The following is a 57,671-nucleotide window of genomic DNA, read 5'->3' on the forward strand; positions in this document are numbered from 1 at the left end:
GGCTGCCGCCCGAACCGTCGATACGGTCTGCACCGCCATCGGTGAGGCCCTCGACGCCTTCACACCCGAAGAATGCGCCAACTACCTCAAAAATTCAGGCTATCAACCTAATGCCATCGCGCTTTAGGCAATTGTCGGCCAGGGGCACCATTCAATGCCAACGATCGCCGGTTACCCGCGGGATTCCTGCCACGACATCAGGCCGGTTCTTTTCGAGCCAGGCCACAGCCTCCGAGCCATCGACGATACACTCGAATGTTTCCCAGGTCGGATCCTCCAGGGATTCTAGCTGGAGGCGCTTCGCCGCGTACTCGACGAGGTCATGGACGCGTTCGTATCCTCGTCGGTGCTCCACGGACTCTGCGATCGCTGTGCTGGCCCACCCTCGTTGGGCCAAATCGACAATGCTTGGAGCATCGGCCTCGCTGAACCATGGTGTGGCATCGAACTCGACACACAGGATATTATCGGCGGTATGGCAAGTAGCGCGGATCATTGGGTACCCTTTCTGCCGTGCCTGCCCGTCAGCCCCTGACCAGGTCCCCCAGCAAATTGGCCGCCACCGTCAGCTTGGCGAGCGTCAGGCCGCTGGCCGCGATCTCCTCGACCAAGCGGCGGATGCGTGTCGCTTCAGGATGAGCGGCGAGCCAGCTGGCAACGGCCTGCGGGCCGGACTCGCCGGTTGCCAGCATGTTGGCGACCAGGGTTCTTTCCGCAGCCGCGATCTGGTCGACGGCGCGATCGATGGCGAGACGTTCGTAATTATCGGTCGCGGGTACGCTACGCGCGGCGGCGATGATGCGATCGAGGCTGAAATCGGCCTCGGCGGCGAAGAAGGTCGTGGCGGCGTCACCGATGGCCCGGCTGGTGCGCTCCGCAACGGTTACGATATCCGGTGCCGGGACCAGGGCATCGAGAGCAGCAAGCTCGGCGGCGAGGTCGGCCGGCACGCCGGCATCGATCAGGTCCTGCCGCCGCTTGGTGCGCCCGGCCAACAAGCCCTCCGGCAGGGTCTCGTCGAGCCCGGCGGCAATCTGCCGGATCCCGGGGCCGAAGCGTGCGATCACGGCATCGAGACCTGCCTTGAAATCGACATTGCGCACGTACCAGACCATGCGGGAGAGCAGCAGATCCTGAATCGCCGCGTAAAGGGTAAGTTGCAATTGCCCATCGATGCGGGTGTCGAGCGCATCGATCGCGGCATTCAGCCGCTTCAGCCCGTAGCATTCATCCACCGCCACATAGGCCATAACAATCGTCGGGATATCGGCATCGGTCTCATCGATCAGGCGTACGACACAGGCCGGGCCGCCGCGGTTGATCACGGCATTGGCGAGATTGGTCGCGATGATCTCCCGCCGCAGCCGATGCAATTGCACCGCTGTCGGGAATTTGTCTTGGACCTCGCGCGGAAAATACTGGGACAGCTCACGGGCGAGATAAGGATCGTCGGGTACTCCGGTGGCGAGCAGGTCATCGTAGAGCGTCAGCTTGGCGTAAGCGAGCAACACGGCAAGTTCAGGCCGCGTCAGGAGCGCACCACGCCTCGTGCGTTCGGCGATCACCGCGTCGTCGGGCAGGAATTCAACAGCGCGGCTAAGCAGCCCGCGCTGTTCCAACGCTTGCATCAGGCGGGTGAGGAAGCCGATTTCGGCTAGGCCCTTCCGTTCGGCGAGGGAGAGCGCCAGCGTCTGCAGATAGTTGTTGCGCAGTACCAGCGCGCCGACCTCCTCGGTCATCGCGGCGAGCAGCCTGTTGCGGTCGCCAGGAGTCAGGCGTCCCTCGCGCTCGGGGCGCGCCAACGCGATCTTGATGTTGACCTCGACGTCGGACGTGTTCACGCCGGCCGAATTATCGATCGCGTCGGTATTGAGCTTGACGCCCTTCTGCGCCGCTTCAATGCGGCCGCGCTGGGTGACCCCGAGATTGGCGCCCTCGCCGATCACCCTGGCACGGACATCCGCGCCCGCGATGCGGATTGGATCGTTGGCGCGATCGCCGACATGATCGTCGCTTTCCCCCGATGCACGGATATAGGTGCCGATGCCGCCAAACCACAGAAGGTCCGCGCGCGCCTTCAGGATCGCGGTCATCACCTCGAAAGGCGTCGCTTGCGGCTTGTCGATATCGAGAAGGGTCCGCAGTTCCGGCGGGAGCGGGATCGCCTTGAGCGAGCGCGAGAACACGCCGCCGCCTGGCGAGATCAGCGACTTGTTGTAGTCCTGCCAACTCGAGCGCGGTAGTTCGAACATGCGCTTGCGTTCGGCGAAGCTGCTCGCCGGGTCGGGCGCAGGATCGAGGAAGATGTCTCGATGATCGAAAGCCGCCACCAGCTTTGTCGCCGGCGACAACAGCATGCCGTTGCCGAAGACATCGCCGGACATGTCGCCCACGCCGACCGCGGTGAAGGGCATGGTTTGAATGTCAGTGCCGAGCTCGCGGAAGTGACGCTTGACCGCCTCCCACGCTCCTCGCGCCGTGATCCCCATCCTCTTGTGGTCATAGCCCTGACTGCCGCCGGAGGCGAAGGCATCACCGAGCCAATGGTTCTTCTCGGCCGAGATCGCGTTGGCGATGTCGGAAAAGGTCGCGGTCCCCTTGTCGGCGGCAACGACGAGGTAGGGGTCGTCGCCGTCATGCCGCAGGATGGAGTCCGGCGGCACGATGATGTCGCCGTCGAGGTTATCGGTGAGTTCGAGCAGCGTACGAACGAAGATGCGATAGGCTTCGGTGCCCTCGGCCAGCCAGGCCTCGCGATTGGAGGGCGGCGGCAGTCGCTTGGGAACGAAACCGCCCTTGGCGCCGACGGGAACGATCACGGCGTTCTTGACCTGCTGGGCCTTGACCAGGCCGAGGATCTCCGTGCGAAAATCCTGCGGCCGGTCGGACCAGCGCAAGCCACCGCGCGCCACCTTGCCGAAGCGGAGATGAATACCTTCGACACGGGGCGAATAGACGAAAATCTCGTAGAGCGGTCGCGGAGCCGGCAGGTCCTCGATCTTGCGCGCGTCGAACTTGAACGAGATCACCGGACGCGGATATCCGTCCTCGCCGACCTGCCACAGGTTGGTGCGGATGGTTGCCTGCACCAGATTGGTGAACCGGCGCAGGATGCGGTCTTCATCGAGTGAGGCGACGGATTTGAGCTGCTCCTCGATCTCGGCAAGCAGGGCCGTCTCGCGTGCCGACCGCTCCGCGTCCGTCAAGGCGAGGCGCGGGTCGAAGCGGGCCTGGAACAACGCGACGAGGTTGGCGGTGATCGCGGCGTTCTTGCGCAGGGTTTCCCACATATAGTCCTGGGTGAACGGTGCGCGGATCTGGTGCAGATAGCGGGACAGCGCGCGGATGGCCGAGACTTCCCTCCAACCCAGGGCCGTGCGCAGGATCAGCGCGTTATAGCCGTCGGACTCGGCGCGATCGCGCACCACCGCCATGATCGAGGCTTCCAGGCGATGACTGAATTCCGGGCTGATCTCGATCGGCTGGCCGTCGCTGGTCTCGATCGTCATGTCGTGCAGCCATACCGCCGCCTGCCTGGCGCCGGGCACGATCTGATAAGTCCGCTCGTTGACCACGCGCAGGCCGTGATTCTCGATCACCGGTACGCGGTAGGACAGCGACAGCGGTGCGGCGTCCGAGAAGACCTTCAGGCCGAAGCGCCTGGGCTCGTCGTGGCCCTCGTTGCGGTGAACCGAAATCGCCACCGGACGCGTTGCCGTGAGCTTTTCGATGACGGCGATGTCGGCGATCGCTCGTTCCGCGCTGAAAACCTCCGTATAGCCACCGGCGAAGGCCTGCGCATAACGGTTGGCGAGCATGCGCGCGCGCATGCCATCGGTCGATGCAGTGAGCGCAACCTTGAGCCTGTCGGCCCAGGTCGCGGCAATGGCGCTGATCCCGGCTTCGAGTGTCGCGCGTTCGACGACGGGCGTTTCGCCTTGATAACGCCCGATGATGTAGTGGACGCGAGCAAGCGATCCTTCGGGGAAAGACACATAGGAGGCCGCCAGCCTTCCCTCATAGGCCTGCGCCAGGAAGTCTGCGACACGTGTACGCACATCGGTGTCGTACTTCTCGCGCGGAATGAAGGCGAGGATGGAGACGAAGCGATCAAACTTGTCCACCCGTGACAGCGCCCGGACGCGGGGGCGCTCGTAGAGGATCAGTATCTCCATGACGAAATTGTAGAGGGTGTCGACGTCGACCTGGAACAGTTCGTCACGCGGATATTCTTCGAGAATATGCATGAGCGCCTTGCCCGAATGGCTGTTCGGGTCGAAGCCGGCGCGCTGCAGCACTCGCTCCACCTTGTGGCGGACATAAGGGATCTGCCGTGCCGAGCGCGTGTAGGCGCACGAGGTGAAAAGGCCGACAAGTCGCAATTCGCCCTCGAGCCGGCCATCGGGCGTGTACAGCTTGATGCCCACATAGTCCATCCGGATGCGGCGATGTACGCGGCTGGAGACGTTGGCTTTGGTCACGATGAGCAGCGTTGGCTCGCGCATGAACTCGCGAATTTCCGGAGTCATCACCACCATTTCGCTGCCGCGACGCAGGACCTTCACATCGGGATCTCGCAAGATGCCGAGGCCTTCGCCGGTCGAAACGTCGTCAGACACGTCGGCTTCGGGTGCGATGCGGTATTCGCGCAGCCCCAAAAAGGTGAAATTGTCTGCGCACAGCCATTGCAGGAACTGGTTGGCTTCGGCGACCTCGTCGATCGGCAGCGGCGGCGGATTGGAAGAGAAGGTCCTGATCGCCTCCTCGATGCGGGCACGCATGGGCTTCCAGTCAGTGACGCAGGCGCGGACATCGTTCAACGTCCTGGTCAGGCCGTCGACCAGCTTCTGGCGGTCGGCCTCGACGTCCAGGCGGGTGATGTGGAGATGGATCAGGCTTTCGCGCGCGCCCCTTGCTCCTTCCGGCAGTACTTCACCATGGAAGCGGATTAGCTGGCCCTGCTCGTCGCGCTCCACGGCGATGATCGGGTGAGCAACCAGGGTGACTTCGATGCCCTGCTCGGTGAGTTCCGCCAGGGTGGAATCGAACAGGAAGGGCATGTTGTCGTTGAGAATTTCGAGCACGGAGATCTCGCGGCCATCCGGCATCATCGGATTGACAACGCGGATATCGGCGTGACCCGCGGTGCGACGCTGCACATGTTGCCACGCCTGCTGGGCCAGAAAGGCTAACGAGGTGGCATCGTAGCCGGCGAGATCCTCGCTATTGGTGTGACCGAACAGCAGCTCGGCAAAAGTCCGCGGGGCCTTCCCCAGCAGCATGCTTCCGGCCGCATCGCGGATCAGGGTTGCCCGGGCCTTGTCGTCACGCCACGCTTCCATAGCGCCCTCCATTTTCTCGCAACGTCCGACCGCAATCGCGATCATCAGCACGATCCTGGAGTACCCCCTTCGAGCGCCGTTGTCTTGACCGCGATCCCACGGCGCGAAATCTCCGGTCTCGCAACTCTGATATTACCACCCCCGGGCGGCCAAGGCGCGCGAAGTCGTGGCGCGCATGCCGAAATGTCCTACAGTGGAGTGCAAGGGCCCAATCAGCCTGACGACCGCCGGCTCGACCCGAGTCGCGCGAAATCCAAAGTAATTTCAATTAGATATGTGTTCGCTATGTAGTCTCATGGCGCACCACGCTTCGCCGTCGCGGGCTACGCGGAAAGCAGCCACCCAGAGCCGCATCACCGCTATCGCAGCTTCGGCTTGGCAGACTAGTTGCGCTTCCGGTTCGCAGAACAGCCATGGAATGAGCATGGCAAGTTGCTTATTTTCCACATGACGAAAGAGCGGGTTAGGGAATTCTCGATCGCGTGAGTTGCAAAGTAAGTATCTTCCTCAACTGACGAAAACTGATCAGCGCGGTTTGCACGAACCGAATGCACCTTGCCAACAAGGCTTTGCTCTCGCTCTACGTTCGTTGCTAGCTGCGACGAATCCGAGACGGTTCATGTTCCGGGGCAGGACCCGCACCGTCATCCTGCGAGATCGCAATGGCAGCGAGTACCGTCCGGTTGCTGATTTCAAGCTTCTGAAAAATGTGATGAAGATGCACCTTGATGGTGCCGTTGCTGATATTCAGGCGGCGGCCAATTTCCTTGTTCGACAGTCCTTCGGACACCAACCGCATGATCTGGCGCTCCCGCTCCGTCAGCACAGCGAGTGCGTTCTCCGTGATCGCGCTTTGCTCGCGAAGGACCGTCTGATCGGTTGTAGGCAGCGGCAATAGCCGCCGGCCTCCGGCAACCTGGCGTAACGACTGCACGAGGATTTCAGGCGTCACATCCTTTGAGATGAGGCTGAAACCGTCGGCAGGGGCTAACATGACCAGTTCACGCTCCACTTCAGCTGAGGTGAAAAAGACGAACCGCGTGGAAAGATTCTCAATACTTGCGATCGACAGAATCTCCGAGCCGGTCGCGCCGGGCATCGAGCCGTCGAGAATAGCCATGTCCGGCGCGAACTTCCGGATTGCTTCGACGCAGCGCGGACCATCGGTGCAAGATGCAACAATCTTGAAATCCGAGTGGGCCCCAAGCACGTTGCTCAAGCCCTTCAAAACCACGGGGTGCCGATCCGCAATCACGGTAGTGATACTACGCACTGGGCAGTCCTCAGCCTGTCCCCCAAAGTTAAACCCCGCGCCCCCACGCTTAGTTCATTTCACCCCTGCTCGATGCCGCAACAGCATATCTTACCATGATGGCATGGCCAATGCCGCATCGCAATAAACGAAGCCGGCGAGAGGTTAGCTTCGCCTTGCGGGCGGTTCTCCAAGGCACTTTGCACAATCCTGGAAGATGAAGGCACCCGTAGAACTGCGGGACGGTAGAACTGCGGGCAAGTACGGCTTTCCACTTTCAAAGCGCGCGGATCAACTTCCGGTACGTGGCTGCTTCGATCGAAATTTTACAACGCGCAATAGACTTCCACGCTTTACTCGCTCAGAGAATGTCGCCTGCAGCACCGCGAAACGCCGTTAACCATTACGAACGGCATACTCCGCGTATCCTGAAGGCCTATAACCAAAGGTATATAGGGATAGCGCTAATTCGAATCTAACATTCGCAAATGCTTATTCACTTTTCAGGCCCTCAAAATCCAACCGCATGTTGTAAAGGAGAAACAATTCTACCCGACTGAAGCAGTCAAAATTCCAGAAACAGAGCAACGGAGAAGAGAACTCAATCGAGCAAAAAACCCGCTAATTCAAGGCTCCAGAATTCAACCCGTTTTTCGAAATTGTCATTTTGCGTAAAGGCTGGGAGAGTACAATGCCGAGGCGGCAAGGTTTTGCAACGTTCATCGTCGGGAAAAGCGTTCTAATCAGAGAGGGAATTGCCAGAATACTAAGCGCGGCAAATTTTCGCACCCTCGCATCGGTGTCATGCATAGATGACTTGTCGCCGAGCAAACTCCAATCACATCCATCGCTGGTTCTCATTGTCCATGCGGGCGATGACTTCGAATCCGCGGTTGAACAAATCGAGCTCCTGCGGGAGCGGCATCCGAAAGCGCGCATTGCGGTCGTGGCCGATCACTACCGGCTACACGAGATGGTTTCGGCATTTCGGGCGGGCGCCAGCGGCTATTTCATCGACGTCATGACGTGCGATGTATTCATCAAATCCATTGAACTGGTGATGATGGGCGAAACAATCTTCCCGCCGGCATTCATGTCGTCCATTCTCGACTCTGAAGGCGACCACTTCGCCAAGGCCGAGCCGCGCATTGACAATGATCGGGCGATCGCCTTCACGACGGACCGCATTACGCAACAATTGTCCCCTCGCGAAAAGTCAATCATGCAATGCCTGATCGCGGGCGACTCCAACAAGTCCATCGCGCGCAAGATCGATATCGCGGAGGCGACCGTGAAGGTCCACGTCAAAGCGATCCTTCGCAAGATCCGCGTCCAGAACCGGACCCAAGCGGCAATTTGGGGGATGAACAACGGTTCACTGGTGCGACCGACGAATGGCGACTCCAATACATGCGAACAATTGCCAAGTTCGATCGAGATGGTCTCAGACATCAAGCAAATCGAAGGACCCGAGCACCTGGAAGCGATCGATCACCAGGCAAGTCACGTCAAGGTTCCTGGTATCAGCCTGATGCGCAAGAACATCAGCCGAAGACCTAATGCAGTGGTGCGGCTCGGCAAATAGGCGGAGCAGGCGCCGACGGCCTTGCGCGCCTTGTGCCGGCGCGGATCGAGACGTGCCAATCGAATCGCTTTTACAGCGCGGTGCTGGTCGGTTGCCAGCGAGGTCCCGAAGCCGCATCGCAGTGGGGGTAGCCACGTTTCCGGCTGTAGCTGGGCGCGATCTCCAGCTTTGACTGACAAATCATACCTGGCATATTGGACGATATCTCGCTGCCACGCTGCCCTGCCATGCTGCCGCGACGTCTACGCTTTCTGTGGCCCCATCGGCCGATCGTGTTTTTCAGTCACAGTTGCAGCCGTGTATCGTCATCCGCGCCATCGCTACTGCGGTAGCGCCAATCACCTCTTTGGTCGCATTCTACCCGACCCTGAACTTCAGTTTGTTCGTCTGGTATTGCGCACCCCGATAGCCGTCCGGATTCTTCGATTGCCAACGCCAATGATCCGCACACATTTGCGCCAACGATCGCACCGATCTCCAACCTAACGTCCTTTCCGCGAATGTCGGGTCGGCATAACAGGTGGCGACATCGCCGGTCCTACGCTCGCCAATTTCATACGGAACAGACCTACCGCTCACGGCCTCAAATGTCCTGATCACCTCGAAAACGCTGTAGCCGTTTCCCGTTCCAAGGTTGACCGTCAGCACGCCGGGCTGCTTCAGGTGGTTCAAAACGCATAAATGCCCGGATGCAAGATCGACGATGTGAATGAAGTCGCGGATGCCGGTACCATCTGGAGTGTCAAAGTCGTTTCCGCAAACCCGAACTTTCTCAAGCTTTCCAACTGCCACTTGCGCCACAAACGGCACGAGATTGTTCGGAATGCCGACCGGGTCTTCTCCGATGAGCCCACTATCGTGCGCGCCAACCGGGTTGAAGTAGCGCAGGATGCCGATCCGCCAGTCAGGGTCGGATTTGCAGAGATCCTTCAGCATTTCCTCAATAAAGAACTTCGTGCGACCGTATGGATTTGTCGGTCCGAGGGGATGTTTCTCATCGAGCGGCAGGTACGCGGGAACCCCGTAGACGGTTGCGGACGAACTAAAGACAAGCGTCTTCACGCTTGCTCTCTTCATGGCTGACAAGAGCCGCATCGTTCCCAGGACGTTGTTCTCGTAGTAGGTCATCGGCTCCGCGTTGGAGTCGGCGACGGCCTTCAGCCCTGCCAAATGGATGACCGCGGTCACTTCGCAAGCACACAGTATCTCGTAGATCGCTTCTTCATCCCGGATGTCGGCGCGCCAAAAAGTGAGCGGCCGGCCGCAGATGGATTGCACCCGTTCGAGCGAGGCTTTGTTACTGTTGGAGAGATTGTCGACTGCGACGACATCGAGCCCGGCATCAAGTAACGCGACAGACACATGGGAACCAATGTAGCCGGCGCCTCCGGTCACTAAGATCATCTCGGACACTTTCCCGTATCGCTCAAATTGATGCTACCGGCGCAGCGCCTCAAGCCGCGCTTTCGCCTCCTTGATTCCTGCGGCGTCGGCTTTCGCATAGAAGTCTTGCGCTTTTGTCGCATCGCCTCGCGTCCCATACGTTCCCCATTTGGCAAGGATCGAGGGATCATAGCTTTCTGCGAGCGAGAAGCTCGCCTGGGCGCTGCCCATCTCGACGGCGCGCTCCAGCACAATCCGTGCAGCGCCTATGTCTCCCTGCCTGAGCAGCGCGGTTGCGCGCGCGAGCAACCCTGCCGTCACCGCGGCCTCCTTCGAATTGACATTGGAATTGGCCTGGGCATCGCCCCGAACGCCCGCCGCTCGTATCCGGTCGGCGACCGGCTTCGCGTTATCCGCAGCCCTGTCCCGCGCAGTCGAGCCGACCGTCCCAGCATTGGGCGCGGGTTGTTTCGCAAGCGCGAGGTCCCGTTCGAGCTGTTCGGACCTGGCCCGCTCCTGCTGCAATGAACTGCGCAGCGCGGCTAGGTCGCGCTCTGCCGTCTGCCTCGTCCGCGCGGCTTCCTCGCTCGCCCTGGCCACCGAGGCAGCCTGCGTTTCGAGATCGCGACGTGCGGTTACGAGATCCTGTTCCAGCCCCGCCGCCCGATCGCGCTCTTCCTGTGCGGATTTGCGAAGCGACGGCGCGCCGTTTGCCGCCGCTTTCTTGAGCTCGGCCGTCTCGTCTTCGAGTTTGCGGGTGCGGGCCTCATATGCATAAAGTGCGCTGCGCGTCATCGAAAGGCCTTGCGCAAGTGCGTCGGCCCTTTCGCGCTCCTTCTGCATCGATTTCCTGAGCTCGGCAGCATCTGCTTCCGCAGCCCGCTTCGCCCGCATGACTGCTTCGGTTGCTTTTGCCGCCAGTGCCGTCTGAGTTTCGACATCGCGCCGCGTCGCCGCAAGATCCTGCTCCAGGCGCGCGGACCGCTCGCGCTCCTGCTGCAGGGACTGCTGCAGCTTCGCGTCGCTGCTCTCGCTTGCCTGTTTCAGCCGGGACGCTTCCTCGGTTGCTTTTGTCGCCAGCGCCGTCTGGGTTTCGACATTGCGCCACGCCGCCGCAAGATCCTGCTCCAGCCGCGCGGCCCGCTTGCGCTCCTGCTGCAGCGGCTTCTGCAGCTCCGCTTCGCTAATCTCGCTTGCTTGTTTCAGCCGAGACACCTCCTCGGTTGCTTTCGCCGTCAATGCCGTTTGGGCTTCGACGTCGCGCTGTGCCGCCGCAAGATCCTGCTCCAGCCGCGCGGATCGCTCGCGCTCCTGCTGTAGAGGCTTCTGCAGCTTCGCGTCGCTGCTCTCGCTTGCCTGTTTCAGCTGGGACGCTTCCTCGGTTGCTTTTGTCGCCAGTGCCGTCTGGGTTTCGACATTGCGCCACGCCGCCGCAAGATCCTGCTCCAGCCGCGCGGATCGCTCGCGCTCCTGCTGTAGAGGCTTCTGCAGCTTCGCGTCGCTGCTCTCGCTTGCCTGTTTCAGCTGGGACGCTTCCTCGGTTGCTTTTGTCGCCAGTGCCGTCTGGGTTTCGACATTGCGCCACGCCGCCGCAAGATCCTGCTCCAGCCGCGCGGATCGCTCGCGCTCCTGTTGCAGCGACTTCTGCAGCTCCGCTTCGCTGCTCTCGCTTGCCTGTTTCAGCCGGGATGCTTCCTCGTTCGCTTTCGCTGCTAATACCGTTTGGGCTTCGACGTCGCGCCGCGCCGCCGCAAGATCCTGCTCCAGCCGCGCGGATCGCTCGCGCTCCTGCTGCAGGGGCTTATGCTGCTCCGCTTCGCTGCTCTCGCTTGCCTGTTTCAGCCGTGAAGCTTCCTCGCTCGCTTTCGCCGCCAGCGTCGTTTGAGTTTCGACGTCGCGCCGCGACGCCGCAAGATCCTGCTCGAGCCGTGCGGACCGCTCGCGCTCCTGTTGCAGAGACGTCTGCAGCTCTGCTTCGCTGCTCCCCCTTGCCTGTTTCAGCCGGAAAGCTTCCTCGCTTGCTTTCGCCGCCAGGGTCGTTTGGGTCTCGACGTCGCGCCGCGACGCCGCAAGATCCTGCTCGAGCCGCGCGGACCGCTCGCGCTCATGCTGCAAAAATGTCTCCGACTCCGTACCGCCCCTCGCCTCCGCTTGTTTCAACCGGGACGCTTCCTCAACTGCTTTCGTCGCCCGTGCGCCTTGGAGTTCGACTTCGCGCCGAGCAGCCGCAAGGTCCTGCGCCAGCCACTCGGCCCGATCGCGCTCCAGCTCGAGACGTTGCAGCAACTCGATATCGCGCCTCGCCATCGTGAGTTCGCGGGATAGTGTCTCCGTCCAGCCGTATTCTCGTTCCTGAGGCCGACCTGCATCACTAGTCGCCGCTTGCGCAACCTGCACCGATCTTTCGTTTCTGCCGCTGCTCGACAGCAAGATCTCGAAGCCGCCATAACCTGCCATTCCGAAAGCGAAATTGCGGGCGGCCATCGCGTGTTGAGCACCAGCCGGGTGTCGCGCTTGTTTCGGGGAAGCCTGGGTTTCCGATGTCCATGTCATCGCGAGTATAGCCGCCGCTATCCACGGGTTCGCAGATCGTCCCTGCGTGGGTGGGCGCCGCTTTGCCTTCCGCGCAAACAGCGTCTCATATGCATCGTTTCGCGACGCGCCAGCGATACCGGAGGCGGCATTCATCTGCTCGGTGAGAATGACCGCGCGACCCATCTGCAATCACCTCTCGCGTGGCGACACGGCCTGTTTGGATTCATCATGGCGCGAGTTCGAGAACTCGCATGAAAGCCGCTCGTTGTGACAAGCATTTCGACCGGATGCTTCGAATTTTAGTCCAGCACTGCCCCGGCTCAATGGACCATGTTAGTTACCCAATAATTGCCCAGGCCGTCGGAATGTTGCTGATTCGACTGTGGAGCTGCAGTGATCAGTGGCAGAGCGTGATGATTGCCGCGGTCCGGAGTTCATATCTCTTGAGCTTGGCGAGTTCAGGCAGGTCGATCCGAATGACTTCGGCGTCTCTTTGAAACTTCGTTCGCGCCGCCGCTCAGCCCGAAAGTCGAGGCGATGCCTGGTCGAGCAAGGGTGGCCACATCCGCGAATGTATTGGCGTCAAACGCTAGTGTCGTCGCCGGACTTGAGGTGCCAATCTAGCTCGGCCGCCCTCTACCAAGTGGATCGCGCTTGTTCGGCGCCGCCCAATACTCTCGTAGATGAAGCCGAGAGCAGCCATATCGTCGGGTCGATAGATATTGCGCAGATCGACGATCACAGGCTGCGCCATTTCGCGCTTCAAGCGCTTGAAATCAAGTGCACGGAACTGCGCCCATTCCGTGATAATCACGAGCGCATCGGCGCCGCGGACGCAAGCGTAGGGGTCTTTGCAATAGGCGATGTCGGGCAGTTCCTTGCGCGCCTGCTCCATGCCGGCCGGATCGTGCGCGCGGACCATGGCGCCCATGTCGAGCAGGCCAGTGACGAGCGGGATCGACGGCGCTTCGCGCATGTCGTCGGTGTCGGGCTTGAAGGTGAGGCCGAGCACCGCGACCGTTTTGCCGCGCAGGCCGCCGGCGACGTTCGACACCTTGCGCGCCATCGCCCGCTTTCTGATGTCATTGACGCCGAGCACGGCTTCGACGATGCGCAGCTGCACATCATGATCCTGCGCGATCTTGACCAGCGCGCGGGTATCCTTGGGAAAGCAAGAGCCGCCGAAGCCCGGGCCGGCATGCAGGAACTTCGAGCCGATGCGGTTGTCGAGCCCGATGCCGCGCGCGACGTCCTGGACGTCGGCGCCGACCTTTTCGGAGAGATCGGCGATCTCGTTGATGAAGGTGATCTTGGTGGCGAGGAAGGCGTTCGCCGCGTATTTGATCAGCTCAGCCGTGCGCCGCGCGGTGTACATCACGGGCGCCTGGTTAAGCGACAGCGGCCGGTAGACGTCGCCGAGCACCTTGCGCCCGCGTTCGTCGTCGGTGCCAACCACGATGCGGTCGGGGAATTTGAAGTCGCGGATCGCCGCTCCCTCGCGCAAAAATTCCGGATTGGAGGCGACCACCACATCGGCCGACGGATTGGCTTCGCGGATCAGCCGCTCGACCTCGTCGCCGGTGCCGACCGGCACGGTCGATTTGGTGACGACCACGGTGAAGCTGGTCAGCGCGGCCGCGATCTCGCGGGCGGCCTCGTGGACATAGCTGAGATCGGCGTGACCATCACCGCGGCGCGACGGCGTGCCAACCGCGATGAACACGGCGTCGGCCTCAGCGACCGGCACGGTCAGGTCGGTGGTGAAGTCGAGCCGGCTGGCCTTGACGTTGGAGGCGACCAGCGCGTCGAGGCCGGGTTCGAAGATCGGGATCTCGCCTCTAAGCAGCGCGGCGATCTTGCCGGCATCCTTGTCCACGCAGGTGACCCGGTGGCCGAAATCGGCAAAGCAGGCGCCGGACACCAGCCCCACATAGCCCGTTCCGATCATCGCGATGCGCATGTCAGTGTCTGCCCATGAGGTGTGATTTGATCGCTTTGACTCCGCCTCGCGAGAGGCGTCCGCATGGCTTGCGCATTCAGGTAGTGTAATGTCTCACATTCGGCACAACGCATTCCCTCATCATGGCAGGACCGAGGACCAACGGAGCTCGCATGGTCCCTCCGTTCGAAATGAGTAGGCCGACGCTGCATTGTGCCAGGAGCCCCGCCAGTCACCTCCCGGACGAGGCGCCCTTCCCTTCCGAAGCCATCTCGCGCAGCGAATCGCCCCCGGTCGTTTCAGTTCTGCCCATCACTAATGGGATAGTTGAAGAACTGCTGCCTAGCCTTCGGGAAGGCGCGTCAGGACCATCCTGGTATCGCAGGCTGACATCGACGGTGTCACCCGGCTGCAATTCGGTATCTTCGCTTGCAACAATCCGTTCCGGCCCCTTCTCGCCTTTTCTGATGATCGCAATGTCCGGCTTACTTCCGGCTCCTCGTACGAGTTGCGAGCGAACCATCGCAGTGTACTGAAGTTTCTCGCCAACGCTTTGCAGCCTTTCGCGAATCTGGTTGAGCTTTACGCTGGTGTCTTGCAGCTCACGGAACAGATCCAGCCTACGCTGATTGTCGAGCTTCCCCAGCTTTCTCGTGAACTCGTCCTGTTGAGTCTTGACCAGCAGTAGTTGCGCCGAGGCCTGCAGCTTCCGGGTCGATGACAGCAGCACCGCGCGCCGCGCATCCGTCACGCGAGGGCTGGTCAAGGACCCTTTGCCGTAGAGCTCGGACGCTTTCTGCAATTCTTCGAGGTCTGACTGAAACCCCTCTTCCTCTTTCTTCTGCTGCTCCGAGAGCACGCGGACCTGTTCCTCTCCCTGTCGGATGCCGCGCTGAAGGAAAGTTTTTTCCTGCTGATAATCACTCTGCTTCGTCTTCAAATATTCCGTTTCTGCATTGAGGATTTCCGAAATCGCCGATCGAGCCGTAGGCCCGTCGGCCAGCATGCCTGGATTGAACTGCGACGCCTCTCCGAGCTCGCTCTTGATGCGCCACATGCGCGCTTGCTCTTTGGCGAGCTCCGTCCAAAGCGATCCATACTCGCTTCTCAGGTCTGCTGACTCGAGATACGGGTTGTTCATCCTGATACGCATGATGTCGTAACCGCCGGCAATAGCGACGAGCTGGCGTGCGGTGGTGGCCGGACGATAAGGATACTCACCCGGCTTGGAGACGTCTCCGTTTATGTATATCGGCCTGTATTCCGCCACGGTCGTCGTGACCTCATTCGCGTCGATCACGATGACGGCCTCGCGGCCATCCGCAGTCCTCTGTCGAAACACCTTGCTAGCCAGTGCGGCCCCAATATTGGCTCGGATCTGCGGTAGGGGAAGGCCGGCTACTGGAAGCATTCCAACCAGCGGCAACGAAATGTTGCCATCCAGTTGGACGGCAGCACGATGCCGCAGCTCCGGCACCCCCGCCACCGCGACCTCCAGGACATCTCCAACGCTTACCCGATATTCGGCCTTTGCTTGGGTGACGGAAAGTGTCAGACCAAGAGTCACCAGGCCCCATTTAATGTAGCGACCGGGCTTACTGCCAAAAAGGTCGAAACGGCAACTATTGCGCAGCATGGAGTTCGGCATGGCGGAAACTCTCTGTACGAAAGTGCTCATCCAGTGAAATCGTTCAAACCTGTCCGCGGAGGGCAGCGTAGACACCCTTCCCGTTGGAGCAAACCGTCCCATCAGACCATCCGCAAAACCAACGTTCTGTTTTCTCATTGGCGCTGGGGCCGCTCACCGTCTTCTTCGCTATGTTCGCTTGAAGTTTAGACCCGCCCCGCCCCGGCTCAATCGGCCATCGTGGTTACTCCTCCCTACTCATTTATAGCCAATTTCCGCCCAGTGACCCGAGTGTTACTGATTTGGCTGGGAGGCGGAATGACTGGGAATGACCGGGTGGGAGTGCGTGGTGAGTTATGCGTCCTTTACCAATTCGCCGGCCTCAACGCAGCTTTCGGCTCATTCGGTCGCTGGCAGCAAGGCCGTCCCGGCAGGCAAGGGGAGCCGGTTGGTTGCCCTGTTGGTATTGGCAGCAAGTACCGAATTCCTACTGGTAGCCGTGGCGGCTTACTCCGCAGCCGTCCTCTATCATCGGCTGGTCCTGCTGGACTCGCCGGACGCCGCCAAGTACATCCAGGAATCTCTCCTGATTTCCACCTTGCAGTTGCTAGTTTCCGTAGGGCTTCAGCAATATTCGAGGATCCAGACGCAGCCCCGGCACGTGTTCCTATGGAGCGGCGCCAGCAGCGTCTTCTTCGTATTCTCCTTCTTCATCTCGACGATATTCCTTCTAAAAATCTCAGACGGCTACTCGCGCGCCACCATCATAGCCCAAGCCGCCAGCGTCCTTCTTACGGTGCTCGGCACACGGGCAATATGGTTCTCAGTACTTCAGCCTGCCATTGCATCAGGGTTGATCGACGCCAGGCGCATCATTGTTGTAGGGGACCCGAGTCACTGCTCGCTATTTTCCGCTCGAGCACTCGCCACCGGAATTCGGACCATCCGCTCGTTCGACTTTCCCAGGTTTCCCGCCGGCTCTTCAGTACCGGCGCGCACCGGCGCGGTCCAAGTGCTGCCTAACATCCGCCAACTGGTCGCGGATTGCCGCCCCCTCCGCGCCGATGACATTGTCATTTTGACTTCGGAGTCGGATGTTCCGACTGCGCTCGCGCTCGCCAGCGGCCTATCAGACCTGCCAGTTGACGTTCACGTCGTGCCTGTTGGAACGATCGATCTTATGGCCGTGTCGCGGATCACTCAGTTCGGCAACATGGCGACGATGCGGATCTTCCAGACTCCCCTTACGCCTTTCAACCGAGCAATCAAGCGAACATTCGACGTCGCCGCGGCAATCGCCGGGCTTATTGTGGTTAGCCCCGTCTTCGTCATAGTGCCGCTCTTAATCAAGCTCGATTCCCGCGGGCCAGTGTTCTTTCGCCAGACACGGCACGGCTACAATAACGAGCCCATTCGCGTGCTAAAATTTCGAACGATGACCGTAATGGAGGATGGCGACAATTTCAGAGCTGTCGTCAGATACGATCCACGAGTGACTCGTCTGGGCTGCTTCCTACGCCATACCAATATCGATGAGCTTCCGCAGTTGTTCAATGTCCTGGCCGGTAACATGTCGCTCGTCGGGCCCCGTCCACACGCGACCTCGCAAAACGAGGTGTTCGCTGAGCTGATTTCGTCGTTTTCCCGTCGTCACAACGTCAAGCCCGGCATAACCGGTTGGGCTCAGGTCAATGGCTACCGTGGTGACACCGATACCCTTGAGAAGATGCAGCGTCGTGTGGAGCATGACCTTTACTATATCGACAACTGGTCACTCGTTCTCGATCTCAAAATCGTAGTCATGACCCTCTTTTCCAGAAAGGTGTATTGGAATGCCTATTGACGCCTTTCCGTCTGCTGCACCTTCTACCAATCGACCTTTGATTTAGTAAGTTGGACGTCATTGGACTTGGGCATCAGTCGCGTCCCATTCTGCGCCCGACCTCAGTAGTGAAATTATCAGCGTTGGTACGAAAATGCTCCAGACAAATAGAACGGATAATTGGCTAACTCCGGACAACAGGCCACCTGAATTTCGTCCAGGGCCAGTCGTGTCGTTGGCAGACGTGCTGGGCGTGCTGGCATTCATACGACGAAATGTAGCGATCATATCGCTGACAAGTTTGGCGGCGCTTGGCGTTGCTACACTTTTCCTCATCACCGCGGTACCGACGTTCACCGCCAAGGCGCTACTCATCGTAAACTCGAAAACGACCCTTGTGGACGCTGCGGCGGTGTCAACTATCGTGCAAAGTCAGATCGGAATCATAAAGTCTGAGAGCATCGCTAGCGCCGTGATCGACAGACTCCGCCTTGCTCAAGACCCGGAATTTGCGACCGGCCAAGGCAGCGGCATGATATCCCGGCTGCTCGGCTGGAGTAAACCGCAGACGGAAGTTAGCGCCGCGCGCTATGCCCTGGAACCTTTCGAACGCAAGCTTTCGGCCAAACGTGTCGGCGCTACGTATCTTGTCGAGGTTACCTTCGACTCACGAGATCCTGATCGGGCGGCGCAGATCCTAAACGCCGTTGCCGAGAAATATATTACCCATCAAGTGGACAAGGGCAGCTTGCAAGACGAGAAATGGGTTAAGGATCGACTGAGCGACTTGAGCACTCAAGCATTAGCTGCCCAAAAGGCGTTGGAGGATTTTCGGAAAGAGCCAGCGGATTCAACTGCTACCATCGATAAACTGGCAGCTGCTGCGGAATCATCGAAAAACGCCTATGATAATTTTCGCCACGTGCTGCGCAAGACAGAAGCGACGCAACAACAATCCTCGCCGGTGTTCGAAGCAAGTCTCGTTACCGCGGCGTCGCCTCCTTTGAGGGCAAGTTCGCCAAAACCTAGAATCGTGCTTGGAATAGCGATCGTTGGAGGGCTGCTTCTTGGCATCGCTATCGCAATGCTGCGCGATCTCTCACATCGTGGCGTCCGCGCGAGCGGGTCGGAACATCGTCTAAGCACAGAGGACGGCAGGATCGAGCGAACGCTTCCGGACGCCATTCGATCAGATCATCAAACCGAAGCATCGGCAAAGGCAGCGCCAGTACGCCTCACCGGTTCAGGGTGAAGCGTGCCATCTTCAGCGACGATCGGCGTCCGCCCGGCCGGTCAGTTCGTGCTGAACACGAAGGCGTTGCCGGATAACGTTTACGACGGCCTCACGCCAGCCGCCCATGCCAAAGTAGTACTCACGAAGAGCAACGGGGCGAAACGCTGCGCTGCACTGGGGAGCGCCGCTTCCCGTTGCGTCAACGAGCCAAATGGGCTCAAATCAAAACAGGCCGAGTCAAAGGTCTGGTCAGCGAGCATCGTGCGGTGTGTGATTCCGCTCAATCAACGATCAATGAGTCCTCGTGATGCGCATCCTAATAATAACACATAAACGGCTCGCTAACCTACGCGACGGCTATAATCTTCGCGTGTGGCACCTGTGCCGTGAATTAGCGAAGCGGCATGAGCTGTACCTTTTGACGGTTAATCTCAGTTCGCTAGATAACTTCAATGACGGCCTAGTCGGTTTGGCCGATGTCTTTAAAAAGATGAACGACGCACCGAATCTTCCTACAGACAGGCCCTCGCTGAAAAGGCACTTCCGTCGAAATGAATCAAATTACTATTCGCTTTCCTACCCGCATCACTTTTCAAAGGTTACCAAAGCCATAGCCGACATCTGTGAACAGAACAGTATCAGCCATATGATTGTCTTTAGCCTTTTCCTTGCGGAATTCGTTAGGCCGTTTTCGAGCAACAAGAAGATACTCTTCGATCTCATGGACAGTGAAGTTCTAACACTGACCAGAGAAATACAGTTTTTTCCACCTTGGCCCTTGCAGCTAAAAACACGTCTAAAAGCGCACTTAATGCGCGCACGCCTTGCCGAGGCGGAAGCGTGTTTGCCTCATTGGTTCAACCACGTAACAACAATTAATGATGCGGATTCTCATACCGTTTCTAGATTGTCCGGTATAAGTACAAACATTAGCACAATACCGAACGGAGTTTCGACCGACCTTGCGGAGACATTTGACGCAAATGGTCATGTCGCTAAACGCAGGGGGGTGGCTTTTTGGGGAAATCTTTCCTTTAAACCGAACAGCGACGCTGTTCGGTTCTTCTACGAGAATGTCTATCGACCGTACTTGGCACCGGCCGGAATTGAGTGGTGCGTGGTGGGCAGGGATGCGGAACGTTGGCTTGTAGAGGAGGCAAAGCGAGACCATGGTATTCGTCTCACTGGGTTCGTTGACAATATTTGCTCAGTACTGGCTGAATACCCCATCATGGTGAACCCAATGCGAATTGGCAGTGGATTGAAGAATAAAGTGCTTGAGGCGTTTGCCATGGGGTTGGCTGTGGTTTCAACCGGATTAGGCATTGAAGCCCTTAGCATGGCACGTGAAGGCATCGACTACATGCGAGCTGATGAACCCGAGAAGACAGCGTTTGCGATCAAATTGCTTATCGAAGATGAATGCCTTCGGCTCTCTATGATCGAGAGTGCTCGAAAAGTCGTGTTAGAGCACTACACTTGGAGCAAGGTTGCTGGCGATTTGGATGCACTTTTGTGCTCATTGTGAGCGCCGCTCCTGAGTTATTCAGATTGCCACCTCATTTGAAGCAGCAGGTCGTGTTTGTTTCCTATCTCGTTCTGGTCATTTCGTATTGTTGACGTTACGGCGTTAACCGGCGATGCATCGATGACGCACCGCTTGGCCACATGAAGCCGATGGGATAAGGCCCGCCAAAGATGAGCTGTGAGCACGTCAGTTCCCAGAGTTTGTTTGCTGCATGTTTTCCGGAGGCTTACCAGTGAGCTTTGATCTTCTTTGCCGTGGAAAGTTCGGGGCGGGCCGACGTTCCTGCTCGTTATCTTCGGCGCCATCGCTAGGTCGCTGATCCATGGCATCAATATTACGTCAAGGCATTGCACTCTCCGCTGCGGGTTACATCGAACAGGTCATCATGCTATTGACGCCGGTCGTTCTGGTGCGAACGATCGGCCCCACAGCCTTCGGCGAATATCGGCTGTTCTGGCTGCTTGTAACTACTGTGGCCCTGTTGTTCCCCTTTAACATGCCCCGTAGCTTGCTTTTCTTCTTTGTCCGCTTGGATTCAAAAGGACGCCAGCTTTACGTCGGGCAGACGGTGCTGTTCTTGCTCGCCACAACGATGATTGCGACGCTTCTGATTTTTGTCCTTGGTAATGCCCTTCCCTCGGGCATCAAAGACCTGCTGCACGACCACGGGTTGTTGCTCGCGATTTTCCTGTTTGTCTGGAATTTGGGCTTATTACTCGACGTGTTACCTAACGCCGCAGGGCAGATTCGATGGCAGGCACAAGCTATCCTGGCCACATCTGTACTCAGGGCCGCGCTCATAATTTCCGCAGCAGCAATTTTTCAACGGTTTGAAGAGGTGCTGGTTGCCACCTTGATTGCCGCCTGCATGCGGCTTGGGCTTTTGGCTTATTTCATTGCACGCCATTGCGGTATTCGACTGTTTCCGCTGGACAAGCTGCAATTCCGTGAACAGCTTCGGTATGCTCTTCCATTTGGCGTGGCCACCTTACTATGGAGCATGCGGAAACAGGCCGAGCAATGGATTGTGGCCACGATGTTTTCATCAGGGGTGTTCGGCATTTTTTCAATTGCAACTACGCTCCTTATGCCCTTTGAAGTCCTGAGAGGTGTACTCGGCAATTTGCTCTTGCCCAGAATGAGCCACCTCCATTCACTTGGTCGCCACGAAGAGCTATTGCGCCTGAACAATCAAGGTAACGTAATCATCAGCGCGATCATGTTCCCAGCTATTGCGGCACTATTCGCCTTTTCCGATGAAGTCATCCAGTTCCTGTTTACGAAGGAGTACGTGAGCGGCTCGCCAGTGCTGCGTATTTATCTGGTTCAGACGTTGATTTCGGCTGAAATTACCACCCTGCTGAATGTGCTCGGACAAGGGTCAGCTAACATGCGTTATGAAGCCTCAATTTTGCCCTTTGCCGTAATAACCAGTCTAGTTAGCGCTTGGTATTACGGCTTGCCGGGCGCGGCCATAGGATCGGTACTGGCCACTTTCGTGACGTATACGCTCTGCCTGAGAAGACTTTCAAAAGTAATGAGCGTTCCAGTCGCAAAATTGCAGAATTGGACAATCCTTGGAAAGCTCTCGATCGCATCGGCAGTGTCCGCACTCGTGATACGTTTTTCGGCCGACCTGCTGCAACCATCGACGCCAATTGCTGCTATAGGCGCGCCTGCCGCAGTTCTGGTGCTTTACGTTATTATTTTGTTTGCGACGGGGCATTATCGAACGCTTGCTGAGATGCGAAGAGAATGGGAATCTATCCGCATTAGCTAATACATCTCGTCCATATCGTAGGGGAGTCAGCGTCTCCGATTGTCAACCGACCATCCGCCAACAAAACGTCTTAACGTTGTTTGACGTCGCCGGTAGCCAGGTCTGCGAGGCTAGCACTACTTTGGCGGATTGGTCTGTTTGGTGAGCCTATTGGAGGGCCGACCATGGGAACGCAACGTCGGATCGGGAAGACGAGCTTGAACGCTGGCTGAAGCCATTCCTGGATCGGTTGGGTTCCTAAGGCCAGGCGACGGGGAAAGTCTTGCACAACACCTTTTTCAAAACACGGACGTCTCGAAATTCGCTTACGATGGAACGCTACGGCCCTGGGCAAAGGCGGTCGATATCGACCATTCGAGGCGGCAACGACGTCGGGCGCCAGATAGCATGAAGGGAGAAACACGGAATGCGTACCGTTTTCGATATCGGCATGTACGACGGCGCGGACACCGCGTACTACTTGCAGTCCGGATATCGAGTAGTGGCGGTGGAGGCCAATCCGGAGCTGGTGCAACGCGCCACCGAGAAGTTCGCCGCCGAGATGGCGTCGGGACAAATGATATGCGTCAACGCGGCGATCTCGACGAGTCGCGATCCCGTCGAATTGGTGCTGAGCGGCGGCGACCCGGGCTCGAGTTCTATGTTCGGCGACCGCGTGGCGCACAAGCTCCCGATCGGCTCGATCACGGTGCCTGGCATGACAATGCAAGACCTGCTCTCCCGCTATAGTGCGCCGTTCTATATCAAGGTCGATATCGAAGGGGCGGATCGGCTATGCGTGCTCTCGCTTACTTCGGAGAACCGCCCGGAATACCTCTCGTTCGAGGTCGGGGACGACGTCGAAGAACTGGTCGAGCACGCGCAGAAAATCGGCTTCGGTAAATTCAAGATCGTCAGTCAGACGTCATTCCGCGAGCTCGCCAACCAGGAGTGTCTGTACGACCGGATCATCCAGCGGGTCGTGCGAGAGCTCGGCTACGCCGACTGCCGCCGGATCAAGCGCGCCGGGCGCTTCTTCGTCTCCGGACACAGTTCCGGACCCGGCCCCTGGGAGAGCGACGGCAACTGGTACTCCGCGGATAAGGCCCTGTCCCGGTGGCGCCAGGCGAAGGCGACCGGCACGTTGTCCAGCTGGTACGACATACACACCACGCTTTAGTAGCGACGCCACACGCGCCGGGCAAGGCGACCCGGCGCGTGTCTTATTACGGCGCTACTTCGAAAAGACTTCCAGAAACACATCGGCCGCGCGTGCAGATACGCGGTATGCGTTCGCTTGGCTCTACGCGGCCCGGATCCCGCTCGACCAGCGGCAGATCGCGGCGGGGGAAAGGTGCTATCGTATGCCGATGCAGATCATAGGAGGGCGCGCGACTTTGAGTGAGGAAGCTATTGTTAGAGTTACAAATGCTGGCGTGGAGGTCTGCCATGATAAGGATCGGATGCGAGGGGCGGATCACGATTTCCACCATCTCGCTCGAGCTTCAAAGCGCGCGAACTTGACCCCTCCGCCTCGCGCTCCAGAGAGCGGCGCGACCAGCCCCGAGGCCAGCGCCTTGCGTCGCCACGCAAATAACTGCGATGGATCGAGCCCATGAGACCGCGCGATCGTCGACACGTTCGCCCCCGGCGCAAACGTTTCCCCGACGATGCGATCCTTCTCCTCCCGCGACCAGCGGCGGTAGCTCCGCCCGGGACTAACCGAAGGCCGCTCAGCCGAAGCCGTGATAACTTCGAAATTCCTACTATCAGACATATGTTCGCTCACATGAACTCCTGGGACAACACAGCAGGAGATTCTCTGAATTGAGGTTCTGTCGCTCAGGAAAGACGATTACAACATGATCAGGCCGCACAGCGGCCTCCGCAATCTCACGCCAGACGCCTACGCCAAAAGCAGCGCTCCCGAGGGGCAACGGGACGGGACGCTGCGCTGCCCTGAGGGCTCCGCGCCCCGCCCCGTTGCTCGACCAGGTTAGATGGGCTCAAATCAACTCAGGACTCCGTCACTGGATGAAAGAAGGGCTCAGGTCACATTCCCCGACCGGCTGGTCTGGGCTTCTCCTTTGATCGAGAATGGGTAATCCGAAAGGGTCGAGCCGCGGACCGGTTCAAAATACTAGACTGCTAGGGTGTGAGTTTGGATGCCATGCGTTGACGTCCTCTCATTAGGGAGCTCTTTTCAAGCATGTGCGGAATTTCCGGTATTTGGGAGCGTAATGGTTGCAGCCTGCAAGATCTGAAAAGCGCACAAATGCGAGCTGAGAAGCCGGCGCCCCAGTTACCAAAACGCTTTTTTACAAACGGTCTCGTGCCCTTGGTGTCCGCCGGACAGGACGCTGATCCATGCCGGCTGTTCCATCTTGTCCAAATGCGCCAGCAACCTCGCAGACGGGGTGTACGGGGATAAGAGCTACGAGACCGAAGCTCGTGGGTACCGCGGGCAAGCGCTGGGGTACTCCACCTGTGTCCCCCGAGAAGCCTAGGGCATATTTCCTCTACAGCAACGCGCGCATTTCGCCTGACTGTACTTACGCTGCGCAACGATCTCTTCAGGCTTTTGAATCGTCTTGCAGTTCAAGACAATTTTGTCGGACTGTATCGACTGTGATCGGCATCCAGATAGCGCACCCGCGCCAAGTTGATCATCATCGCAATGATCGGAAATACATACATGTTTTCAATTATTGGAAGGATGTCACACTCCGTCACCGTACTAATTCCACAACCAAAGATGCACGCGAACAGAGCCCAATATAAGTCACTATTCAACCTTCGCCCAACTCGCCAGGCGGTCGCTATTCCAACGAGAAGGAAAGTTAGAAGCACACCAGTTAAAATCACCCCGCAATCGAGAAAGAAGTTGATAATTGCATTATGCGCATGGTTGGCCTGGATCAGGGTTCCTGTGTCCCAAAGTTGGCTCGTCCCCATTCCGTAGCGACCAGCGCCAAACAGGAATAGGCCGGTATCGCTCGTCCATTCATTGAGCAGCGGAGCCCAAATGTAATAGACACGGCCCGTGAACAAAGCATCGGCCGAGCCGCCGGAACCGTCATCAAACCCGATCGAAAGAAGAGCTTGAATGGCTGGCCCGATCCACAGGAGCGAGGTGACACCAGCCGCCGCCGCACCAACAACTAGAATGACAAATCTGCGCCGCAGGATCAGGAATAGGCAACACGAAGCTGCTACTGTGACAAGCGCCATGCGTGACCCGAGGAGAAGAACCGCCAGGAGCGATAGACACAGGGGTACGATCCAGAGAGCACCGCGCGTAAGAGCTTGATACATCAACAAGGGTACCGTACAAATGTATATGGTTCCAATCTGATTGTAATGGACTCCAAAATACGTTTCGCACAACGTGGCCATTTCGTCCCGGCTAGCTGGCACCAGCGCAGCCGTTCCGCTCGAGTGACCTGAAAGCAGAATGGACGGATTCATCAGGCAGAGCGCGACGAAAGCGACTGATAGCGATAGTATCGAAAGGCAGATCACCGTCGTGATCCTCTCGAGCTCCTGAAGGGAGCACATACGCTTAAGGATAAAGAGGAAAGGTAGAAGGTAAAAGGTCGGCACAACGCAGGCCGATAGTACAAAGTCAAAGTAGGACTCTGGAAATGAATCAGGGAAGCGACTGTGCAAAAGGGGCGCGTTTGGAACTGATCGAATGAGGGCGATGGCAAAAATTGCGAAGTACAGGAGAAAAATTCTGATGGATGTTCGTTCGATTTTATCGGCCGCATGCAGGAGCGCAGTGTCGAACACCAGATAAGCCAAGACTACTGCTGCTAATAGGTTGAAGGGTTTAAGCCCTTGGATGCCGAACAAATTGTCCGTCAGAAATGGCACGCGCTGGAAGGGCCACATGAAAACGAACAACAGAAAGAAAAAGGTGCCGGTGCCAGCTTGCGCGACTGAATGCGGCAACGCGAGATGATACGGCGCTCGGCCGCTATGGCTCAAAGATGCACTCATCGACCTATCGGATCTGGTTGATCTACTCTAAACGCTCAATCACAGCCAAATTCATATCATCCTGTTCCTCCCAAGCGGTCCGTTTGGGTAACCTGGCCTGACAAGGGTTCGAGTGGACCATTTCAAAGCGATTGCCCTGGGTGTTTTGACTTAGCGACCAGAGGCGTTAAAGCCGCAATCAACTCGCGAGCTTTTGCCGTCGGCGAGTGATTGGCCTTCACATAGATCTGACATCGTTGAGCGACCGCGTTGTATTCATTCGCGTCCATGTCCCAGAACGCCTTCACGGATTTGGAAAGCGCCAACTCGTCCTCAGCCGATGCGCCAAGGCTATGACGCAGGACGATCGAGTCCGGATCGACTTGCCGGCGCGTTATGACAGGTGTGCCCACGGCGAGCGCTTCCAGGAACACGTTCGAGAAGCCCTCGAAATCCGATGTGGAGAGAAGCATCGTCGCTTCCGATAGAAACTGTTGAACGTCTGCCCGCCGGACGAGGCCAACCAGTTCCACGTTTGGCAGATGGCGCAGGCCATTCACGGCGTCCAGCGTCGGTTGATCAACCTCTCGGTCCGGCATCCCGCCCACGCGGAATTTGACGGCCGGAAATTCCTGGGCGATTCGAAAAAGCAGTGGCAAATTCTTTCCATAGCGGAAAACACCAAGCCAGGCGACATAGCTGCGTTCTGCGCGCGGCAAAGGAGCGGGCGCGTCCTCGGCTACGACAACGGCATTATGAAGGACGTGTATAGGCGTGCCCGGAAACAGCGCTGCCAATTTTTCGCGTTGATACTCATTTTGACAGAGAAATGCTGCTGTTCGATGCCGAGCCCAAGAATAAGCTAACCATTCATAAGATCGAAGCCCGTCTTTGCATCGTTCATCGACGTTCATGTCGCTGACAACGCGGTGAACGAACGGAATCCCTAGTTGGCCGGCGACGAAAGCCATGATGGCGGTATGGACCCCACATACGCCCTGGATCATGATATCTGGATGATAGGCGCGGGCGGCTGCCAGTATTTTTGGAATGTATGAGTAGAAATACTTCGCAACCCGCACCCCATGTTCGGGATCATAGGTTTCGATGAGTTTGATTTGCTGGCCCGAACCTACATGGGCCAAAGCACCCTTCCAGGTAAGGAGAGCGGCTTCGTGACCGGCGTTTTCAAGCGCGCGAAGCCATATTGAAAGTTGGACGGCCCAGCCGCCGATCGGATAGTTATCATCCTTCAAGAGATAGGGAATGGAAAAATCTATCGAGAGAATTCGCACCGGACACTCCCCAAGCTTAGGTCGCACGCCCTGCTGGATTCCACCAAAGCCGATAAGGTGTCATCGCCATCTTCAATTCAAAAGGGATGCCAAGCGTCTTGTTCCGGTGTCAGCCACTATCGCATCGCCCCACTGACGATGCCACGCCTGAAACATCAGAACATTCCAAATGAGGAAATACCGCTCATTATCTCCGCTCAAGAATTCGGCCCAGAGCGAGCGAATGGCCTCGACGTGAAAAATATCACCGGCGCTCAGGCAAGCTTCGTTCATCAGGTCTTCCGCCCAATCCCGTAACGGACCGCGCAACCAATCTGCGAGCGGAACCCCGAACCCCATTTTTGGGCGATCGACCAAACGATCGGGCACATGGCGGGCAAGAACACGCCGGAGCAACTGTTTGGGGCGCCGGGCACGCGCGTTTTGAGATGACGGAAGCTTCCAGACCCATTCAACCACGCGATGGTCGAGGAGCGGAACACGCACCTCAAGAGCGACAGCCATAGAGGCTCGATCGACCTTAGTCAGGATGTCATCGGGCAAATACGTGCACATGTCCAGGTAACGCATACGGTCCACCGGATCGGGCAAGAAGACCTTGAGGTCTTGACCCCAGCAGGCCGGCCGTACCTCTTGTGACCCCTTCACAAGAGCCTCTGGGTTTTGGTGGTGCGAGATAATGCGATAGTACGTGGAATCGATCGATTTCTCCGAGAGGATTTGCGCCAACCGGTGGGCCTTTTGGCCAACACGCGGCACGCGCCGAAAGTATGGTACATAGCGGGCTATGCTGTTGTAAGCGCCAGGCGGCACAGTGCGAATGCTTGAAGACGCGAGGCGGCGGAGCGCAAGCGGCATCTTCGCACTCGGTCGCCAAACGTTCTCCGTCCATTGATACCGGTCATATCCGGAAAACAATTCGTCGCCACCATCTCCCGACAGAGCCACCGTGACGCGTTTTCGCGTCAACGCGGAAACAATATGGGTCGGGATCTGGGAGGGGTCGGCGAATGGCTCGTCATACATCTCGGCCAACTTCGGCACCACATCGAGAGCGTCAGCGCCGCTAACGGGAAACGTTGTATGGTCGGTCCCAAGATGTCGCGCGACAGCCTCAGCGTGTTTCGCTTCGTCGAATGCCGGGTTCTCAAAGCTGATAGTAAACGTCTTGACTGGTCTCCGAGAAGCTTTCTGCATCAGTGCGACGACAGTAGATGAGTCATAGCCGCCCGACAGAAAGGCGCCAAGCGGAACATCCGCTATCATGCGGCGCGATACTGCATCATGCAGCAACGCCTCGAGCTCATCGACCAGTCCCTCTTCATCGGCCTGAAGCGTATTGCGTTGCCCCTGCGAAACAACACCGGCCAGGTCCCAGTACACTCCCACTTCGATGCCGCCGCCGCTCGCAATTTTGACGAACCCGGCGGGCGGCAGTTTGTAGACATCCTCATAGATCGTGAATGGACCCGGCACATAACCATGCCGAAGAAAGGCGGCGATCGCTCCACGATTGAGACTTGGCTTCCAACCGGGATGAGCGCGCAGCGCCTTCAACTCTGATCCGAACAAAACTAGTCCGTTGAAAATCGCCCAATAAAGCGGCTTTTCGCCCATTCGATCACGAGCTAGGAAAAGTTGACGCTCTCCGGCGTCCCACGCTGCAATTGCGAACATCCCGTTCAGGCGGGCGATGGTCGATTTGACGCCCCAATGGGCGAATCCTTCGACAATAACTTCTGTATCTGAATGCCCGCGAAACCGAACTCCGCAACGCTCCAATTCGGCCCTCAGTTCTCGGAAATTATATATTTCACCGTTGAACGTAATTGCATATTGCCCGTTGGCCGAGACCATTGGTTGATGTCCCATTGGGGACAGGTCGATAATTGCCAGGCGACGCTGCCCGAAGGCAATGCTGGCTTGCTCGCTCAACCAAACTCCGCTGTCGTCCGGCCCGCGGTGGCTCAGCGTTTGCGTCATTGCAGACGCCCGTCTTTTCAGAGCTTGCAGACTGCAACCGTTACGCTCCCAAATACCGGAAATTCCGCACATGCTTGAACAGGCTCCCTAATGAGAGGACGTCAACGCATGGCATCCAAACTCACACCCTAGCAGCATAGTATTTTGAACTGGTCCGCGGCTCGACCCTTTCGGATTACCCATTCTCGGGCACCAGAAGCCCAGACCACCAGATCGCGGAACGGGGTAAGCGCTAAGCCGGGAAGTCAATCGGCATGGAGAACTTTGGATCGGCGAGCGAGGGAAGTGGTTCTCCGCCGAACAGCCCTGCAGCTCGCGCCGAATAGCGTGTTCGCCAACGAACACGAGCGAACGGCCAAGCTGGGCACCTTTGGTAACGCAGTCGATCCACGCGATCGAATAGGTTGTGCTGTCGCCGGCGTCGAGAGCCGCCATAGCCGCCGCAAGATCGTCGGTAGAGCGGCAGCCCCATCGGCATACTGGCCACCACGATCTGGGCGAGAAGCGCTTCGCTCGGAAGGCCGCTCTGGATCAGATGGTTGGATGCCGGAGCGGCGGCAATGCGGCTGGTCTCGCCCTCCCGCTCTAGCGCCGCTGAATGGGTCGGCGCCGCCGTCAGGGTAAGGGCGTCTGTACCATTCCCCTACCGCCTGGCTCGGCTTCTTGCAGAAGAGAATGGGTAATCCGAAAGAGTCGAGCCGCGGACCGTTTCAAAATACTATGCTCGTGAGGTGAAAGCGCGCTCAGGAACGTCGAGTTTCCCGCTAATGGGCGCATGTTTGTTCCAGGGAGTTAAATGAAACAACTATCGATTTGCGTAGCTCTTCTCACGTTCTGGATGTTTTCGGCGGACGCCCTCAATTGCACCGATATAAGCGGAACATATCTCGTCGAAAATGGATGTCCCTCTCTAGAACGCTCGATAAGTAGATTTGAACAGACCTCGCAAGATACTGTGCCAAAACTAGATGGTGCGCCATCTTGCATTTCGTCTAACATCGGCGAATCCGCGCCGGCGGCAGCAGCTCCAGCTCCCGTCCCTGACTCGGGTCCATTTTTAGGTCTTTCGTTTCAGGGATTGTCCTTGAATATAGGTGCGCGGACCTACAACGGCGGCGGTTGGACCGACGTTGTGGGCACCGACCTTGTTTACGGCAACACAAGCCCGCGCTACCCCACCGGCATTTGGGGCGGAAAGGCTGGATCGATCGACTCGCTGCAAATGATTTGGAATAGTCCATCGGATCAGACTCGTCAGATCGTCACGAATAATTCTGTCCCGGCCGGGGTTTCGAATAAAGTGCTCAAATCTACTTTTTTGAATCCATATGTCGCTCCGACTCAAGATACCTTTCGGATCTTCCCGGATGTGAGTCAGCCACAGGGAATGCTCTATATTTCGCAGTGGATGTGGCTGCAGCCCGACTTGGCCTCGCGCGGAGCATTTTGGTTCATGTTTATGGAGACCATAACCACTGGAGCGAGCATCGGCGGTGGCAACAATACCGAGCGATTTGGCATCGGCCTTGTGATGGCCGCTTGGACAAAAAACCAGATCATTTGGCAGGTCAGCCATGACGGCTGGGTCCATGGAGTTTATAAAACTTATGCTCAGGCGCTGTTAAGCCCCTCGTCGTCGTTTGGCTCCATGGTGGTCGGTCAGACCAATTATGCGCCGGTGCCTCTCGGCCAGTGGTTCCATATCGAATTCGCGTTGAATCGTAGCATGAACGGCACCGGCTGGGTTTGGGCGGCCATCAATGGTGTTCAGATTTTCGCCCAGTCTGGTGCGTTCAACTTCACCTGGAATGGAGTCACACAATCCGTAGGTTGGAACAAAGCCACGGAGGATCCTATCGACCGGATTATTCCGTTCGCCGCGTATTCGAACCTTGTGCGGTCACCAACGAACACATACTCAACCGAGCAAACCAACATCGAAGTGTGGACGACTTGGCCGTCGACGGCGAGTCCGCATCCGCCGGAATTTAACTGAGCCAATGAGCATTTTCGTTAGTTGGTCATCCGGATCGCTCCGAGGACACTGACGGTCTTGCGCACCCAGCAGCACTGGTGACGTTTGCCGGGAAAGACCTCGTCCAGCGCCTTCCAGAAGCCGAGCGCCCCGTCGCCAATGGCAGTTTCGGGGGCGATGTTCAATCCGCGCTGCTCGACGTCGATCAGGAGTTCGCGCCAGCTCTGCGCGCTCCTCACTCAAGGTCGCGTCCCCTCCTATCCGCCACGCTTCGATAGAGGCATAGATACGCGTTAATCATCGCATCGAGCGAAAATGCCGTTTCAATACGTCGACGCCCTTCCCTGCCGAATTCGTTCGCAAGCTTACGATCATCGAGGAGTCTGATCACACGATCGGTCAAACTCCCAACGTCGTGGCTCGGCACAAGAAATCCCGTCTGTCCTTCCAGGACCAGTTCAGGAGTGCCCCCATCGTTTGTTGCTACAATTGGCTTACCAACCGCCATGCATTCGACAATCGAGTTGGAAATACCCTCCCCGTGTAGACGGCTGTTGCTAACGAGAACTCCCACAGTGAGGAGATTGGCAATACTTTCTACATCCTTCCGCCGACCCAGAAACTTTATGCGCGGCGAATGTTCTGGTAGAACGCGAGCGCGCACTTGCCCTAACGTTCCACCATCGCCGACAGCCACAAACGTAACGTCGTCCCTAAGATGGCAAATGCGGCATGCCATTTCGACGAAGATTGCATAGTCTTTACCAGGACTGAACTTGGCAATCATCCCGACAATGTGAGGGGTCGTGATTCCCAACATGCTACGAAGCTCTGCCTCGTTCGCCAAGCCAACGACTCTTTCAGAGCTGAATCCGTTGTAGATGCATACACCTTTTCGCTCGGGAATATGGTAGGCAGCCAGACCCGCGCGCGAATTGGCGACAACAATGTCTGAAAATGGAATGGTCAGCTTGCCCCTTAGATACTGCTTATCCCACAGCGTCATATGCGGCGGCGCGTCTCGCACAAAGCCATTGACGAAAGCTGCGCCGCACAGTTTCGCAACCGGAGCTGCATAAATCGAACACATCGAGCCCCAAGAGTGAATGACATCTATTTTCAAATCTGAGACCAGCTCGTACAAGCGCTTGAAAATGCCCAAATCTCTCCTGCGTTGCCGAACTAGCGGAATAACTTGCGCGTGGTCACGGTCAATTTCGTAATGATCATCCTCCCTCGTAACCGCGACGAATGACTTTATGTCGCGGTAAGGGAAAAGCCCCCTCAACAGTTCGACGAGCTGTCGTTCTTTGCCTCCCACGCCTAGACCTTCAATGAAGTGCAACACACGAATGTCAGCGCTCTCCCGCATGGACTGATTCATCCCAAATCGCAACGAGCGTTCAGTCCAACTTGAACGTCGAACCATGCAAAGCTTTCTTCGCCTAGACGCTGTCTCAAGTCTGGATCCTCAACGAGACGACCCCGCGCAGAAGCGAGTCCCTCGATATCATCTGCCATTGATTCTTTCTGGCCGAATGTCCCCGGTCATCAGCATCGTGGCCCGAAGATAGATCATCGTACCTGTCCCGGCAACGCGCGCCGCCTGCTCAGGAGCAGGAAACCGACGGGGTAATCCGAAAGGGTCCGCACACGCAAAGATTTTTGGATATGGTTCTCTCGTTCGCCCAAGGGCCAAAGGGCGTGTCCGCTTCGGCATAGGAATTGATGTCGACGGGAGGACGTGTAACCAAGATGAAAATCGCCATTCTCGTTGGCACTCGCCCGGAAATCATCAAACTGGCGCCGGTCATTCGCGAATGCCGGAAGCGAAAGCTCGATTACTTCATCATTCATTCGAAGCAACATTACTCGGAAAAACTCGACGGCATCTTTTTCTCGGAACTCGATCTTCCCGCACCGAAATACAATTTGAATGTCGGCTCCGGCGGTCACGCAAACCAAACAGGCCGCATATTGATCACGCTTGAGCCGATCCTGATGTCGGAGAAGCCCGATGTATTGCTCGTTCAAGGCGATACGAACACCGTGGTGGCTGGCGCACTCGCGGCGAACAAACTTCATATCAAGGTCGGGCACATCGAGGCCGGATTGCGCTCGTTTGACCAAACGATGCCGGAAGAAAGCAACCGAATCATCGCCGATCATATTTCGGATTATCTCTTTGCCGTCACCGACTTGCAGGTCGGCTACCTGAAAAAAGAAGGCCTTCCGGAGTCGAAGATCTTCAAGGTCGGCAACACGATCGTCGACGCCTTGCTTTCTCACCGGGTTCACGCGGAGAAAACGAGTCAGATTCTTTCCGAACTGAAATTACAAACGAAGGGATATTACCTCCTTACATCCCACCGGGCCGCGAACGTCGATGATCCGGATGCGCTGAAGGAAATCATCCAACTGATCGCAGAAATCCCCGGCCACGTGTGCTGGCCGATCCACTATCGAACACAGAAGGTTCTCAAGGAAAGTAAGATCGAATTGCCTGAGAATCTCACCTGGACGGACCCTGTCGGCTATTCGGATTTCCTGAATTTGCTTTCGAATTGCACGGCCGTTATTACTGATTCCGGCGGTGTCCAGGAAGAAGCTTGTATCCTCGGCGTACCTTGCGTGACGATTCGCGATTCCACGGAACGGCCCGAAACCGTCGACGTCGGCGCGAATGTTTTGGTACATCGAAACGCGGAGGCGATGGTCGCGGCTCTCAATCGCCCGATGATCCCTTGGACGAATCCATTTGGAGACGGCCATACCGCCGAGAGAATTCTCGACATCGTCTTAGGCCAACATGTCCAGCCGGTTCGGCAAACACAGGATACCGTTTGCGTTGTGGGCCTTGGCTACATGGGACTTCCGACTTCCCTCTTATTTGCGAACGCGGGCGTAAGGGTAGCCGGCTTTGATCTCAGCGAGAAGAAAGTGAATGAGATCAACAGCGGCCACTGCCCATTTGACGAACATGGCATTCCGGAACTGTTGACGGCGGCCTTGAAGACTGGAAACTTCAAAGCTCAGACGAAGCCTGCTGCGGCGGACGTTTTCGTTGTGGCCGTACCGACTCCCCACGAAAACAAGAAATGCGATTTGTCCTTCGTTCTTTCGGCCGTCAACAGCCTGCTCCCCGTCATGAAAGACGGAAATCTCCTCATCATCGAATCGACGGTCAAGCCAAGGACCTGTGAAGACATCGTACTTCCAATCCTCCAATCGAGACAATTGAAAGTCGACGTCGCGCATTGTCCGGAGCGAGCGATTCCCGGCAACACGCTGCATGAGATTGTGCACAATGACCGCATCATCGGTGCCACGTCGCCGGAACCAGCACAGAGAGCGGCGCGCCTTTACTCGACATTCACGAAGGGTGCGATTCACCAGACAACCCTCGTGACGGCGGAGTGCGTAAAGCTCATGGAAAACACTTTCCGCGACGTCAATATCGCTCTCGCGAACGAGTTTTCCCTGATTGCCGATAAATTCAGGTTCGACATCTCGGCCGCGATTCAGCTTGCGAACAAGCATCCGCGCGTGAGCATTTTGCAACCGGGTATCGGCGTCGGGGGCCACTGCATCGCCATCGATCCGTGGTTCCTGACCGAAGACATCGGCGGTGATTTGAATCTCATAAGAACGGCGCGCGAACTGAATGACGAAATGCCGAAGCACACCGCCGAGCGAATTCAAAGCAAGATCGCCTCGTCCGCCAGGAAAATCGGAATTTTGGGAGTGAGTTACAAGCCAAACGTTGACGATGCTCGCGAAACTCCGGCTTTGGAGATCGCAAGGCTTCTGTCGAAAAGATACGAAATCCGCTGCCACGATCCCTTCGTGAAAGATTGGGATCTCGAGCTCTTCCCCATAGAAGCAGTCGATGGCTGGGCGGACGTGCTGGTCATTCTTTCAAATCACACGGTGTACGCATCCAGGAAGTTCGAATCCCCGCTGCTTTCGTTCGAACAGTTGATCAACGCCGAGCTGACCCAGGACCGCCGACCCGTCGCAATCCGGGCCAGGAGAAGCCGTAACCGAACTCAATCGCGTCGTATCGATGATGGACGATCTCGTTCAAAGACGGATGTTCAACAAGCTTCATAGAAGGTCATCAGTGTTCTGGTCGCAGAATGGTTTAGAAGCCACATACTGGCGAGCCGAGTTTCCAGTTTAGCGTCGAGCTCGAGATCAACGGCCTCGCGCCGCAGGAGTGTTTGCGCGTGCGTCAGGAGCATAGCCACCCTGATCGTCGAGTTGGAGGCGCGTTGTGCGAACAGCGCGCCATGCTCTCCAAGAACAGCCGATACGACCAAGCCAATCAGCCTCGGCCGCTGGAATGCAGCCATTTGCTTCGTTGATGAGGGCGTCCGAGCATGTCGAACAATGCCGCTGGAAACGCGAGCTACGCTCCGATGAGAGCGGACGGCGTGCGGCTGCGATCTACGACAAAAAGCAGTTCGATCGCCCGGGCTCCGCAGACGGAGCCAAAAAGCGAGCCGGTCATTTTCATGTTGCTATCTTGAATGTTCGCAAGAAGATCTCGAGATTTATCAATGACCAAAGATTCTTCTCGTGGTTCTGTCGACCGCTAAGATGCTCTGTGACAAGGCTACGGAGCCTAGGGCCACTTATCATTTGCGCTAAACTGGAGGTTTCGTTCAACAGCAGGTCCTGCACGAAATCACGATAAGGGCCTCTAAACCATTCTCCGATCGGCACACGGAATCCTATCTTTTTCCGCCGCACGATCTCCGGTGGAAGGATCTTGTCCATTGCCGCGCGCAGCACAGTCTTGCCGCCCTTGCCTCCCGTCAGAAATTCGTCCGGGAAACGCGCCACGACGCCGGCCAGTATCGTGTCCATAAATGGCATCCGACCCTCGATCGACCCCGCCATCATCATTCGATCGCCTCGTTCCAACAGATCATCTGGAAGCCATGATGTCTGATCAAAGAACAATGTACGTCGCAGACTAGACTTGAGTCCGGACGAGTATGGAAAGGCATCCGGCGGCGTTGCCGACAGGGTCCGGCCCAGCATCGCCTCGGCCTCGGCAACCGAAGTGCCGCCGAACCACATGCGCATACGATTCACAAGGTCGCGCTCGCCCGCGGCCAGCGCAAGAATCTTTACGCGCCTCATCCCATAGGGCAATGAACGCACCAGCGGATAGATCAGCCGCTCGTGCAGCAGGTGTGGTATCAGCCATTGGTACAGACCTATCCATTGCTCAGCCCGGTGCTTCGGATATCCACCCATCAACTCATCGGCGCCTTCTCCCGTAAGTACCATCTTCACGCTGCTAGAGGCCATTTCCGAAAGCATGAAGATCGGGATGTCAGATGTCTCGCTGACCGGCGCACCACGTCGCAAGACGGCTGTAAACCAATGTTCCATGAAGGCGTCGGGTTCGACGAATAGTTCATTGTGAATCGTGCCAAACCGACCAGCAACGACACGCGCATGATCGAGTTCCGAGTATTCCGCTTCCCGAAAGCCCACCGAGAAAGTTCGCACAGGCTCCGCGCTATGCCTAACCATGGTTGCTACGACCGCCGAGGAGTCAATGCCACCCGAAAGATATGCGCCGAACGGCGCGTCGCTACGCATGCGAATGCGGACGGCCTCATCAAATGTCTTTTCGAACAAGCGTACCGCATCATCGAAGGACTTGATGTCCGGCACTGTCGTCGCAAACGGCGGCGTAAAATAGCGTGTCGTTCTCAGCGTTCCGCGCTGCCATACGGCATAGTGGCCAGGCTGCAGTTTCTTCACCGCACGAAAAAACGTGGAAGGCCCCGGAACATAGCGATTAAGAAGATAGTGGCCGAGCGCTTCGGAATCGAACGCTCGGTCAAAGCCCGGAAACTGAACGAGCGGCTCAATCTCCGAGCCGAAGAGGAGAACGCCCTGCAGCTCGACGAGAAATAATGGCTTTTTGCCGAAGGCGTCGCGGGCAAGTATCAGTCGCTGCTCCGCTTCGTCCCACAGCGCAAAGCCGAACATGCCGCGAAATTTGCGTACTGCGTCGAGTTGCCAGGCGCGATATGCCTCGATAAGCACCTCGGTGTCTGAGTTCGTGCGGAAGCGATGACCGAGGGCAATGAGTTCCTGCCGCAGTTCAATGTAATTATAGATTTCGCCATTGAAGACTAAGGTGAAGCGGCCATCCTCACTCGACATCGGTTGCGCGCCGCCACCGATGTCAATGATCGAGAGCCGGCGATGGCCGAGACCGACCTGAAATTGCTCATCAGTCGTCTTGTAAAGCCGGTAGCCCGAGCCGTCCGGCCCTCTATGAGCCATCAAATCGGTAAGGCTGACAAGAGTCTTGCGAGCCTGATGCGCCGCGGCCCCAAGAACCCATCCAAATATCCCACACATGCTAGATGCCTTATCTGGACCGCCGTGCTCCTTCTGGGGAAGCTGCGATCAAGTTTCGACTGGAACGAAACAGCTGCGCCATGCCGCAGACGGCAATGACGATACCCCTTTCGGCCTTGAGACGGCTGATCGCCGGTACCAGCTTGATCGCTCCCGGACAGGTATCTGGCAGAATTGGAAAGTGCTTCTGCACGCCTCACCCGCCCGCCTGGCCCGTTCCAGGTGGCAGCGCGCTGCTCGCTCGCGGTGCCATGCCAAGGCTCTGCCGTACAATGGCCTGGGCCAGGATTCCGGCGAACAACGTATTGGTCTTGGCATATCGCCACCACATGCGCCCCGGTTCCTGATAGACGCGGTACAGCCATTCGAGCCCAAGGTGCTGCATGCGAGCCGGCGCCCGCCGTACTGTGCCGGCAAGAACATCGAACGACCCACCGACCCCCATGATAAAGGGGACGCCGAGCGCATCGCGATGGGACGCAAGGAAGTGCTCTTTGCGCGGCGTCGGCATGCCGATGAAAAGGCAGTCGGCGCGGCTGGACCGAATTTCACTGACCACGTCCGCCTCCTGCTCGCGCCTGAAGTATCCATCCCTGAGGCCTGCGAACGCGATCGAGGGATGCTTGTCGAGGACTCGCTGCGCGGCCTGCTGCAACACGCCGGGCGTCGCCCCGAGAAAATACGGTTTGAAGCCCTCGCTTGCACAGAGTGCAAGAAGCTCGGTGAGCAGATCGATGCCGGTCACGCGCGACTTGACCGGCAGGCCGAGTGCCCGCGCGCCCCACACGATGCCCATGCCATCGATGCTGATCACATCGCTACTAGCGACATCGGCAGCGAGCACTGGGTCAAAGCGCATGCTGACGAACTTGTTTACGTTGATCGCAACGTGTTGCAAGCGCTGGTGGCTATGCATCGCCTTGCGTGCGAGTTCGACGGTATCGGCCATCGTCAGGACATCAATGGGGCACCCTAGAAACGACGCACGCATCTCCACCCCCGCGGCCGCTAGCCAGATCTGAACACCGCAAGATTCATCCCCACTACAATAGCATTGGGGCGTGCCGAGCCAGTGCAAGCAAAAGGGTCGTTACGGGGACTGAGTGGCTACCCAGTCGTGAGTACCCAGCCGCCGTCTACGTTGGCCGGAACATCGAGCCGAGCCGATGCGCATTGAGAACGGATTGGAATGGCGGGGCCAATAGGTAGTGACGCAAGATTGCCACGTGTGGCAAACTACCTTTGGTGTCAAGCAGGATGATTTTTCATTTAGCGCTCCACGTTGGATTTGAAGCCGGCCTCGCCAGCTGGACACCACGCTTGTGAGCAAGCCACCAAGAGTAGTAAGGTTCTTCAGACTGTTTGAGTGCCAAGGATATTGTCGCGCATCGCGGCGCAGCGTTCTTTGAAGAGCGTCGGATTGATCTTCCGTTAAAGCCCGCACTGTTAGGCGGGAGTTGCCAAGGATGGCTCCCCCCCGAGCTTATTGGTGTATTTGATGAGTACGAACCGGAATACCCTTCGCTTGATCGTAGCTACTCCCTACGGCCCGCATGGGCGAGGAGGAATTGATCGGCTTACGGATCTCATCATCGATACAATCGACCAACGCGGAGACCTTGGCGTCAAGGCCGAGCGACTGGTAACCAGGGGACAGAAGAGCATCTATTGGGCAGTGGTGGTCTTTGCACGGGCACTGGCCCAATTCTGTGTCGCCGCGGGGCGCGGTAACGTTGACCTAATCCACCTTCACCTCGCATTTCGCGGGAGCGCGTACCGCAAACTGATCATCGCGGCTATAGCGCGCTATTTTCGAGTGCCCTATGTCGTTCATCTTCACGCCGGCCAGTTTGATCAATTCTGGACAACAGCCGGGACATCTTTACGTCGAAGCATCAACCGATTGTTCGTGGATAGCGCAGCGATTATTGTGCTGGGCGACTATGGCGCGCGCGTCATTCTCGATCGGCTACCTACCCTTCGAGATAAAATCACGATCCTTCCGAACGCAACCACCTCCCCGGGCGAACCAAATCGGGGGCAGTCGGAATCCGGGCAGCTTCGCATTACCTTCCTTGGTTTCCTCGATCCAGAAAAGGGTGTGCCGCAACTCGTTGATGCACTCGGAAAGCTGGCGTGCCGCACCAACTGGACCGCCACCATAGCTGGAAGCGGAGAAATACAGCAAACCCGCGATCAGGCTCGACGGTTTGGAATCGCCGATCGAGTGGAGTTGCCGGGCTGGCTTGATCCTTCAGAAACCGCCGCGTTGCTTCAGCGGACCGATATTCTTACCCTGCCATCCTTCGTCGAAAGTCTCCCAATGGCAGTCATCGAGGCCTTCGCTCACGGTATAGCTGTGGTCGCAACACCTGTTGGTGCGGTTCCCGAAGTCATAGCTCACGAACGCAACGGGCTCCTCGTGCCTGTTGGTGACGCCGACGCGCTTGCCAATGCGCTTAATCAGTTGCTGGAAGATGGAGCGTTGAGGCGGCGCCTAGGCGACACCGCCCGCCGCGATCATGCGGAGCGATATGAAATCAGCAACTACGTACAACGCCTGGTGTCGATCTGGCGAAAGGCAGCACGGCGTTGAAGCCAGAGAACAGTCGAATAAACAGCAGCCACGAGTTTCTTTCCACTGCCTCAACCATGCCAGGCGCAGTTACCTGCACCTCCGAAGATTTGGGATCGCTTGGCCCGGTGGCAGCCCGGGCAGGCGCGAAGCACCTTTATCGTCTCGCAAGCAGCATCTGTGCTGCTAACTGAACCCCATTCATTCGAGCCGCGAAAGAGATTTCCGAGTCAAATGCACTGCTCACCCCAATGCGGGGAAGCGCGAATCGGTCGAGAAGATCGATGCCTAGCTGACCGTGTCGTGTTGTTACGGCGCTCAGATATCCCACTTCATTGGCGAGATGCCCTTCTCGTACACCGCATGCGCCCGGACCTCCATATGGATATGCCAGGTGGCGAACGGGCAGTTGAAGCAAATTTTCGAGATAGTTGCGATTGTCCACCAACTCGGTTCGCACTGCGTCCGCATCTAATGTTGCGAGCGCCCGATGCGAGGTCGTGTGCCCGCCAATTGACGCGAGAGGGTGACGGGCGAGACTTTGCAGCGCGCGCGTATCAAGGAAGTATCGGTCGTTCAGCGCTGAGATAGAAATACCAGCGCGTTCGATCGCCGTCGCAAGGACATCAGCTCGGTTATAGTCTCCGTGCACCCACTTATCGACTTTTCTCAACGTATCTTGCTTGCTTCGCCAGTCAGCACAATGAAAACGAACGCCCATTGGGTCGATCGTTATCTCTTCTCTCGAGCGAACTAGCTCGCGTATTCCAAGCCACCAGGATTGCAAGCTCCGCGTTAGCGCGCCGGTCGGCACGTAAATCATGAATGGAGCGTTATTGCGCTCGAGGATTGGCAACGCTACCGAGACATTGTCCCGGTACCCGTCATCGAAGGTAAGGACGGCATAGCGACGCGATTGGTCATTTCTAGCGAGACGCTCGAGACACTCCTCGAGGCTAACAATCGCCCATCCTTCCCGCCGCAGCCACTTGAGCGAATATTCAAAATGTTCAACAGAAACGCCGGTCATCAATTCCGACCGACAATCCTGCTGTATCTCGTGGAACATCACGATCACCGCTCTGCCCGCGAAGATCCTGCGGAACAACGGAAATAGTCCCGCACTCCCGATTGCATGAAACAGAGCATTTTTAACGTGCTGCTTCATTGAGGTGACATCCGCAGCGGGTGATCCGTTCGGCTCAAAGTTCGATATGTTCCAAGAGAAGAGTGCCACCTCGATGGACGTGAAGGCAAGGGACGTCTCTTCGTGAACACTCAACAACCGGTCCACATTGTAGCTACTCCGTTGTGAGTATGTGCGGGCACTTCAGGCCTGCCGAATGATCCGACAGCAACGCCTTGAAAGCTGCTACAGTCAATCCGTACGGAGACGTAGGAGCGGCCATGCTGATGCAACTTCAAGCTCAGCTTTCTTCAGCGGCGCGGAAGCGACGCGGTCAATTCCTGATGCGCGTGGTGGATCTGCCACTCAACGCGAGAATCCTCGACCTGGGCGGAGCGACCGGGCGTCACATCCACGACGTACTGCCTTTTCACCAGGACATCACCGTTTGCGACATCTCCGAACGGGACCTGAAAGCAGCCCGGGAGACCTACGGCTACAAGACCGTGCTGTTGCAGGAGGCCGGGAATCTTCCGTTCCGCGATAAGGAATTCGATTTCTGTTTCTGCTCGTCGGTTATCGAGCACGTGACCGCGCCGAAGGAGGACGTTTGGAAGATCACAGGCGACGCCGCGTTTCGCGCTATCGCGCAGGAACACCAGAGGCACTTTGCCCGCGAGATCGCGCGCGTCGCAAAGCGGTTCTACGTCCAGACGCCATATCGCTACTTTTTCATCGAGAGTCACACCTGCCTTCCGGGCATTATCGTGTTGCTGCCCCGAAGACTGCAGATTGCGCTGTTCAGATTCATCAATCGCTTCTGGTTCGCGTCAACCGATCCCGACTGGTATCTGTTCAATTGGCGCGAAATGGCCGAAGCCTTCCCTGACGCAAGGATATATCGCGAGCGCTATCTTTGCATGACCAAGTCTCTGATGGCGGTCAAGACCTGAATTTCAGGCTGGCAGCGACACCCGAGCCTCGATCCTGGTAGCGGCGAGGCCGAATGCACGCTGGTCGCTGGACCACCACCAGTTCGCCAACGGCCGGCGATTGCGCATCCTCAACATCGTCGACGACGTCACCACGGACCTGGGCATCTGAAGACGTCGATCTTGGGACGGCGCGTGGCCCGCGAACTGACGGCAATCGTCGAGCAACGCGGCAGGCCAGGGATGATCGTGTCCGACCATGGCGCCGAGTTCACCTGCAACGCCGTGCTCGCCTAGGACGCCGTCATCGATTGGCACTTTGTCGAAGCCGATGCAGAACGGCTTCATCGAGAGTTTTTAACGGCCGGACGCGCGCTGAGCTGCTCAACGAGACCCTGTTCTTCGATCTGGATGACGCCCGCACCAAGATCGCTGCCTGGGTTGCCGACTGCAATATCCGGCGCCCTCACTCGTCGCTGAAATACCTGCCCCCCGCCGCACGGACGATCGGCTGCGCAACCTGACCAGCCCCGTCGATCCTCCGTTGCTCCACCCGCGCCACTTGGCGTTACAAACCTCGAGACCTCTAACCGCTGCTGGATCAAAATTCAGTGGCAGGTCAGAAGCACTTCGATCGAGTTCAACCGGGGGAACCCCCATGCGCTCGCTACCTCTCGGCAACTTCGATGTCGCGAGCGCAGTCGATGTAGCGGGCCAAGCGGAAGCCGATCGAAGGGCAATTGTGGACGAAATCTGACGGAAAAATCCGGCGCGTGTCCTGATCGGCGAATCGAGCGTGCGTCGGTGCATTATTGGTCCAGAAGCGCAAGTGTTTGGGCGACACATACAAGTGTATAAATCACATTTCGAAAGTTTTTTCGCCATTTTTGGTCACTAACAAACCGGCTCTGCAGTCAGGGGGGGCCAATCCCAGCTGCATTGAAATGTGCTCGCAGTCTGAGACTGCGATGCATTGGAATGTGCCCGCGGTCCGAGCCGCGATGCATTGGAATGTGCTCGCGGTCCGAGCATTGGAATATGCTCGCAGTCGAAAAAATGCGATGCACTGGAATCTGCTCGCGGCGCAAGGTGTTGCGAGCATGCGGTATGTCGCGCGCGTTTGCGTGGCAGCGGAATTCCCTTGTCAAGTCACAACTCGGTAAATCTAAGGAGTCCTAAATTGAATACCACCGGCACGATCACGTCGTTTTCGCCTGCGCGGGGAGCCTACTTTGACATTGGCGGCGACTCTTACTCGACGCTGACGGCGTTAAAGAGCTACAGCCTGACCAATCCCGACCCGCAAACCCTGCGATTCGAAATTCGGCCGGGTGACAGGGCCTGGAACGATGTTCAGACTGGCGAGCAGGCCGAGCGCTCCCTAGTCAATCAGACCCCTTCGCTGATCAATCCCGGCACACCGCTCGCTATCGACTACCAGTTCATGGTGCAGCCGAACGGGCCGAACAACACGTTCGTAAACACGGCATCATGGTTCGTTACGGGGGAAATGCAAAGCGCCGCGTCTGCGCGAGGGGCATCGCCTTCATTCGCGATCCAGCTTGCTGGGGATCGGCTGCAGATTGTCGCTCGTTATGTTCAGCCGGGCGGGGATCCTCGCAATGGGTCGCCCGATCTGCGCATGTTGACGCTGTGGACCGACCCGAATCCGATTCAGCCCGGCCAGTACAAAGACATCAACATCCAGGCCAACGTCAGCAATAGCGGCGGCGGATATCTAAAGGTCGCGATCGACGGCAACCAGGTTGTGAACTATCAGGGCCCTCTAGGGTATGGAGATCCCACCTACTGGCTGGAAGGCCTCTATCGGAACGCAGGTCCTAACCAGACTGTGATCGCCGACTTCCGCAATCTGACGCTCGTCACCGGATCGATGGCAAACGGCTGGCAGGGTGTGGGCGGCACGACGCCGACACAGCCAACCACGCCGACGACGCCGATCACGCCGCCAAACGTCGCGCCGTCGGTGACGCAGGTCTCCGCTTCACCAGGGACGGGAATCGCAGATAACGGCGATACCATCACAATGACGCTCGGCTTCAGCGAGGCGGTGACCGTCACCGGTACGCCTACGCTGGCGCTCAACAATGGCGACACGGCCGATTATGTCGGTGGCTCGGGCACGAGCTCGCTCACCTTTAGAACGACCGTCGCGCCGACCGACAGGGACACCTCGGCGGTCGCGATCACCGGAGTCAATCTTCCGAGCGGAGCCAGCATCAAGGATCTTTCCGGTCTTGCGGCGAACCTCTCGGGTGCGGTGAAGACGTTCACCGGTCTTCAGATTGATGCGACCCCGACGACGCCGACGTCCCCAACCACGCCAACGACCCCAACCACCCCTACGTCATCCGTCACGAGGCCGGTCCTCACCGTCGCGGATCCCTCGCTCTGGGTGGCCGGCAGAGGTGGTACGGTCAACCTGGGAACCAAGGTGACAACGACCGATACCAATGACCGCGTGAGCATGAACATCACGGGGTTGCCGAAGTACGAGACGATCACCAGCGCGCTCGATGGTCAAACGTTCAGGGGACGAGACATCACCTTGACGGCCGCGCAGGTCAACAGCGGACTGACGCTGACATCGAACTACAGGGGCGGAGGTCAGCCGGTCGCAACCCTCACGCTGACGGCACGCGCGCAGGACCCGGTCACCGGCGCTGTGGCGTCGTCCGCACCGCAGACCATCAGCGTGGTGGATCCGCGACCGACGACTATGACGGCCACAACGGCGCCGCAAACCAGCACCGTGTCCTCGGTCTCGACGGGTTCGAGCTTGCGGGGCCAAAGCTCCGTGCAGCAGCACGTGGCCCCCGTCACCAGCACCGCAGCGCCCACCGCGCAGCGGTCGATCACCGGTACGGATCATGCGCTGGCGACTGCCACGAGCGCAGGTTTCCTCGCGAACCAGGGCTTTGAGCGGCTGCAGCAGCACGCGGAGTCGTTCACCGGTACGCTGGCAACCGGCAGGGCGCAGGCGACCGTGACGGATCCTCAGCTCGGAACGGGGACGACCACGGCATCCCTGGCGAGCCAGAGCTTTGCGCTGCTGAATCAGTATCTGGCCGGGAACACCGGCCGGGTCGATTCCGGTCAGATCGTGTCGGCCGTGTCGCAAATGGCCGGTTATGGGCAGAACGCTATCCTGACCAGACCGCACTGATCCACTTCCGCACCCGGGCGCATCAGCGCCTGGGTGCGGCACCACCAAAGTTTGGGAATGCAGAAAAGGAACATCAAACGCGGCCGGTAGCTGCTAAGGTTTGAGTAAAAACATTATGGCGATGCAGAATGGGAATGCCCACGCCGCAGACCATGGGCTTCGAGCCTTGGCTCTGTTCCTGCGCCTTCATGGCGTCCACGCCGAGCCGAACCAGCTCCGCGAGCGCTGCGGAAGCAGCACGATAGGCATCAGCGCCTTGATTCGCTGCGCGCGCGAGTTTGGAGTCAAGGTCCGTTCACGAACAACGCATTGGAAGCGACTTGCGAACCTCCAGTTGCCTGGGATCGCATCGCTGCGTGATGGCGGATTTCTGCTTCTCGGCAAGGTCGACGACAACGGGGCACTCGTGCTGCATCCGACCGCGACGCGTCCGGAGTTGCTGACGCGCGCGGAATTCGAGGAAATCTGGGACGGCCGCTTGATCCTGACGGGATCGCAGAACGTCATCAACCGGGTGCCCCAAGCCCTCGCTGACATGAGCGTCACCGTGCGTGGTCTGGCGCGCCGCGCCGTCGCCCCCGTAACGCGCGCTCGCGATACCATAATGCGGGCCCGCGATTCATTGATGCGTGCGTGCTTCGGCGAACGAAGCGATATGGCCCTCCAGGAGGCCGGATCCGACTTCGAGGCTGTGAGCATCGTGCCTCAGAGCGAGGACGAGTCTGGGCTCGTGGCAGTGGCAATCCTGTTGAGATGCCATGGCATTGCGGCCGATCCTGAACAGATCCGGCATCGCATGGGCGCGGCGAAGCTGGGTGTTACCGAAATCCTGCGCTGCGCCAAGGAATTCGGGCTGAAGGCTCGGGCGCAGAAGTCGAACTGGAGCAGGCTTGCGGTCACCCCGCTACCGGGAATTGCCCTGCTGCGCGATGGCGGCTTCCTGATCCTCGGCAAGGTCGATCACGACAAGATTCTGGTTCAGCGCCCATTGTCTCCTCAGCCCGAGGCAATGACGCAGGCCGAGCTCGAGGCGATCTGGGATGGCGACATCATCCTGATGGCGCGGCGTGCGTCGCTGACTGATCTCTCCCGTCGCTTCGATATCGGCTGGTTTGTCGGCGCGGTCCACAAGTATCGCCGTCTTCTCGGCGAAGTGCTGGTCGCATCGTTCTTTCTGCAGATATTCGCCCTCATCTCACCGCTGTTCTTCCAGGTGGTCATCGACAAGGTGCTCGTGCATCGAAGCATGAGTACGCTCGACGTTCTGATCATAGGTCTTGTGGCGCTGACCGTGTTCGAGGCCGTTCTCGAAACGCTCCGGGTCTATCTGTTTGCGCACACCACGAATCGCATCGACGTCGAGCTCGGCGCCCGGCTGTTTCGTCACCTGATGGCGCTGCCGATCGCATATTTCCAGGCTCGCCGGGTCGGCGATTCGGTCGCACGCGTCCGCGAGCTGGAGAACATCCGTCAGTTCCTGACGAGTTCGGCGCTTACGCTCGTGATCGACCTGTTGTTCACCGTCGTCTTCGTTGCAGTGATGTTCTACTACTCGACGACATTGACGCTGATCGTTCTGGCGTCATTCCCGTTCTACATCGCCATTTCCGCGGGCGCTGCGCCGCTGTTTCGCCGGCGCCTCGATGAGAAATTCAACCGGGGCTCCGAGAACCAGGCATTCCTGGTCGAGAGCGTCACGGGCGTCGAGACGCTGAAGGCCATGGCGGTCGAGCCGCAGATGCAGCGCCGATGGGAGGAGCAACTCGCCGGCTATGTGGGCGCGAGCTTCCGCGTGCTCAGCCTGAACAATACGGCGAGCCAGGCGGTCCAGATGATCAACAAGCTGGTCATCGCGGCAACGCTTTACTTCGGCGCCCGGCTTGTGATCGGCGGCGACCTCACCGTCGGCGAGCTCGTTGCGTTCAACATGCTGGCCGGGCGCGTAAGCATGCCTGTGCTGCGCCTCGCCCAGATGTGGCAGGACTTCCACCAGGCCCGTCTGTCGATCGCTCGCCTCGGTGACATCCTCAACACCATGCCCGAGCCGAGCTTTAATCCGGGCCGTGCCGCACTGCCGCCGATCCGCGGGCAAGTCACGTTCGAGCACGCGTCGTTCCGCTATCGCATCGACGGCTCCCAGGTGCTCCACAACGTGTCATTCAACGTCCAACCCGGCCAAGTCATCGGCATCGTTGGCTCGTCCGGCTCGGGCAAGAGCACCATCACCAAGCTGATCCAGCGTCTCTATGTGCCGGAGAGCGGACGTGTGCTGATCGACGGCGTCGATCTCGCGATGGTCGACCTGACCTGGCTGCGGCGTCAGATCGGCGTCGTCCTCCAGGAAAACGTGTTGTTCAACCGTTCGATTCGCGAGAACATAGCACTGGCCGATCCGGCCATGCCGATGGAGCGCGTCATCGAGGCGGCATCCCTTGCTGGCGCTCACGACTTCATCCTGGAACTGCCCGAGGGTTACGACACGGTCGTCGGCGAACGGGGCAGCAGCCTGTCCGGCGGGCAGCGCCAGCGTGTCGCGATCGCACGCGCGCTGATTACCGATCCGCGCATCCTCATCCTCGACGAGGCGACCAGCGCGCTCGACTACGAAAGCGAGCGCGCCATCCAGCAGAACATGAAGCGAATTGCCGCCGGGAGGACCGTGTTCGTCATCGCGCATCGGCTCTCGACGGTGCGCAATGCAAACCGGATCATCACGCTCGAGCATGGCCGCATTGTCGAGGACGGCAGCCATGATGAGCTGATCCGCACGAACGGACGTTACGCAAACCTCCACTATCTGCAGGCAGGTATCCATGACGTCCGCTAGCCGAAACATCGTCCCGTTTCCCAACCGCCCGGCACCGGCCCGGCGCCGCGAGCAGGAAATCGCGTTTCTGCCGGCGGCGCTCGAGATCACTGAAACGCCGCCGTCGCCGATCGGGCGCGCGATCGGCGCCAGCATCATCGCGGTGTTCTGCATCGCGCTGCTGTGGGCATCGTTCGGCAGCGTCGATATCGTCGCCAGCGCGACCGGCAAGATCGTGCCGGGTGGACGCACCAAGCTGATCCAGCCGTTCGAGACGGGCGTCGTCCGCGCCATCCACGTCCGTGACGGGCAGACCGTGAAAGCCGGCGACGTTCTTATCGAACTCGATCCGACGATGACGGAAGCCGACAACGAACGTCAGAAGAGCGACCTGCTTGCCGCAGAACTCGATGTGGCCCGGCTGCGCGCCGCGCTCGCGGAGGATCCGCTTGCCGCCTTCCGGCCGCCGCAAAGCGCTAGCACCGCGGAGGTCGAGATGTATCGCCAGTTCCTGATCAGCCAGCGCGCCGAACAGAACGCCAAGCTTGCCGAGATCGAACGCCAGCAGGGCCAGAAGGAAGCAGAACGGGCAACCACTTCGGCGAGCGTTGCCAAGCTGCAGGCGACGATACCGGTGCTGCAGGAGCGCGTGGACATCCGGAAGAACCTGGTCGACAAGGCGCTGGCCTCGAAGGTCGTCTATCTCTCCGAGTACCAGGAGTTGGTCGGGCTTCAGCAGGACCTCGTCCTGCAGCAGAGCCGGCTGCGCGAAGCCGACGCCGCCCTGGCGTTGCTGAAGGAAACGAGGGACAGGACCGCGGCGGAGTTTCGGCGTACGACCTATGACGCGCTCGCGAAAGCCGAGCAGAAGACGGCGAGCGCTTCGCAGGAGGTGATCAAGGCGGAACGGCGCACAAAACTTCAGCGTTTGGTCGCGCCCGTCGATGGCGTCGTGCAACAGCTCGCTGTTCACACGGTGGGCGGCGTGGTGACCCCTGCTCAGGCACTAGCCGTGGTGGTTCCGAGCGAAAGCCAGCTCGAGATCGAAGCTATGCTTTCCAACCGCGACATTGGATTCGTGCATCCAGGACAGAAAGCCGAGATTAAGGTCGACACATTCAACTTCACGCGCTATGGGCTCCTTCATGGCGACGTGCTCAGCGTTTCGTCTGATGCTATTACCCGCGACAGGCCGCAAGGCAGTTCGGCCGACCGGACTCTGGGCGCGGCGACGAACAGCAGCGAGCCGAAAGGTCAGGAACTGGAATATGCCGCTCGTATTTCGCTCGACCGAGCGGCCATGCAGGTGGATGAGAAACTCGTCAAGCTTGGGCCGGGAATGGCCGTGACGGTTGAGATCAAGACAGGCTCGCGCACCATTATCAGCTACCTGCTCTCGCCGCTGGCAAGATACAAGCAGGAGGCTTTGCGAGAACGATAGACGAAGCATCGATGATGCATTGCGGGTAATTGGAGATCGGCCGTGCCTAGTTAACCGGCGTGGCCGTCTCCATCTCCGCTGCCGCGCGCCGACCGGGTTACAAGCCGGTTTGCTCCCTCATGGTTTTACGTAAGACCACCCTTTCTCCTGCAACTCCATCACGCGCACGACGCCTGATTTCACCACCTCGGCCTGAGGGAGGATCGCGATGTCCTTGTTCTCGGCCTTGTGCATCCTCTCCTGGGTATTGCCGCAGGCCTTGAACGATACCTCCGGCCTGCTCAGCGCCATCTCCTCGATACGGGCCTTTACCGGCGATGTGTCATCGCGCAGCATATGCAGGCCGGGCCCGAACGTGACCACCTCGATTTTCACGTTCTCGCCGAGATCCTTGTAGTACTGCGCAACGTTCGTTGCGTTGTTGAGCGCGAGGTTCATGGCGGCGGGGTCGTTCGTGTTTACCTGCAGAATCAAACGGTGCGCCTTGGAGTCGGACACAAGCCGAGCGTTGGCGGCGAGCGGGGATCGTTCCCTCTTATGTGTAATGGCTTTACTATGTTTGGTGCGCCTACGCGGGGCGGCAGCCCTTTCTGCAACGCGCGGTTGGTACATTGCGGGATACGTTGTTGGCGGTACCCAGTACCGTCCGCCTTGCTCCGCCGCAGCGAACGACGGGGCGCTCAGAACTACTATGGCTCCTATGGCGGTTACGCTTGCAATATGTTGAAACATGTTCATCGGTCTCTCCTATGCAAAAATTTCAATGGACACTGTCACCTGTTCGGCTTCGCGACCGGGTGCGACCAATTGCATGCAACGGTCATCCTCGCGCGCACCGTCTCCCACCCGCGGAGCGAAAAACTTCCATCCAGCGCGCCTCCCGCACGAGGTACAAGGTGGACACTGAGGCGTCCCGCAACCGGAAGGGATTGCAGCAAGCCAATAACGTCCCCTCCGAACGCGACCCCTGTTCCGGGCGCCGCCTGCGCTGTCGCGGCCTGCACCTGCTGACCGTCGTTAACGCGATAGAAAATCGCGTAGTTCTCGCTGCGGCCGGAAATGCCGGGTCCGGCGACAACCAATTCGGTCCTCCTTCCCCGACAACGAATGGAAAGCTTCATTGCGGCTTCAGCTGCGCCATCGTCCGACGTGGTCGTCGCGGTGATCAATGGTGAATAGTCGACCGGCGAGGTCGTTTGGCTAACGATCCAGTTGTTTGCTGGCGAGGCCGCCTGAGGCGCAGCAGCAATCGGCGGGGACGTCTGGCCGGGACACTCCGGCCCCTCGGCGCGCTCCATCAAGTTGCAGTCGCGGAGCTGCGCCGCCGGATCTACCGCCCCTTGCGCCCAGGCAATCCCGCTTGTGAGCGCGATTCCGGCTACGATCGAGATGGCGGCGCCTTTCATTGCGATGCGTGCGCGGCGCGCGGTTGACGTTCCAACCAGGCTTGCGCCGCCCGGAAGCGCACGAGACCGGGAACCGTAGCCGCGAGATTGATCGATTTCCACTTCGGGTCGAAGCCGGGCTCCTGCAGCTTGCCGATCCGCGAGAACAAATGATCGACGAAACGCGCGATGCGCTGAAAGCGGTTCGATCTGACCGGAAAATTAAAGGCGACGAGAGCGGTCGGAACGGCGATGGTGGTTACACGCTCGCCCGGCTTGATCAGATTGGGATAGTCCGCGGCATCGAGCGCCGCGGGCAGATAGTAATCCTCGAACTTACTGTCATAGGGAATCGGCAGGAACTTGAAGCCGGCATCCCAGCGGCCGCGCACGAAAGCATCTACCGGCTTCGAGGTAATGAAAACAACCGCCGCCATCTCGCCCTTACGCATCTGCTCGAGCGCGACCTGGTGCGGGATGAACGTCTTTTCCACCTCGAGGCCGAGCCGACTGAAGATCAGTGGGCCCGAATAGGCCGCCGCCGTACCCTGGGTATTGAAGTTCACCTTCTTGCCGGCAAGGTCGTTCAGACTCTGAATCTCGGGACGAACGAATATCTGAAGTTCGGACGGAAATAGATTCAGAATGTAGGCCAGCCGTTGCTGAATATCCGGCACCTGGCTTTTGTATTCCTCCAGCGCGTCGGAATTGATGATCGCGGCATCGATCCCGCGCAAATAGAGCAGTGAATTCACGTTTTCGGTGGCACCGCGCGTTACGACCGGCAGGACGTGCAGATTGGGTCCATCGTCGACGACCCGGGCGATTTCCGCCGCCAGGCGGATTGGTGCGCCCTCGAGAAGGCCCCCTGCAATACCGACTGTCCAGGCATTCATCGCCACTTGCGGCTTTTGCTGTGGCGCCTCGCGATCGAACAGACGAACGCCTTGCGTTCGGGTCCTTTGCGTTTGGGCGTCCGCTGCGAGCGGCTGAATGATCACGGGCAAAGATGCCAATGTCATGAGCAAAAGTCGCGGACCTAAATCAACAAACCAATTCATCAGCCAATTCCTTTTCCGGGCTCTGAAGGCGCAGCCGATGTGTCGGTGCTGAAATGCTCCAATGCGTCATCACGTAACGCACTTTATGCACCTCGCTTGCCCGCCAACTCTAATCCTCGCAGGGACGAAGCCGGGTCTACTCTTCCGAGCTACGCTGCACGTGGCTGCTTGCGAAGCCGAGTTGGCCAATGCACCGGCGTTCGCGCCTCGTCTCTCATTACTCAGTATTAACTGCCTTTATTCCGCTCTGGTCGCTTGCTGCGTGAAACTCTTAAGGGGTACGTCGAAGGAAGCAGCTCGCAGCACGGGTGATGCGTCGCGGTGCACCGCGACGATGCAAGCTTGCCGCCGCGACAGTCAGGCGGTGTTGCCGGCGTCGACAGTCAGAACGGTGCCGGTGATGTTGCGGCCGCCTTCACCGAGGAGATATTCGACCATGGAAGCGACGTCATCAGCCTCGGGCAGGCGGCGCAACGCGCTGCGGCCGGCGATGCGCCGGCGGCCGTCGTCGTCCAGCGACCGGGTCAATTCGGTATCGACAAAGCCGGGCGCGATCGCATTCACGGTGATGCCGAGCTTGCCGACTTCGCGGGCCAGAGAACGGGTGAAGCCTCCGGCCGCGGCCTTGGACGCGGCATAGACCGACAGGCCGTTGTAGCCGGTCGAGGCGATGATGGAGGAGATGTTGACGATGCGCCCGGCGCCGTCGGCCATCATGTGACGCACCACATGTTTGGTCAAAACGATCGGCGACAGCACGTTCAGGCGGATCAACGCCTCGATCTCGGAATTGTGCATCGTGGCCAGCAGCCCTTCGGTGCCGATCCCGGCATTGTTGACGAGGCCATAGATCGCGCCGAAGGCATCGCGCAGCTCCTTGACGAAGGCCGGAATCTCGTCGGTCCGGCCGAGATCGAATGCCCTGAACTGCAGTCGGTCCGCTCCCGTTTCGCGGATCGCCCGCCCCAGATCCTCGCTCTCGCGGCGCGCGACAGCGATCACGTTGTAGTCGCCGGATGCGGCGAGCCGGCGCGCAATCGCAAGCCCGATGCCGCGGCTGCCGCCGGTGACAAGGACGTTACGCATCGGCGCGCACCAGTTTTCCCGCCGCCGTGACGTCGAGCTGCTCGACGAAGCGGATCACCGCGGGCACCTTATATGCCGCAAGCGAGTCTCTGCACCGAGCGAGAATTTCCGTGCGGATGGTTTCCTGGCGATCCGCATTGGTGCCGTCGGCAAGGACGATGTCGGCGACCACGATGGCGCCGGTGATCGGGCTCTTGCGCGACCGCGCGCGCGACATCCGCACCGACTCGTGCCGGTTGATCACGGCCTCGATCTCCTCGGGATGAACCTTCAGCCCGCCGATGTTGATGATGCCGCCGCGCCGGCCGATGAAGTGGTACCGATCGCCGCGCAGTTCGACCATGTCGCCGGTGTCGACGAAGCCGTCGGCATCGGCGAGCGACGGTGCGGCCGTGCCGATATAGGCATGCGCCGTGCGGTGGGAGCGGATCCGGAGCGAACCATCGACGACCTTCATCTCGACGCCGTCACGATTCCGCCCGATCAGACCGGCGGGAAAACCCTCGCGCCCGTCATCCACCGCGAATCCGACGCCGGCCTCGGTCGAAGCATAGGCATGGCCGATCGACGCATGTGGAAACGCGCGGGCCAGGGCATCGAGCACCGCCTGGTCGGCGATTTCGCCGGACAGCCGGACATAACGCGGCGAGAAGTTTTCGGCCGCACCGCTCATCAGGAGCTTGCGCCAGTGCGACGGCGTTCCGGAGATGTGAGTGACGCCGCCCGCACGCAGCCGTGCCACGTGGTCCGCGATGGCTTCGCCGGGCTCCGACAGCACCATCGATCCACCGCCAATCACGGCGCGCAGGAAGATCTGCAGGCCGCCATAGCGGCGGATGTCGTAGAACGTTGCCCAGATCGCATTCGGATGGCGCGCAGGTCCGTCGGCAACGATCGCGCCGGCCAGCCCATCGAGCGTATGTCCGACGATCTTCGGCAGCCCCGATGTCCCCGAGGTCAGCATCAGCCACTCTGTCGCGCGTTCGGTCCTCCATCCCGCGTCCGCGCGTTCGGTCAGGCCGGCGCCGACGACCAGATATGCGCCGGTATCGTATCGATCCGGCCGATCGGTAACGATCGCATCGATCTCGGCAGCCGCAAGCAAGGCCCGGATGTGATCCGGATCGAGGTCGGGCGGACACAGAAGCATGCGGCGGGCGACGCCGTCGAGCTCGATCATGGCGAGCGCGGACTGCAGCTGCCCCGACATCGCAAGCAGCACCGATCGGCCGGACAGTTCGCGGGATCTGCCGATCAGGCAGCTGTGCCTGAGAATGTCGGTCAGCGATACGCTGTGCCGGGCATCGGAAATCGTGCGGCCCTTCAGCTCCGGGCTGAGGTATTCGCGCAGTGCAAAGGTCTCAGGCGGGGACATTCTCGTAGGCCCTGACGAACTCGCCGACTGTCGACGGCAAGGATGCATCCTCCGCGATGGTGAACGGATCGATCCCGAGATCGTCCTCCAGCCGCGCGACCAGGATCGCGAATGCGAGCGAATCGAACCCGGTGTCGTGGAGCGATAGATCGTCCTGGAGCGGCGGCAGCGTGACCTTCTGTTCTTGGGCGATCTGCTGCATCGCCAAGAAAATCCTCGACCTTACCGACATGGAACACCTCACCTCTCAAAAGCGGCTTTCGAGCCGATGCTAGAACCTGAACCTGCCCTCCACGATGCTCGCGTAGACGGCGTGACTGATTGGACGAAAGTCGCCGGTCGCAGGATCGCGAAAGAACAGCGGGTCGCCCGCGACCAAGGGATCAAATCCCTCGCGGATCAGCCGCTGCTTCTTCTGCTTGAAGGTCTCGGTGGCCTCCAGCGAGCGGCAGAGCCTGACGAAGATCGGAAGCGCATAGACCGGAAGCCGACACGCCAGGTGTTCCGCGAAGGTCCAGAAATCGAAGTCCTCATCCACGACTAAAGCCGCCATGCCGGCACGGCCGTCGGCGCCGGGAACAGCGACCCCGTAGGTCGAGGCATCGAGAACGCCGGGGCAGTCTCTGATCGCGTCGTTCACCTCGCCGGTCGCGACGTTCTCGCCCTTCCAGCGGAACGTGTCGCCGACCCGGTCGACAAAATGGAAATAGCCCTGCTCGTCGCGCATCATGAGATCGCCGGTGCGGAACCAGGAATCGCCTTCGGCAAAGACGTCGCGCAGGATCTTCTTCGCGGTCTCGGCCGGATCGGTATACCCCTCGAAGGGGCTGCCGCCCCGATCGGCGACGCCGATGCGCCCGACCGCTTCGCCGACCTCACCGTGAGTGCAGCCAATGCAGAGCCCGTCCGCGCCGCGGACCGGGCTGCCGCTGTCGGCATCGACCTTCACGATCACGGCGGGAAAGCGGTGCGTCAGCAGCGGGGGTATCCGGCCGATCGCGCCGGGCTTTCCCTCGACGTTGAACAGCGAAAAATTGCCTTCCGTCGCAGCGTAGAATTCGAGGATACGAGGAATCGCGAACCGCCCGGCGAACGCCTCCCAGATGTCGCCGCGCAATCCGTTGCCGACCGCCAGCCGCAGCCGGTGTCCCGTTTCCAGCCCGGATGCCGGCGCCTTCAGCAGGTAGCGACAGAGCTCGCCGATGTACTGGAAGACCGTGCAGTCGAAACTCACGATGTCGTCCCAGAAGTTTGTCGCGGAGAATTTCTCTGCGATCACGACCGAACCGCCCGCGTGAAGCATGCTGCAGGGCGCGACAACACCGCCCACGGAGTGATGGAGCGGCAGGCAATCATACAGACGGTCGTCCACTGAAGCGTTTGTGAGCCCGGCAAACCATCCACCCCAGATGAGAATGCGGCGATGACTGACGTTCGCCGCCTTCGGCAGTCCCGTAGTGCCCGAGGTATAGATGAGGAGCGCGCGTTCATCGATCGTGACGTGGCCGCGCTCGGCGGAGGAAAGCGGGCTTGTATCCGCGGCGGCGAGTGCCGCGTCCAGATCGGCGCCTACACCGCCGGCACCGAGACTCCAGATTTGCGGCACGCGGTCCAGATGCGGAAGTGCGGTCTCCACCGCATCCACGCATTCGGCGGCAAGGATGACATGATCGGCACGTGCGACGTCGATGCAGTGGGCGAGCGACCGCCCGACCAGCCTGGTGTTGATCAGCGCCACCGTGCCGCCGACGCTGCTGATGCCGAGCCAGCAGGCGACGTAGTCCGGCCGGTTCGGCATCACAAGGCAGACGGTGCCGCCGGTACGAATGCCCAGGCCCAGTGCCCAGCGCGCATATCGGTTGATCCGGGCGGCGAACTCCCCGTAGGAGAAGGTCTGACCATCCGAGAGCAACGCGGGGCGCCCGGGCTGCCGCTGCGCCCAGTCTTCCACGACGTCAGCGAAGAGCTGATGCGGCCTATCCTCGATCTGCGAGGTCAGCTCGATGGCCTTCAGCCAGGTTTTGGCAACGGAGGGGCCGCGCTGCGGAGCGCTTGTTCCGGTCGCCCGCTGGATCACCGCTGCTTCCATGACCTGACCATGCAGATGGGTTTGATCGATGTCGGCGCGGCGGGTGACGCAGCGCCCCGGAACGGGCGCGACTTGCGATCAATGTGAATGCCGCTTCGCTCGGCCGAAGAAGCATTGCTGTTCAAGTCGCTTTATCCCGTTCCGGGTCCGAGCTGGTTGAGGATCATCACCTCCAGCGTCCTCACCGATTGGAAATTCTCGGGCGTGATCTCGGGTTGAGGAAGGATGAGATCGAACTCGGCTTCGACCTTGAGCATCAGCGCGACCATATCCATCGAGTCCAGCCCGATATCCACCAGCCGCGACTCCGGGTGAATATCCGCCTCGATCGCGTTCTGCTCGAGAACGCTTCTCACGACGAAAAGGACACGGTCCTGGACGCTGGGATTAACATATTGCATTTCAACCCCACACATTGCGTAGCAGCACGATCATAATCGAGGCGACGATAGCTGACTGCAAGTCGGGTCAATAGCTCTACTTCGGAGGTACCTCGCCCGGAAGCGCGCCGCTCGTCGACATCCACCTTTGCGCCGCCGACTCCGTAGGCACGGTCGGCTAGATTGCCCCCTCCAATTGGCGCGAACTTCATTTCGACGCGGTGCGGGACGCCCGATTATCAACTGGGAGGCATTGGCCATGAACCTGCAGCAAGTCCAGCTCCGCAACTTCGCTCCGGAAAGCAACCAACTCCAGGCTTACTCTGACCGCGCCTCGTTCCGGCAGCGGGCGGCGGCAGTCGCGGAGGCAGCGGCGACGGAGGTCGAAGCGGTGGACCGCGAGGCGCGCTTCCCGCGGAAGGCCATCGACGCGGCGCGAACGCAGAGACTTCTGGGCGTCCAGATCCCGATCGAGTTCGGCGGAGACGGCGCATCGATATCCGATGTAACCGACATGTGTTATGCGATCGGCCGCGCCTGCGCATCGTCCGGGATGATCTTTGCGATGCACCAGACCAAGGTCGCGTGTCTGGTC

The 57,671-nt window shown here is 58.9% G+C and carries 37 protein-coding genes and 2 pseudogenes (1 of these 39 running past the window's edge); 15 read left to right on the forward strand and 24 right to left on the reverse strand.

Annotated features, from left to right (window positions below):
• Positions 1-151: 151 nt before the first annotated feature.
• The 3 genes from AC0QUY_RS20160 to AC0QUY_RS20170 all read right to left on the reverse strand — a co-directional run bounded on the left by AC0QUY_RS20160 (position 152) and on the right by AC0QUY_RS20170 (position 6,615).
• Positions 152-496 carry a hypothetical protein gene (locus AC0QUY_RS20160; RefSeq protein WP_475388082.1) on the reverse strand — a complete coding sequence of 115 codons (345 nt, stop codon included), beginning with the start codon at positions 494-496 and terminating at the stop codon, positions 152-154.
• Positions 497-524: 28 nt separating this feature from the next.
• Positions 525-5,354 (reverse strand): NAD-glutamate dehydrogenase, encoded by a 4,830-nt coding sequence (locus AC0QUY_RS20165; protein ID WP_475388204.1) that lies wholly within the window; start codon positions 5,352-5,354, stop codon positions 525-527.
• Positions 5,355-5,934: 580 nt separating this feature from the next.
• Positions 5,935-6,615: a sigma-70 family RNA polymerase sigma factor gene (locus AC0QUY_RS20170; RefSeq protein ID WP_475388083.1), complete on the reverse strand. Its 681-nt coding sequence runs from the start codon at positions 6,613-6,615 to the stop codon at positions 5,935-5,937.
• A 670-nt stretch (positions 6,616-7,285) separates the two neighbouring features.
• On the opposite strand from AC0QUY_RS20170, the gene AC0QUY_RS20175 reads away from it, so the two are divergent.
• Positions 7,286-8,179 carry a LuxR C-terminal-related transcriptional regulator gene (locus AC0QUY_RS20175; protein ID WP_161850280.1) on the forward strand — a complete coding sequence of 298 codons (894 nt, stop codon included), beginning with the start codon at positions 7,286-7,288 and terminating at the stop codon, positions 8,177-8,179.
• 357 nt (positions 8,180-8,536) lie between these two features.
• On the opposite strand, the gene galE is transcribed toward AC0QUY_RS20175, so the two are convergent.
• The 4 genes from galE to AC0QUY_RS20195 all read right to left on the reverse strand — a co-directional run bounded on the left by galE (position 8,537) and on the right by AC0QUY_RS20195 (position 15,714).
• Entirely contained in the window at positions 8,537-9,583 is a 1,047-nt protein-coding gene (galE, locus tag AC0QUY_RS20180; protein WP_475388205.1) for a UDP-glucose 4-epimerase GalE, read from the reverse strand.
• Between the two features lie 33 nt (positions 9,584-9,616).
• Positions 9,617-11,869, reverse strand: coding sequence for a coiled-coil domain-containing protein (locus tag AC0QUY_RS20185; protein ID WP_475388084.1), 2,253 nt, complete (start codon positions 11,867-11,869; stop codon positions 9,617-9,619).
• A gap of 817 nt (positions 11,870-12,686) precedes the next feature.
• The gene (locus tag AC0QUY_RS20190; protein WP_475388085.1) at positions 12,687-14,057 is read right to left on the reverse strand and encodes a UDP-glucose dehydrogenase family protein; all 1,371 of its coding nucleotides are present in this window, start codon (positions 14,055-14,057) and stop codon (positions 12,687-12,689) included.
• Between the two features lie 211 nt (positions 14,058-14,268).
• Positions 14,269-15,714 (reverse strand): polysaccharide biosynthesis/export family protein, encoded by a 1,446-nt coding sequence (locus AC0QUY_RS20195; RefSeq protein WP_475388086.1) that lies wholly within the window; start codon positions 15,712-15,714, stop codon positions 14,269-14,271.
• 298 nt (positions 15,715-16,012) lie between these two features.
• Here AC0QUY_RS20195 and AC0QUY_RS20200 point away from each other — a divergent pair, with 298 nt between their 5' ends.
• The 5 genes from AC0QUY_RS20200 to AC0QUY_RS20220 all read left to right on the forward strand — a co-directional run bounded on the left by AC0QUY_RS20200 (position 16,013) and on the right by AC0QUY_RS20220 (position 23,186).
• Positions 16,013-17,506 carry an undecaprenyl-phosphate glucose phosphotransferase gene (locus AC0QUY_RS20200; RefSeq protein WP_475388087.1) on the forward strand — a complete coding sequence of 498 codons (1,494 nt, stop codon included), beginning with the start codon at positions 16,013-16,015 and terminating at the stop codon, positions 17,504-17,506.
• Positions 17,507-17,729: 223 nt separating this feature from the next.
• Positions 17,730-18,737: a Wzz/FepE/Etk N-terminal domain-containing protein gene (locus AC0QUY_RS20205; RefSeq protein ID WP_475388206.1), complete on the forward strand. Its 1,008-nt coding sequence runs from the start codon at positions 17,730-17,732 to the stop codon at positions 18,735-18,737.
• 289 nt (positions 18,738-19,026) lie between these two features.
• Positions 19,027-20,247 carry a glycosyltransferase family 4 protein gene (locus AC0QUY_RS20210; RefSeq protein WP_475388088.1) on the forward strand — a complete coding sequence of 407 codons (1,221 nt, stop codon included), beginning with the start codon at positions 19,027-19,029 and terminating at the stop codon, positions 20,245-20,247.
• 322 nt (positions 20,248-20,569) lie between these two features.
• Positions 20,570-22,027: a lipopolysaccharide biosynthesis protein gene (locus AC0QUY_RS20215; protein WP_475388089.1), complete on the forward strand. Its 1,458-nt coding sequence runs from the start codon at positions 20,570-20,572 to the stop codon at positions 22,025-22,027.
• A 406-nt stretch (positions 22,028-22,433) separates the two neighbouring features.
• A complete protein-coding gene (locus tag AC0QUY_RS20220) occupies positions 22,434-23,186 on the forward strand; it encodes an FkbM family methyltransferase (RefSeq protein ID WP_475388090.1) in 753 nt (250 codons plus the stop codon).
• A 297-nt stretch (positions 23,187-23,483) separates the two neighbouring features.
• Here the strand turns inward: AC0QUY_RS20220 and AC0QUY_RS20225 are convergent, their stop codons facing one another.
• The 4 genes from AC0QUY_RS20225 to asnB (AC0QUY_RS20240) form a co-directional block, all read right to left on the reverse strand.
• Positions 23,484-23,783, reverse strand: coding sequence for a transposase (locus tag AC0QUY_RS20225; RefSeq protein WP_475388091.1), 300 nt, complete (start codon positions 23,781-23,783; stop codon positions 23,484-23,486).
• 821 nt (positions 23,784-24,604) lie between these two features.
• Positions 24,605-26,008: an O-antigen ligase family protein gene (locus AC0QUY_RS20230; protein ID WP_475388092.1), complete on the reverse strand. Its 1,404-nt coding sequence runs from the start codon at positions 26,006-26,008 to the stop codon at positions 24,605-24,607.
• Positions 26,009-26,130: 122 nt separating this feature from the next.
• The gene (locus AC0QUY_RS20235; protein WP_475388093.1) at positions 26,131-27,282 is read right to left on the reverse strand and encodes a glycosyltransferase family 4 protein; all 1,152 of its coding nucleotides are present in this window, start codon (positions 27,280-27,282) and stop codon (positions 26,131-26,133) included.
• A 72-nt stretch (positions 27,283-27,354) separates the two neighbouring features.
• Positions 27,355-29,337: an asparagine synthase (glutamine-hydrolyzing) gene (gene asnB / locus AC0QUY_RS20240; RefSeq protein ID WP_475388094.1), complete on the reverse strand. Its 1,983-nt coding sequence runs from the start codon at positions 29,335-29,337 to the stop codon at positions 27,355-27,357.
• 724 nt (positions 29,338-30,061) lie between these two features.
• On the opposite strand from asnB (AC0QUY_RS20240), the gene AC0QUY_RS20245 reads away from it, so the two are divergent.
• Complete coding sequence (locus AC0QUY_RS20245) at positions 30,062-31,261, forward strand: hypothetical protein (RefSeq protein ID WP_475388095.1); 1,200 nt, start codon at positions 30,062-30,064, stop codon at positions 31,259-31,261.
• Positions 31,262-31,293: 32 nt separating this feature from the next.
• Here AC0QUY_RS20245 and AC0QUY_RS20250 read toward each other — a convergent pair.
• Positions 31,294-31,473 (reverse strand): annotated as a pseudogene (locus AC0QUY_RS20250) (transposase); the annotation flags it as partial.
• 2 nt (positions 31,474-31,475) lie between these two features.
• A complete protein-coding gene (locus AC0QUY_RS20255) occupies positions 31,476-32,624 on the reverse strand; it encodes a glycosyltransferase (protein ID WP_475388096.1) in 1,149 nt (382 codons plus the stop codon).
• A gap of 371 nt (positions 32,625-32,995) precedes the next feature.
• Here AC0QUY_RS20255 and wecB point away from each other — a divergent pair, with 371 nt between their 5' ends.
• Complete coding sequence (gene wecB, locus AC0QUY_RS20260; RefSeq protein WP_475388097.1) at positions 32,996-35,353, forward strand: non-hydrolyzing UDP-N-acetylglucosamine 2-epimerase; 2,358 nt, start codon at positions 32,996-32,998, stop codon at positions 35,351-35,353.
• Positions 35,354-35,755: 402 nt separating this feature from the next.
• Here the strand turns inward: wecB and asnB (AC0QUY_RS20265) are convergent, their stop codons facing one another.
• Entirely contained in the window at positions 35,756-37,633 is a 1,878-nt protein-coding gene (asnB, locus tag AC0QUY_RS20265; protein ID WP_475388098.1) for an asparagine synthase (glutamine-hydrolyzing), read from the reverse strand.
• 196 nt (positions 37,634-37,829) lie between these two features.
• Positions 37,830-38,582, reverse strand: coding sequence for a WecB/TagA/CpsF family glycosyltransferase (locus AC0QUY_RS20270; protein WP_475388099.1), 753 nt, complete (start codon positions 38,580-38,582; stop codon positions 37,830-37,832).
• A gap of 549 nt (positions 38,583-39,131) precedes the next feature.
• On the opposite strand from AC0QUY_RS20270, the gene AC0QUY_RS20275 reads away from it, so the two are divergent.
• Positions 39,132-40,229, forward strand: coding sequence for a glycosyltransferase family 4 protein (locus AC0QUY_RS20275; protein WP_475388100.1), 1,098 nt, complete (start codon positions 39,132-39,134; stop codon positions 40,227-40,229).
• Positions 40,230-40,365: 136 nt separating this feature from the next.
• Here the strand turns inward: AC0QUY_RS20275 and AC0QUY_RS20280 are convergent, their stop codons facing one another.
• Positions 40,366-41,502 (reverse strand): polysaccharide deacetylase family protein, encoded by a 1,137-nt coding sequence (locus tag AC0QUY_RS20280; protein WP_475388101.1) that lies wholly within the window; start codon positions 41,500-41,502, stop codon positions 40,366-40,368.
• 113 nt (positions 41,503-41,615) lie between these two features.
• On the opposite strand from AC0QUY_RS20280, the gene AC0QUY_RS20285 reads away from it, so the two are divergent.
• The 5 genes and pseudogenes from AC0QUY_RS20285 to AC0QUY_RS20305 all read left to right on the forward strand — a co-directional run bounded on the left by AC0QUY_RS20285 (position 41,616) and on the right by AC0QUY_RS20305 (position 49,700).
• Entirely contained in the window at positions 41,616-42,287 is a 672-nt protein-coding gene (locus AC0QUY_RS20285) for a class I SAM-dependent methyltransferase (RefSeq protein ID WP_475388102.1), read from the forward strand.
• Positions 42,274-42,766: pseudogene (locus AC0QUY_RS20290) on the forward strand (integrase core domain-containing protein); the annotation flags it as partial. The gene AC0QUY_RS20285 and the pseudogene AC0QUY_RS20290, both read left to right, overlap by 14 nt.
• 680 nt (positions 42,767-43,446) lie before the next feature.
• The gene (locus tag AC0QUY_RS20295; RefSeq protein ID WP_475388103.1) at positions 43,447-45,453 is read left to right on the forward strand and encodes a heparin lyase I family protein; all 2,007 of its coding nucleotides are present in this window, start codon (positions 43,447-43,449) and stop codon (positions 45,451-45,453) included.
• 121 nt (positions 45,454-45,574) lie between these two features.
• Positions 45,575-48,280 (forward strand): type I secretion system permease/ATPase, encoded by a 2,706-nt coding sequence (locus AC0QUY_RS20300; RefSeq protein ID WP_475388207.1) that lies wholly within the window; start codon positions 45,575-45,577, stop codon positions 48,278-48,280.
• Positions 48,267-49,700, forward strand: a complete 1,434-nt coding sequence (locus AC0QUY_RS20305; protein WP_475388104.1) for an HlyD family type I secretion periplasmic adaptor subunit — start codon at positions 48,267-48,269, stop codon at positions 49,698-49,700. The genes AC0QUY_RS20300 and AC0QUY_RS20305 overlap by 14 nt, the downstream gene beginning before the upstream one ends.
• Positions 49,701-49,817: 117 nt before the next feature.
• Here the strand turns inward: AC0QUY_RS20305 and AC0QUY_RS20310 are convergent, their stop codons facing one another.
• The 8 genes from AC0QUY_RS20310 to AC0QUY_RS20345 form a co-directional block, all read right to left on the reverse strand.
• Positions 49,818-50,438: a DsrE family protein gene (locus AC0QUY_RS20310; RefSeq protein WP_475388105.1), complete on the reverse strand. Its 621-nt coding sequence runs from the start codon at positions 50,436-50,438 to the stop codon at positions 49,818-49,820.
• A gap of 35 nt (positions 50,439-50,473) precedes the next feature.
• Positions 50,474-51,106, reverse strand: coding sequence for a hypothetical protein (locus AC0QUY_RS20315; RefSeq protein WP_475388106.1), 633 nt, complete (start codon positions 51,104-51,106; stop codon positions 50,474-50,476).
• Complete coding sequence (locus AC0QUY_RS20320; RefSeq protein ID WP_475388107.1) at positions 51,103-52,146, reverse strand: TAXI family TRAP transporter solute-binding subunit; 1,044 nt, start codon at positions 52,144-52,146, stop codon at positions 51,103-51,105. The genes AC0QUY_RS20315 and AC0QUY_RS20320 overlap by 4 nt, the downstream gene beginning before the upstream one ends.
• A 357-nt stretch (positions 52,147-52,503) precedes the next feature.
• A complete protein-coding gene (locus AC0QUY_RS20325) occupies positions 52,504-53,232 on the reverse strand; it encodes an SDR family NAD(P)-dependent oxidoreductase (RefSeq protein WP_475388108.1) in 729 nt (242 codons plus the stop codon).
• Positions 53,225-54,607: a class I adenylate-forming enzyme family protein gene (locus tag AC0QUY_RS20330; RefSeq protein ID WP_475388109.1), complete on the reverse strand. Its 1,383-nt coding sequence runs from the start codon at positions 54,605-54,607 to the stop codon at positions 53,225-53,227. The genes AC0QUY_RS20325 and AC0QUY_RS20330 overlap by 8 nt, the downstream gene beginning before the upstream one ends.
• A complete protein-coding gene (locus AC0QUY_RS20335) occupies positions 54,594-54,839 on the reverse strand; it encodes an acyl carrier protein (protein ID WP_475388110.1) in 246 nt (81 codons plus the stop codon). The genes AC0QUY_RS20330 and AC0QUY_RS20335 overlap by 14 nt, the downstream gene beginning before the upstream one ends.
• A gap of 39 nt (positions 54,840-54,878) precedes the next feature.
• The gene (locus AC0QUY_RS20340; protein WP_475388111.1) at positions 54,879-56,696 is read right to left on the reverse strand and encodes a long-chain-acyl-CoA synthetase; all 1,818 of its coding nucleotides are present in this window, start codon (positions 56,694-56,696) and stop codon (positions 54,879-54,881) included.
• 131 nt (positions 56,697-56,827) lie between these two features.
• The gene (locus AC0QUY_RS20345) at positions 56,828-57,097 is read right to left on the reverse strand and encodes an acyl carrier protein (RefSeq protein ID WP_475388112.1); all 270 of its coding nucleotides are present in this window, start codon (positions 57,095-57,097) and stop codon (positions 56,828-56,830) included.
• A 238-nt stretch (positions 57,098-57,335) separates the two neighbouring features.
• On the opposite strand from AC0QUY_RS20345, the gene AC0QUY_RS20350 reads away from it, so the two are divergent.
• Positions 57,336-57,671: the beginning of an acyl-CoA dehydrogenase family protein gene (locus AC0QUY_RS20350; RefSeq protein WP_475388113.1), read on the forward strand. 891 nt of this gene lie beyond the right edge of the window; 336 of the gene's 1,227 nt are visible here — the first part of the coding sequence; the start codon lies at positions 57,336-57,338; the stop codon falls past the right edge of the window.

The sequence above is a fragment of the Bradyrhizobium sp. WYCCWR15520 genome (assembly GCF_056174665.1).

What these genes read in the sequence shown, in the direction of transcription:
- AC0QUY_RS20270 (WP_475388099.1), bottom strand. Translation starts at nt 38,582, where the DNA reads ATGGCCGATACCGTCGAACTCGCACGCAAGGCGATGCATAGCCACCAG.
- AC0QUY_RS20220 (WP_475388090.1), top strand. Translation starts at nt 22,434, where the DNA reads ATGCGTACCGTTTTCGATATCGGCATGTACGACGGCGCGGACACCGCG.
- AC0QUY_RS20230 (WP_475388092.1), bottom strand. Translation starts at nt 26,008, where the DNA reads ATGAGTGCATCTTTGAGCCATAGCGGCCGAGCGCCGTATCATCTCGCG.
- AC0QUY_RS20225 (WP_475388091.1), bottom strand. Translation starts at nt 23,783, where the DNA reads ATGTCTGATAGTAGGAATTTCGAAGTTATCACGGCTTCGGCTGAGCGG.
- AC0QUY_RS20190 (WP_475388085.1), bottom strand. Translation starts at nt 14,057, where the DNA reads ATGCGCATCGCGATGATCGGAACGGGCTATGTGGGGCTGGTGTCCGGC.
- AC0QUY_RS20215 (WP_475388089.1), top strand. Translation starts at nt 20,570, where the DNA reads ATGGCATCAATATTACGTCAAGGCATTGCACTCTCCGCTGCGGGTTAC.
- galE (WP_475388205.1), bottom strand. Translation starts at nt 9,583, where the DNA reads ATGATCTTAGTGACCGGAGGCGCCGGCTACATTGGTTCCCATGTGTCT.
- asnB (WP_475388098.1), bottom strand. Translation starts at nt 37,633, where the DNA reads ATGTGTGGGATATTTGGATGGGTTCTTGGGGCCGCGGCGCATCAGGCT.
- AC0QUY_RS20195 (WP_475388086.1), bottom strand. Translation starts at nt 15,714, where the DNA reads ATGAGCACTTTCGTACAGAGAGTTTCCGCCATGCCGAACTCCATGCTG.
- AC0QUY_RS20325 (WP_475388108.1), bottom strand. Translation starts at nt 53,232, where the DNA reads ATGCGTAACGTCCTTGTCACCGGCGGCAGCCGCGGCATCGGGCTTGCG.
- AC0QUY_RS20345 (WP_475388112.1), bottom strand. Translation starts at nt 57,097, where the DNA reads ATGCAATATGTTAATCCCAGCGTCCAGGACCGTGTCCTTTTCGTCGTG.
- AC0QUY_RS20210 (WP_475388088.1), top strand. Translation starts at nt 19,027, where the DNA reads ATGCGCATCCTAATAATAACACATAAACGGCTCGCTAACCTACGCGAC.
- AC0QUY_RS20245 (WP_475388095.1), top strand. Translation starts at nt 30,062, where the DNA reads ATGAAACAACTATCGATTTGCGTAGCTCTTCTCACGTTCTGGATGTTT.
- AC0QUY_RS20160 (WP_475388082.1), bottom strand. Translation starts at nt 496, where the DNA reads ATGATCCGCGCTACTTGCCATACCGCCGATAATATCCTGTGTGTCGAG.
- AC0QUY_RS20330 (WP_475388109.1), bottom strand. Translation starts at nt 54,607, where the DNA reads ATGTCCCCGCCTGAGACCTTTGCACTGCGCGAATACCTCAGCCCGGAG.
- AC0QUY_RS20320 (WP_475388107.1), bottom strand. Translation starts at nt 52,146, where the DNA reads ATGAATTGGTTTGTTGATTTAGGTCCGCGACTTTTGCTCATGACATTG.
- asnB (WP_475388094.1), bottom strand. Translation starts at nt 29,337, where the DNA reads ATGTGCGGAATTTCCGGTATTTGGGAGCGTAACGGTTGCAGTCTGCAA.
- AC0QUY_RS20165 (WP_475388204.1), bottom strand. Translation starts at nt 5,354, where the DNA reads ATGGAGGGCGCTATGGAAGCGTGGCGTGACGACAAGGCCCGGGCAACC.
- AC0QUY_RS20175 (WP_161850280.1), top strand. Translation starts at nt 7,286, where the DNA reads ATGCCGAGGCGGCAAGGTTTTGCAACGTTCATCGTCGGGAAAAGCGTT.
- AC0QUY_RS20255 (WP_475388096.1), bottom strand. Translation starts at nt 32,624, where the DNA reads ATGAATCAGTCCATGCGGGAGAGCGCTGACATTCGTGTGTTGCACTTC.
- AC0QUY_RS20335 (WP_475388110.1), bottom strand. Translation starts at nt 54,839, where the DNA reads ATGTCGGTAAGGTCGAGGATTTTCTTGGCGATGCAGCAGATCGCCCAA.
- wecB (WP_475388097.1), top strand. Translation starts at nt 32,996, where the DNA reads ATGAAAATCGCCATTCTCGTTGGCACTCGCCCGGAAATCATCAAACTG.
- AC0QUY_RS20185 (WP_475388084.1), bottom strand. Translation starts at nt 11,869, where the DNA reads ATGGCGAGGCGCGATATCGAGTTGCTGCAACGTCTCGAGCTGGAGCGC.
- AC0QUY_RS20300 (WP_475388207.1), top strand. Translation starts at nt 45,575, where the DNA reads ATGCAGAATGGGAATGCCCACGCCGCAGACCATGGGCTTCGAGCCTTG.
- AC0QUY_RS20310 (WP_475388105.1), bottom strand. Translation starts at nt 50,438, where the DNA reads ATGAACATGTTTCAACATATTGCAAGCGTAACCGCCATAGGAGCCATA.
- AC0QUY_RS20285 (WP_475388102.1), top strand. Translation starts at nt 41,616, where the DNA reads ATGCTGATGCAACTTCAAGCTCAGCTTTCTTCAGCGGCGCGGAAGCGA.
- AC0QUY_RS20275 (WP_475388100.1), top strand. Translation starts at nt 39,132, where the DNA reads ATGAGTACGAACCGGAATACCCTTCGCTTGATCGTAGCTACTCCCTAC.
- AC0QUY_RS20305 (WP_475388104.1), top strand. Translation starts at nt 48,267, where the DNA reads ATGACGTCCGCTAGCCGAAACATCGTCCCGTTTCCCAACCGCCCGGCA.
- AC0QUY_RS20340 (WP_475388111.1), bottom strand. Translation starts at nt 56,696, where the DNA reads ATGGAAGCAGCGGTGATCCAGCGGGCGACCGGAACAAGCGCTCCGCAG.
- AC0QUY_RS20315 (WP_475388106.1), bottom strand. Translation starts at nt 51,106, where the DNA reads ATGAAAGGCGCCGCCATCTCGATCGTAGCCGGAATCGCGCTCACAAGC.